Genomic DNA, 57,671 nt, shown 5'->3' with positions numbered 1-57,671 from the left:
TTCACGCCAAGTCCGCTATTCACGAACAGATCGAGCCCCCGCAATGCAGCACGCACCCCGGCCTGATCAGGATCGAACAACAGGACAACTTTCGAAGCGAACCGCCTGAGTACCTGAATGTGCTCCGCCGTCAGTGCGGTTCCCAACGTCGCAACCGTATGGGTCAACCCGGCTTGATGAAGGGCAACCGCATCGAAATACCCTTCCACGACGATCACCGTCTTCAGCCTGGCTACGGCTTCACGCGCAAGGTCTAACGCGTAGAGTGTCTGCCCCTTCTTAAACAAGGGAGTATCCGGAGAGTTCAGGTACTTCGGGGTCCCCTCGCCAAGAATGCGGCCACCAAAACCGACAACCCGCTTGCGCAGATCCGTAATGGGGAACATCACCCTGGCGCGAAACCGGTCATAGGACCCGGACGCCTGCTCTCTCGCCACCGTCAATCCCGCAGCGGCTAAATCACTCTGCGCAAACCCCTGTTGACTCAGCGCCTTGATGAGCCCGTCCCACTCAGCCGGCGCGTAACCAATCTCAAACCGCTCGATTGTCTCAGCCTGAATGCCTCGACTCGCCAGGTAATCCCGCGCTGTCGCACCAGCCGATCCATCTCGTAAATTCTGCTGAAACCACGCCGTCACGGCCCGATTCAATGGCTCGAGACGACTCATCTGTGCGGCCTGAGGCCCGGCATTCGGCCCGCTCTCGGGCACGACAATTCCAAACTTCTGTCCAAGGTCACGGACCGTCTCGGGAAAACTCGCACCGGTGATCCGCATCAAAAACGCAAACACGTTGCCGCCCGCACCGCAACCGAAACAATGAAAAATCTGGCGAGAAGGACTCACCGTAAAGGAGGGCGATTTTTCCTGATGGAAGGGACAGAGACCTTTCAGGTTCTGGCCGGCCCGGGTCAAACTCACGTGATGGCCAACCACCTCCGCGATATCGACCCGATCTCTGACTTGATTGATCACGTCTTCAGAAATCAGACCTCGGCCCACGGGAGTCGCAGCTCCTATTCCCCCACCTGCACCGGTGAGGAAGGTAAACGTAAGTGGTCGTAAAATAGACCGTTCAGGGTAGCAGACGGGAAAGAAATCTGTCAACGTGGTGGAAACAGGCTAGCCGGGAGGCCAGGCAAGATGGCGTCCGCCTAACACATGAAGATGCAGGTGCAAGACACTCTGCCCACCATGTGCACCGGTATTGACGACCAAACGGTGTCCGGAGTCTGTAATCCCCTTTATTTTCGCGATCTTGTTACCGGCCAGCATCAAGCGCCCGAGCAGCTCGACATCTGCCGCTTGCAGTTCAGCAATCGAGGTCACATGCTTCCGGGGGATGACGAGTGTATGCGTCGGAGCCTGGGGATTGATATCGTCGAACGCGACCACCAGATCGTCCTCATACACGAGCGCGGCAGGAATGGTTCTCGCCACAATCTTGCAAAAGAGGCATTCGCTCATGAAGTTGGCTCCTTTCTCAAGCCAGACTTTCCAAACCGAGTCGCCAACTCTTGATAGATTTCCTGCGGTGTGATGCCGTGGTGCCCCAAAGCCACCAACGTATGGAATAACAGATCTGCCGTTTCGTAAACGATCTCGTCCTTCTTCCCACCCTTGCCGGCAATCGCCACCTCCCCGGCTTCCTCGACGACTTTCTTCAAGATACGATCGACTCCGCCTTGCAGCAGTTTTGAAGTATACGACTCGCTTGATGGTTGCTGCTTTCGCTCTTGGATCATCTGGTAGAGGCGCTCAAGAATTCCACCCCAGGACTCGGACGTTTTCGTCTCGGGAGAATCAAGACGGGAAAAGAAGCAGGCCCGCTCACCCGTATGGCAAGTCGGACCGACTGGCTCGACCTTCACAAGCAGGGCATCGCCGTCACAATCGAAAAACAGATCTTTGAGCTGCAGCTTGTGCCCCGAGGTCTCACCCTTCTCCCACAATGCCTTGCGCGACCGACTCCAGAAATGCACCGACTTCGTGTCGAGAGTCTTTTGCAGCGCCTCTCGGTTCATGTAGGCCACCATCAGGACCGTGCCATCTCGCCAATCCTGTACGACTGCCGGAATGAGCCCCTGCGTATCGAATTTCAATCGCTCCACATCCATTATCGAACCGCTACTCCCTTCTGACGAAGATAGGCTTTCGCTTCCGGAATCGTGTGAGTCCGGAAATGGAAAATCGACGCAGCCAGGACCGCATCCGCCTTGCCTCTGACGAATCCATCGTAGAGGTGATCCAAGTTTCCCACGCCGCCCGATGCAATCACCGGAATCGAGACGGCCTCCGATACTGCGGACGTCAGCGCGAGATCATATCCCTGCTGTTGCCCATCTTGATCCATACTCGTGAGCAAAATTTCACCGGCCCCATACTGGGCCATCCTCTTCGCCCATTCAACGACATCGAGACCGGTCGACTTACGGCCGCCATGGGTGAAGACTTCCCAGCCTGCTGCCGGCACGGCACGATGTTTGGCATCGATCGCCACGACGATACATTGTGTCCCGAATCGCTCCGCCGCTTCCTTCACAAATTCAGGCCGTTGAACCGCCGCCGTATTGATGCTCACCTTATCAGCGCCCGCATTCAACAGAGCCCGAATATCCTCAAGCGTTCGCACGCCGCCGCCAACGGTCAACGGCATAAACACCCTCGCCGCCGTCCGTTCGACCACGTCGATGATCGTTTTTCGATTCTCATGGGAGGCCGTGATATCGAGGAAGCAGAGTTCGTCAGCGCCTTCGCGATCGTAGGCCGTAGCCACTTCGACTGGATCTCCCGCATCGCGCAAATTCACAAAGCTCACGCCTTTGACGACGCGGCCGTCTTTGACATCGAGACAGGGAATAATCCGTTTGGTCAACATGCCGACTCGTGAATCGTAAACTGTAAAACGTGAAAGGAAACCGTCAGTAAAGAATTCCTCACGCGTAGCCCTACTCAGCCCCAAGGGCCGCAAGAGCGGCCCGATAATCTAACTTGCCATCGTAGAGCGCCTTCCCGACAATCGCCCCTTCAACTCGTGGTCCGAGCGCCTGGACTGCTCGCACGTCTTCAATACGAGAAATCCCCCCGGACGCGATGACCGGGAAGGAGGACAACTCAACCACTTCTCGCAACGCCACCAGATTCGGTCCACCCAACATACCATCGCGGGCAATGTCCGTATAAATCACAGCCCCCAAGTCATGGCCCGCCAACTCCTTGAGCAAATCGGTCGCCTTCGTCTCCGATACCGATGTCCAGCCCTTGACGGCCACCTTCCCATCCCGCGCATCCAGGCCCAAGAGAATCTGACGAGGGAACTCCAAGCAGGCCTTCTCCAAGAAAGACCGATCGGTCAATGCCGCCGTGCCGAGCACCACCCTGCTCACACCAGCCCCGAGGTAACGACGCACCGTTTCGATCGACCGGATCCCGCCCCCCACCTGCACCTTCACGCTCACGGTGCGAATGATCGCCTCGATCTGGGACAGATTGCGCGGCTCACCCTCCACCGCTCCGTTCAGATCCACCACATGGATCAGCGTCGCACCGCCTTGCTGCCATTGCCTCGCCACAGCCGGCACATCGTCTGAATAGACCGTCTCAGCCGTCATATCGCCCTGACGCAACCGCACGCACCGGCCATCTTTTAAATCGATCGCGGGAATAATGAGCATGGACACAACCGTCTCCTGTTACTGTTCTTCTGCCGTTCCAAATGGAAATTCACGGAGTAGATGGTCGACCCCGTAGATCGCCAACTCCTCCACCGTGACAAACACTCCATGCCGTTGAATGAAACCCATCACGTCTTCCGTCATCGGTCGCTGCTTCTCGTAGTAATTCCCTTCCCACAGGATTTGCCCATCGGCGGCGATGACCTTCGCTTCAAACCCCACTGTGGCCGGGGGACTGGCACCAAAGCGACCACCAACCCGCTCCTGATACACCGACACTTGACCGATCAGCGACGCATCGACCTTGAGCTGTTTCGCCATGGTCATCGCCAATGCCTGCCCAGTGGAAAATTGAGGCGTCGCCTGAGACGCCAATGCTTTTGCGGCCTCACTCGGCGCAAGTACGGTCACACCCTGCCGAGACTTCAACCGGCTCCAGAGTAGTTGCGTGACTGTTGCCCCAGCGCCAGCCGGCACGGTCACGGTTTGCCGAAGGGGCTGTTCAGTATTCGGTGGTACCGCAAGCGCCATATCAGAGCGGCGAGCTCCCTGAGGCGCGGAGAAACCCTGATCGACAACATCCCTGACTTGTGGTGTCGCGAGCGTGGTGAAGGGGATCAAGGCGATGGTACGAATCTGATACCGCGGCAACTCCGCAGACGATTTCGTCGTGACTTTCGATCCACTGCAGCCGGCAACCGTCAACAAAGCCAGTCCCGCCAAGGCCACCGACCATCCCTTGTTGCGCATCATACTCATGCCCAGGCTCCAAAATTTTTGATCAGCCGTAACCCGACCTCCTGGCTCTTTTCAGGATGGAATTGGCAGGCCACGACATTGTCCCTCCAGATACTCGAGACAAACGCCGTCCCGTAATCCGTCCTCGTTGCCGCAACCGTCTTGTCAGAAGGGGCGACATAAAATGAATGCACAAAATACCAGTATGATCCATCGGGAATCCCCTCAAACAGGGGACAGGGCCGCTCCATCATGACGTTGTTCCAACCCATATGCGGCACCTTCAACCCCTGGTCGGCAGCAAACCGCTTGACCTTGCCAGGGATGATGCCGAGCCCCTTGTGCGTACCAAATTCTTCACTTTCCTCAAACAATAATTGGAGTCCCAGGCAGATTCCCAAAAATGGCTTACCTGATTGAATCGCTGCGCGAATCGGCTCTGCAAGCCCATACCGCTCGATGTTGGTCATACAATCGCCAAATGCGCCGACACCGGGCAGTACGACATGGCTCGCATTTCTGATCACCCCCAGATCACGAGTGACGACCGCCTGGTGCCCCACCGCCTCAAAGGCCTTGGAGACACTGCGAAGATTGCCCATGCCGTAGTCGATAATCGCAATCATGACACTTTCTTGCAGGACGCTGAAAAAATCCGCCAGCTTCGTTCTCGACTCATCGAAATGCCGTTCTACCAAGTGTCGTTCTTCCGCAACCTTCTGGAAGCGAAACGCTTGGGGCAGGGGCTAAGAGAAAGACTCTTGTCCCTCTCCTACCTATTGCCCCACGGCTCCTACCCCTTGCCTGACCATAAGGCCGTAACAATACCGCAACCAGAATGATCCTGCCACTAGCAAACGACCTATCCAGCCGCAGCGGGAATCTCCACCAGAATTGCCGAAGGTCAACGCTCGAATATTGATAGGAGGTGGGTGAACCAGGAGCCTGAGCCAACACGAACCATGGTGGCCGACATGGACGACAACATGTCGATCGCATCAGACAATCGGTCCCCAGCCTCACCGCCCTATACCGATTCTGGTCACAGGCGAAAGACACTGCCAGCAGGGACCGCGATATGGATCTCTCCGTACTTGTGTGCTACCCAACTTCCGCGATGCGTCGATTCGAACTCACCCAAGAACTTGCTACCCAAACTTCATCGTGATGTCGATCTTGTAGGTTTGCGTACCGCGTCAACGGTGATGCAGATGCAGGTGATCTCGATGGGAGAATGCCTCAATGCGCCAAACGAACCGCCTCAGCAAAAGCTCGAAATGTACGTGTTTTCAGTCTATGTCAGACCCAACAAGGAACGGCGCAGGATACTAAAAATAATCAGCGCGAGCGGATTGATGTACCGCTGACGACGTCGTCCTAACCCAAGCGACGAGCATCGAGCGGTACCTTCAGAGGATTCTCGAATGGTATGTGAAACGACAAGAATCTCTTCGCGAAACAGACCAACCATGTATGTCGTAAGCCAACTGAATCTTGGCGTGCCACAAGGCAGTCGTGACGCATTTACCCTTCTGCAAATATCGGGCACCGTCTCAGCCGACCTGGCAACCCGAATGCAGCACATCGTTGGCTTCGGCAACGTAGCCGCACATGAATACACCCGCCTACATTGGGATATGGTCTACGCCATCATTACCAAACAGTTGGAAGATCTCCGCACGTTCTCATCGACCATCGTCAACGCGTTTCCCTAATTCAGCCATCGCGGATTGATCGATCACCCCACGGGCTCCAAAATGCTGTACGACACGAGCAAGTATTCCATTGAGCGAGAAATGTCAAAGATGGCGGTCGCCAGAGAACCGCTGAAGAGCGGCGGCCCCACAGCCACACCGTTCGCTATGGTGCGCACTGCGGTAATGTTGAACTTCCCGCGGACAAAGTATGGAAATAACGAGGCGTCGATCCGGATCTCACGTCGAGCGTCATCCCCCTCTACCTGGAGCGCACGCCATTCAGCCGGGAAGTCATGGCGCAGACTGACAAGGAGTTTCAACCCATCCGTAGGTATCCCATTGAGCGTTCGGACCAGACCGGAGGCGACAGAGCGAGCATAGTCATCACCTCCCTCGCGGGCTGTGTATCGGATATGCAGAACCAGGTCCGCGATTGTATCGTAGTCAAACGCCTTAAATTCAGTCGGCAATGAAAACTGCCATATCGACTCCGCCCCCTGCCCTTCGAATGGCAAGTATCGGTCATCGTGGAAATTCAATTCGAAGAGACCGCCGTCGTTTTGCCCAGAACTCGTCGCAATCGACTGTTCTGAGCCGGATAATGTTTCTTTGTGCGCATCACCGATTTGTGAAACTTTGCGGATGCGGCTCGATTGGAGTGTCAGCGTCCCGCTCACGCTCGTGTACGGTCCGGCCACACAAGGCACCGACAGGCTCACACTCTTGATGCGACGGAAGTAGTGGCCTGGAAAATCTAGATCGAACAGGGCTTCGGGAACATGGAATGCGCATTGGCCGCTCGATCGCAAAGCGATCAGCGCCAACGGATCGAGTTGTCGTAGCGAGACGTGCTTGGTGATCTCCAACTCACGTGTGTTTCGATGCAAGTATGCCGTCTCCAGCCGACGAAGATCCTGTGCCAGGCGGTCGCCGGCGAGTAAACCCTTGCGTCCGGCATCCCAGTGGTCGAAACCGACAAGGTTCGTACCGATTTCACGTTCGTAGTGCGCTGCGGCCTCGGCCTGCTTGGCGAGGTCGAAGGCCATGCGATAGCACTGATAGTGCAGAGCGCTGAGCTGCGACGACATCCAGTTGTAGAGCTGGGTGTTCGTAAACTTGTCGCGCTGCATGGCGCGTACTTCTTCGGCATCGGCAATCTGAGCTTCGTGGTTGCGCTGGTCTTGCTTGGCGATATTCAAGCGGATTTCAGCGGCGATGATTTGCTGGTCGATCTGGGCAAGTTCGCGGCCTGCTGTCTCGACTTGATGACGCCACTCATCTGCCCGCCGCTCGTGGCTCGCAGTGAAGCCTGCCATGGAAGCATCGAACGTGTGCTGCTGGGCGACGATGCTGGCAATCGAGGCGCCAGCTCGTAAGGCATTACCAATATTGGTGCCGCCCACCTTAACAAAGCTCGTCATACCCAACGCAATATCCGGGAATGCGTAGGCAATCGAGGCGCCTAAACTAAGCGCGGCACTGGTTAGCTCTGCATTGTGCGCACGGTCGAGATCCGTGATCTGTGCCGCTTCGCTGGGGGACGTGAATGCCTGCAGGTTGCCAGCAAAGAAATCCAAACGCGCTTGCACAACCGATTTCGATCTGTGTACGCCCTCAAGACCCGCCTCGGCCTCCTCAATCTGCTGCCGCTTAATCTCTGACACCCGCTTGAGCATCCCGACCTCATGGCGGGAGTGCAACTGCGCCAGCACTTCACCGTCTCGCTTTTCCAGGGCGCTGAGCAACGCATTACCGAATGACCGAACCTCGTGACAGAATTCCAGCGCCTTTTGCAAAAGAGGCTGAAAACGATAGTGAGGAGTGCGCGCGCCCAGGGCCATAGACAGTGCGGTGCCGATGTCTAGTCCAGCGGCACGAGCCCGCACCAGTAAAGCAGGGTCGATGGGCGGCGCAAAGAGCGCAAGCTGCCGGGTGTGGCCCTCGATATCCATGCAATGGCGAATCTTAAATAGCCGGTCGTCGATTGTTGCCCGCAGGTCGCGTAACCGCGGATTGCTCGGGATGCAGAAATACAGCATCGATGGTCCCGGCGACGGTTCGTCGGAAGCCCTACCCTCTCCACGAGCGAAAGGCAGACCGCTTTCAATATCGATCAGCGCATTCCCAAGCTCATCGATGGAGTCAGGGGCCGATAGTTCCGCGTAACTCTTGGCATCGGGGGAATGCGCGGGCAACTCGACTGGCTGATCGCCGAGAATATGGGACGCCAGAACATAGAGCTGCGTCGCTTCGTTGATGGACTCCATCGTGTCACGACGGAACAGGCTGTCTGCCCATTCAATAAGATTCTCCACATACTTCTGCACCACGGTCTTCATATAGGCCACAAGTCGGAGTGACGCGAGTGCATGTGGATTAAACGGGTCCTTCCGCCATTGTTCCACTTGTTCCGCCACATCGGCATTCCCTGCCCAGAGCCGGCGCAGCATGGCTTCCAACGATTCGGCTGGCCCCGCCCACTTCTGGGCATCATTGAACAAGGGCTTCACACGCCAATACTTCTTCGGTCCCTGATGTGGCGATACGTCGGTCGGGTCGAAGATCGTATGGAACCAGCGTTGCGCCTCTTCATGCCGCTGGCTCTTCCGCAACTGCTCGGCCAACATCAACGGCACGTGGAAGAACAATTCCCAGTTGTACAAGGCGTAGGCACCGACGGATGAGAAGTCAAATTCGTCGACGGGATATGGCTTGGCTACCACTGCCGTATTCGGGGTAAGCGTGGTCTCCACCCATGTCTCATTACGTACCGTAAGCTGCCTTGGATGACGACGCGCCCCTCCAACTGGAATCACCACTCCGAATGGTGCCCATTCACCCTGGCGGTACAGACCATCGACACCTTCGCTACGAATCACCTCGAGCAGATCGCACATGAAAGGATGCTCACCCGCTTCAAGCACATACCGCGAAGGAAACAGCCAGAGGTAAAAGCCACTTGCCAGCCGAGGACTGATGGGACCTGTCTTTCGAATTGCCAGAAGCTGACGGCCTTGGTACTGAAACACATATGGCTGGTCAGTATTAAACTGCGCATGCTGTTGACTCGGCACCAAACGGTAGCCTTCGATGGACTTCATAAACACGTCAACCGCCGGCCGGTCATCTCGAAGGGCACCTCCGAACGAATCCCGCAATTCATCAGAAAGTAATGCGAATGCCGCAAGCAGGATTCCACCTAGTCCGCCACGATCAAGGAGCTCGACGACGTTCCTAACCCCAGTCGACGCAATACGCTCTGGCTCAGCAATTCCGCCCGTTCGAAGGCGAGTGCCAGCCGAAGCTTCGTCTATTGACTCCCGCAACCCTTGTTCGAATGGGGCCACGGATGGGGGGAGAAGACGGAAGACAGAATACGGTAAACGTAGAGCTCGCAACTCACCGGTACAGGAATCGTACGCGAAACCAGCTGATGCGATTTCGATACCCTGTGCTGCGCCAAGGGCACGAGTAGAAGGGGTGAAATAGTCATAGACCAGAACGTCCATGCCGCCCTCTCTGAATCGAGGCCGGAGCGACAATGCCGCTCGATTCAATGGTAGACGAATGACGTCTCTGGATATGGATGGCGCAGACCACTGACCAAATTCTCGAGTTGAGACATGAAGCGTCATCTCTAGGAGTCTCAACGACACTTCGCCTTGCTTCTGCTCTACCTCCTGCCACTGTGGCCAGAACAGCATCGGACGGCGGTTGTGAACAGCCAAGACAAGATGGTCGGAGTCGATGCTGAGATCGAGCTTCTCCCACGGAGTCCATGATAGATCATCTTGCCTGGTACGATAATAATGGACATGCGGCCTGGCCCTGGTACGACCGACCATATGGATCACCCGGCGAGATGCTGTGTCCCCGTCAGCCAGCGGTTCCTCGTACGGCTCCTCAAACAAGGCCCGGATGTCGAGATTCGAAACCTCATGCATCTGAACCAGATAGTGACGCAGAGCCTTCTCCACGGTTTCTGGTTTGATCTCGTCTTGAAGTAGCTCGTTCTCAAGCACTTCGAAGAATGGGCTCTTCCCTACGCGTAAGTCCGGCTCGATCCAATTTTCCGGATAAAGGAACACCTTTCGCGCGGCCTCCCAGACACGATAATTCTTGAGCCAGGCCCATTCTCTCCACGTCGTAATGGACGAAACGTCGCCGAGCAACACGCCGGCATCGATCTCCAGATTCTGGGTACATCGTTGGACGAACAGCTGCACCGCCGAGTGCGCCTGCACAAGGCGTGAAGTCAGTTGGCACGGGCCCATCTGCACATCGATCAGCACATAGGCGTACACGTCGTCGGGCGTGTTCCAACGAGGAATGACGGTATTGGAGTGAAGAATCTGTCCCAGCAGCGCATCGCGCTGTTGGGCACGCAGGCGATCCATCGCCGGCGTCAGGGCCTTGAAGTAGTCTCTCTCGGTCGCGAATCGTCTCCTCACAAGCGCGGTCAGCTCATCGGTGCGCAGGCCCGCATCAACTGCCGTCCGAAGGGTCTGGGCATCCTGCGCAAAGAGCCGGCGCTGTTGAAGCCAAAAGACGCTACGCTTCAGCCGTTGATAGGTATGTGGGTCACGCCAGGTGTCCGCCTCTGATGGGCGAAGGCCTAACGCCACCGCCAACGTATTCAATGCATCGCCGCCGATCGTTCCTGGAGTCGCGATCGATCGCCCCCAGGCAGTCAAGGCATCAACGGATGCTGCCATATCGGCTGAGGTGGTCTGCATGATCGCCAGAAGTCTTGGCTCACGCGCAGCGATCGACGCCTGCACAACGCTCGCGATGAGTAACCCGCGAATCTGATCGAGCATCAGCCGGGCATCGCCACCACGTACCGGCAACGTAGTGAAATTGAGCCAACGAACCCCATCGCGCGGAAGTTGGGCCAAGAAACCGACGTCATCACCCGTAAAACGCAGCAGTTCGAGTAATCGGCAGGTCTTGATGATCCGAAGAAGAATGCCCTTAGCCTGGTCGCGCAACGGATCGGATGGCGCCTCCGCGAGGTCAATGAAGGCCTGTACCGCCGCCGGAGATCCAGCGCTGGCGTCAACCCTCACTAATGCGGGCATGCTCCCCTGATCCGCCGCCACTTGTGAGACAAACGTGGCACTTGTAATCTCCGTGAGTTGTTGAAGGGCCGCCGCCGTTTGCCTCGTTGCTATCGTCGATTCAACCGGCAACGCGCCTGCATCAGTCGCGCTCGCAGCCTGAATCGCAGCGATAATCTGGTCGAGATAGCGGGTGGCATCCTCTTCGCGTGCAGCAAAAACCGGAGGCGAGAGGTCTTCGTTCTGTAGGAGATACCGGAGCTCCACCGGATCGATCCCCGACTCAACGACCAGGCCGCACTCCTGCAGCATCTGCTCGAGTCGGCGCAACCGTTCGGGGCCGTCCACATCTGCGAGCAGATCAGGCAATCCTAGCGCGGTCAGAGCCGCAGGTTCGAATTCTTCAAGCTGGGCCAACGCAAGCCATTGTGCGCGAGCCGTGCGAGATGCGGATGAGCCGAGATCTCCGGATGTCTCGCGCAACGCCACCATTCGCTGAGCCACAGACTCCGGAGTGACTCCCAACCGCTTTGCCAACGACACAAGCCTGGCAACGGCAACCATATCGAAGGCAGGGTGTTCCGCATCGACTCCCAGCGCATCCATCACAGCAAGAAGGGTGCTCGTCGACCATCCCATACGCAGCCGCAACCGCAGAGCACGATGTAGCAGATCAAACGCAGCCGTTCTGGTCGCACCAACGAAGTCGGCCACACCACCACCAGATTCCACTCGTTGCTTCACGCGATGGAGATCGACGTCGCACGGATCGTCGCCACGGTCGACGATCATGCGCCAACCGGCCCAGGGTGGAGACTCGATCAAGGCATACAATTCCGCCGCTTCAAGCCCGGACCGCTTCAGCAAGCCGTTCGCCCCGCCGATCCTGATGAGATCCTCGTTCCAGTTCCTCGCGCCCCAAGCATTCCGCACGGCTGTCTCGTCGGTCTCCACGACGTGATCCAGTACATCCCATGTCGCTCGGTTGAGACCGGAACGGGCCAAGGCCACGGTTGATTCATTGCCCCCCAGTATCTCCAACACCTCGACGGCGGATGTTCCGAGCAGGTCAACCTCGATACGGGCGCGCTCAAAATCACGGTCGAATGGGAGTTGCCACGGATACCGTCCTTGCTGAAGTGGCCCATCGGGACCATACAACGACACGGTGCGACCATCGACCACCGGCTCGGCACGGAGCGCATCAGCGGAGCCATCAGCCGGCGTTTGTGGCGTCGACGCAGCATCAAAGTCGAGACGCGAGTTCGGCAAAGTCGCCACAAGGCGCTCCAGATGCTCGATTACGAGATCGATATACGGCAGCGGGGTCTCGGCGTTCGCGCAATCGAGTTTCAAGTGCCAGAGATCAGGCCGCCGCCGTCGCAGGATATCGGCCAGCGAATCTCCGCCACGGGGTGCCCTCGCATCTATGTCCTTCAAGAATTCCAGCAACGCGACCAGGTAGGCTGCCGGGCCATGCGCCGACCCGCAGGCTGGACAGTGACAGCCATTGCCGGAACCGAACAGCTCAGTCCATCTCGCAAGTTGCCCAGTCGGCTGGATGTGAGGAAACACGGGAATATGGGGGCCCAGGTAGTTGAGGAGTCCGGTGAAGATCAGCATAGCCGAACTCGCGCGAGACTTGGCATTGCGATAGATCTCGTCGGCAGCCTTGGCGCCGGCAAGAGACACGACGTCTCGCCTGAACGCCCCTTTCCCCTTCAGCGCAATCTTCGTTGCAGAGTCGTAGCCCTGTCCCAGCAACAGCGTCATATACTCGTGGCGGCGTGTATCCGGAACAATGCGGGCTACCGCCACTTCTTTCTTCAACTGAACAACCAGCTCTGCCTTCGGCGTCTGGATGCCTTTCAGGTTCGCCTTGTCGAGCGAGTCGTCGATCGACGACTGGAGTAGGTTGAATTCAGGGTTCAGCGACAGGAAGAGCCCGACATCTCGCCGTACGGGCTGAGCCGCCTCGCGCAATCGGTACATCACAGCGTGGGTGGGAAAGGCACCTTCCACTTGATCCGTCAGTGCCTCGGCATAGGCATCGGCCGTCTTAAATTCCTTCGGCAAGCCATTGCCCTCGGCGGTCTTGCTTGCCACGCTCCGCCACTGCTCACGCGTCAGCGAGGCGAGTTCTTGCACTGTGCCAAACGACTTTGCGAAATCAGCCTGCAACGCTTTCAGAGTCGGCACATGCCCCCCGAGCCACGCATCGGTTTCAATGGCAAACCGAGTCGTATTGACCGCTGGGGCCGGCACACCGGCATCCGCCAGCGTCTTCCACCACAACTGCGGATCTTCTCCCGCTGTTCGCTCCAGCAACAACCCGGCAATCTGGCGTTGTACTTGGGAAGTCAGCGTCGTGCCAGACAGCAACAGTCCCACAGGCCTGGTAAAAGTCCTTGACGACCCATCCGCGGCTGAAAAAGTGAGATCCACTGCCAATTCTTGGAGCTTCTGCACCACGAAATCGCTTTGAGAAGAGAGCGCCTGCGGCACTTCTTTGGCAGCCACCGCTTGTTTGAGCGCAGCCCGCCAGCGGCTCGAACCGGCTTGCAGCAACTGCGGCCAATCCGGAGACAGCCCCTGCCGAAGGAATGCATAGAACGCCTCGGTCGGCAATTGATGTTGCCGATGCTCGACCGCCCAACGATACGCATGCCGCAACAACTGGAGATGCAGCAAGGTGATACCGGTTTCACCATGCAGGAATTGCAGGTCTTCGTCGGTGAGGTCTTGGAGAAGAACGTTTTCGATAATCGGCACCAACTCACGGTGATACCGTGTCCATTCTGAATCAAGATGCAACTGGTCGGCAGAAACGGTGAGGTGTATCTCAGCGTGAACCGGCGCATTGAAGAGCGTGCCTGACTTGGCGAGTTCGCGTTTGCCGTCCAGGGACATGACACGCACGACAAGATCGGCGCGGCCTTTCTCAGCGCGCATAAATTGCGCAGGCGAGTATCCAATTTGGTAGCGGCCCTGAGCATCGGTCGCAGCCGTGCCCAATGTTTGCTCTTGCCGCAAGTCTCGATCGAACGCGCGCACAAGCATATCCGCCAAAGGCTTGTCGGTCGTGTCTTTCACAACTCCCCGCACCACGAGCTGCTTGGCTGGCACCTGGATATTCAGTTTGAATTGTGCGGGAGCATTGTTCTTTTTCTTGCTCGTGAACAGCACCTCGTGTTGGTCGTCATAGACACAGGCGACCACATCGGCGCCGCCACGTTCCTTTTTGGTATTACGAAAATCAATGTCCCTGTAGGTAATCTTGTAGGCGCCGGTTGCATCCGTGATGGCTTGTCCAAGTGTGTCCTGGCTTGATTCATCCTTGTCGTAGGCAACAACGGTCAGGCCTGCAGCCGGCGCTCCATTGGCATAAGTCACCTTGCCTAATACGAGATAGGCTCGTCGTGAATCACCCTGCTTTGCCGCTCCGCGCGTTGCTGGTTTTGGAGGTGCGGTGGGCTTTGTTACCGCCGTGCCTTTCGATTTCTTTGGCATGAATTATCTCCTCATGAGGGATGAGAACAGGTCGATGATATCGACAAATGACCTTCAAGACTCACATTCCATGACCGCTGAGATATATAATTGCCCCACTCAGGCAAGGTAGGCCTGTTCAACTTCTCAAACGAAGCTGCTCCTCGTCGATACGAGTATTCCATCCATGCCCCCTACCCCGATTGCGTTCTCCTGAAGAAATGTGTGCCTACTGGGAGGTTAGTTGCATCACCGGCAACCCTTGAGGGTGGTTACCATACGTCAGGAGAAAATACCCGGCTTCAAATCGCCAGCATCATGTCCTCCTGATGCCAGACGGCTTCCGCCTGGCATGCTCTATCGCAGCTGAGAAAGCCTCTGTACCCCGCCGTTTACTGTTTGGTCTTCACTGCGATCACCGGTCTTGTAGGCCTCTCGCTATTACAGTGGAAAGCCAAATATCGACATGCTCTCACCAATCTCACTGGCACGTTCTCTTAACTGTCGTAAACGCTCCTCCCGTTCACTCGGCGTTTCGGAATAGGGCTCTGTCACGTCGTGAGCCGGAAATAAGAATGAGTCCATAACGACCTGACCGCCTGCGGATTCGATCACATATCGCACATACCCATTAGAGTTTGGGCCTAGCAGGCCGTAAGTTGGAAGATTGATATAATCACCCCTCTCATCCTGTCGCGAGAAATAGGCACTGATTTCTAGCAGGCGCTCTTCAAATTGCGCATCCTCTGAGGGGTCCGCAGGTCGCGTAATGGCATCTTCATGAAGGGTATACGTCTCAGTGTGAGCCTCCCAGTAAGCCAGGCGAGGATCTGCAGTACGCTCCCCAATTCCTTCAGCATCTCCAACTTCAACGACAAAGTCCCCCTCATCAGTAGTGACTCGTAGAAATGCATGCCGAAACGGCCCGACAACAGATTCGGAGTACAAAGAGACCCCTCGTGGGTGGTGCTGTCTCCAATAATCAGTCAACACTGCCCGTGTTTGATCGTTCTCGTCGTTGGCGTAAAGAAACCTTTCCAGCGTTGGCAGCTCAACTGAGACTACTTCTGAAAACGTCAGCCCTGTAATCTCCCCATCTTCGATAGTCGGCTGAACAAGCAGGCCGTTCTCAATGGAGACGTAACCAGACTCACGAGCTGGCTCAGGCGCTTCTTCAAGAGAAAAGCACATGTCGAATTCACAATCTGTGCTTTGCGTACCGGCGTTGTCCAATAAGCCAATAGGATCACCCTGAGAATATGAATAGATGTTGCCTCCCCCCTCTAGCCCAATCGGATCCGTGCTTCCCCACCGCCCCAACCATGGAATCAGATATCGAGCATTGTGATAACTCAACCTAGTCTCTTCATCACGCTCCATCCCCGTATACCGATACCGTTTCGCAGTCGCTCGCACTGACCCGACCAAGTGATACGCTGTTGTTCCATAGGGATGAAATTCTTCACAGCCGACGATCTGCGCCGTTTCATCCAGCTCCAGCGCGACGGATCCCAGATGGTTGCCGTATTGGTAGCGCATCAACACACCTGTGCCGAGCGCAGCATTGTCCGTTGCAATGACGTCATCGACAAACAACACCCGCTGGTCATCGACAAACAAATGATGGGTTTCGATCTCCTCGACGATGGGACCGCCCGGTGCATACCGCCGATAGAGTTCCATGCCGCCCATGTACAGCCGTTCCTCAACAGCACGGCCAGTGCGTTCTATGCGCTTCCTGGTCCGTTGCTTCCCAATATCGTAGGCGTACCAGGCTCGCCCTCCGCCGCCCAAGTCCATGCCTTCGATCATGTCGCGCCAATCCCACCGGATGCGGGATGGTTCCGAGACGTTCTCGAGATTCAGCATCGAGCCGTGGAGATCGTAGGCATAGCGGACCGACTCGACCTCGTCCCCACCGATCCAGGTGCGCAATAGGCGATTGTTGTCCTCTGCCGTCTCGTACTCCCTGGTCCAGCCTCCTCCATCCGCGCTATGCCGCATGGCGATGAAGTTGCCGACGGAATCGTACAAATAGCGCTGCCGATACTGTCGCAATTCGCGATCGGTGGGGAAGCTCTCCACCCGGAAGGATTCGTTGGCAGGGCCAGGCGGTCGTGAGCCAAACTGAGCGCTTTCGCGACCCGTCGCTTCGACCAGCCGATTGAGCGCGTCGTACACATAGAAACTGCGCGGCTCGACGGCTTGGTTGCGGAAGAACACTGGCGTCCAGGCTTCGTCCTCGATCTCAGCGATGTTCCCAATCTCATCGTAGGTGTAGTGCAGTTGCTGGACGACACGCTCGTCGCTCAGGTTGGAGCGAAAGCCTGGGAACGGTAGTTCAGTTGCCGTCCTCGTCGTGCGCAACTGCATGAGCCGAAAGGTCCGTGGATCATAGGCATACCGGGTCTCGGTGCCGTTGCCATGACGCAACCGCAAGCGTTGGCCCTTGGCGTTATAGGCAATGCGCTGCACGGCGCGCCAGATTTTCCCACCGATAGGAACGCCATCGTTCCAGTCCGCACCGATGCTCATATCTTCCGACTCCAACACTCCGCGAGCGTTGTAAACCGGACTGTACAGAGCCACACGGCGGGGGCTGCGGTGCCAGTTGGCCAGCAGCGTCATACGACCCAGGGCGTCATGCCTGGTGTGCCGGGTGAATGTTTCGGTTTCGAGTTGTGATGCGCGGACGACCTCGTCGCCTTGCCAATCGATGATGCGCGTTGTGGTATGGCGAGTCAGACGGCGCTCCTCCTGTTGCACCTGGCCGGTGAAGCTGAGTTGCAGCAGTTCCATGCGTCCGCTGGGATCGTCATGGGTGATGGCTTGGCCGATCAGGTTGCGTGCGCGGGCATCATTGATATCGATCCCCTCATCGACATTGGCTATATCGCGGTACTCAAATCTCTCGACAACGGCGGCATCGGACTCGCCGAGCCGCAGCCATTGCTGGAGCGGCCGATGCAACTGGTCGTACTCGGTGTGGGCGAGGCGCGCTTCGGGATGCTTCTGCCCCTCAGCGTCGAGCACGTCGTTGAGATCCCACGCCAGAAAAGTTTTTCCTGCTGCATCGTTCAGCGACCAACGGTCGCCGGCATCCATGCTGTGCTGAAACAGAAGATTCCCTGCGATGTCGTAGCAGGGCACGCTGCCGCCTGGTACGTCTTCGCTTGCATCGCTGTCTGGCTTCGGCGGATGGATGTACTGCATGACCAGATTGCCGCGAGCATCGCGTACCCACAGAGGCTTCCCTTCGACATCGAGCTTGGTGTGGGTGAGGTGGAACTCGTCGCGCCAGCCCCAGTCGCCCACGGACCATTCAATGGCCGGCCGCGCTGTCTCATCCGGCACTCGGTTGTGGGTAATCGTGATGACTTCGCGACCGAGGCTATCGAGATGTGTCTGACCAGGCGTATCGGCCGACTTGGCCGCGAGCCAAGCAGCACGGAATTCCGACGAGACGGTCAGAGCTCCATCGATCCCGCGTGGCAATGGAACCGTTGGATCAGGGCTACCGCGTTCGACATACCAGGCGCTGTCGAGCACGGTATCGCCTGCATCGAATTGCCGCGCATGCCACGGCGAAAACTCCACCTTCGTGTAGGTGCCGTCCGGCAAGTCAGTGCGTACCACACGACCAACCGCATCGTAGAACAGGATGGGCGTGATACCTTCCTCGCGCGGCATTTCGCAGCCAAATCGTTCACTGAAGAATGGCTCGTACTGCTTAACTGGCTTGCCCTTGTTATTGAGCATGGTCAGGCCGTTGACGATCCAGCGCAACGGTCCTCCATCAACCTCGGGCTCAGCCTGCGTCTTCTTCATGAGCACGTTGCCACTGCCGTCGGAACAGTCCAGCGCCACTTGCAACGGACTGAACTCCCCTCCTGGCTGCGTGGAATGGATCTCGCGTGAGATGGTACAAGCCATGGCCGGGCGCGCGGCCCAAGCGGTCACATTTCCATCAGCATCACGGGCTTCGCCAAAATGGTAGACGAAGCGGCTGCCGGCCCTGGCCAACCAGGCGCGGGCTTGAGACTCGCTCAATGTGTACGACGTGCAGAAGGCCTGCACAGCTCCCACGCTGGGGTTGCGTCGCGAGCTATCGGAATGGAAGGCGTCAAGGTCGTCGCCTTCCCAACCAGCACCCACTGGCTTTCCCTTGATGGCGACGGCGATGACCTGGCCCAGCATGTCGAGAATGGCTTCAGTGTGATTACCATTGGCATCCACCATTTCGACCGGTGCCAGCATACGATGATCGAACCGTATGACCTCCGTTCGGTTGCGGCGGGCGTCGGTAACGCGCTGCACATAGAGATCGAGCGGGTCGTATTGCAGCGTGGTGACCACGCCGAACTGATCGGTATAGCGCTCGGGCAAATAGAAATGTCGGGCCGCATCCTCGGCAAACCCGGCAATGCCGGAGCGTCTCCAGTATTCGCCGGTGACAGGATCGCGCTGGTAGCCACTATGCTGCGGGTCGTCGAGCAGGCTGCGAGCCGTGATGCCGGGGTGTAATTCCCATGCCACCATGTCCGTGGGCATATCGGGCAAGCTGTCGGGAGTTTGAAAGATCGCCGCCAGCAGGTCGTTGGTCAGCGCGAGTCTGTAGCCCTCGTACTTCAGTCCCCGTGGTCCATGCTGGCCGAAGGGTACGTGGTTGGCCGGGGCTGCATCATCGTCGGCATCATCAAAGAACAATGTGCGCTGATGTTCGACCAGGCGACGCTGCGGTGCCGTTGCATCCGGGAGTCGGTGGTACGGTAACAAGGCCACATCGATGGGCACGGCAAACTCGTCGAGCAGCGAGTAATGGTCGCTCAGGCGCAACGCGGCAAAGTCTTGCGGCTGAAAGTAGAAGTCTGCTACAGGCCTGACGCCGGCGAGCTCAAAGCTGCGCACTTCGTAGGGCAGCCGCAGACGATGGTGGCGTAGCGCGGTGTCAGCCTCGGCGGTGGCCGGCACCAGCACATCCGATGTGTAGCGAATTTCCGTATAGGCCAGATGCCGCTCATCCTGCACGGCTCTGATGCGTCGACTCGCGGCCTCCCCGATCACCGGGTCTTCGTGCCGCCGGACGCGTGGGTAGCCGACGGCGATGGTCTGTAGCGGTTGGCCCAGTTCATCTACACGGAGCGTCAGCGTATGCGCGATGCGTGGATCGGCCTGCACCACGCCACCGGGCTCGGGCAACGACTGTTCATACTGGTAGCTGAGCGCCTCGCTCTCGGTGACCAGAAAAGTTGCGTGCCGGTTAGGGCCGCGCGGCTGCAGACGCTGGATACGGCAGTTGTGTGTGGCGGCGGAGAAGATGCGTGCGAGGCGGTGTCGCGGCATGACGGCGGTGAGCGCGTCGATGTCGAGTTCGTAGATCTCCTGCCGCAAGACCATACCTTTGCAGGCGCGCAGGGCCTCACGCCATTCGTCAGCATCCAGTCCTTCATCGAGCTGCGGTTCTGGCAATTCGCGCTCGTGGAAGTCGCCGTCGAGGCGGTACCGCGCCGGGAAGTACTCACGCTTGAATTGCAAGAGCACGAGGCGGCGGTCTGTGGCCGCGCCGGTATGGAACCAGGTGATGGTTTTCACCGGTGGCTGAAACAGTCGCTGGTCTTCGGTGATCCAGGGACTGCCGGCGTTAGCGCCAGCAAAACGACCGCAATCTTCCACATCGACTTGTTCGACACGGCCAAATCCACGAAACTCGCGCTCGATGCCGTCGAAACAGCCATGGTGATAGCTGTAGGTGGAGCTGAACGTGGTGCCACGCCACTGGTCGCGCACGGTAACTCTGCTGACGCAATACACCGAAAACGGCAGACGTGTGATCCATGGCGTCCCGGCGAGCTTGTCGGCGACATAGAAGCGAGTCGACGGTGTGTACTCGATCTCTGTACTACCGCCAAGACTGTTGCCCGTCTCGATTAACAAATGCGGCTTACCTTGGCTCATCACGTCGATGTAGCGCACTGGGCGCGCAGCATCCCCCGGTAGATGCGAGTTCCATACGAGGCAGGCCGTGCCGCTGCCGAGAAGATCGACAACCTGAACGGCGGCGAGATTCTCAGTGGCCACTGGCAGATCCAGGTGCTGCGAATCGCTGAGCGCATTGCCGCTGCGGTTGAAGTATAGCTGCGCCCCGTCCCGGCCTAGATACATAATATCGGTTGGGCCACTGCCGTCGATATCAGCCAAACGAATACGGCGTGGGTCGTAGAGGTCCGGTGCTTCGAAGCGCGGCGCATTGCCGAGTGTGACCTTGGCGCCGAAGGAGCCATACCCCTGGTTGGGCCAGTAGCACACCTCGCCGTTTCGAATACGGACCAAGTCGGTGAGCCCATCGCCACACATGTCGGCGAGGAACATCGTCTGTGTCCCATCGGCAAATACACAGCGCGGGCCTTGCTCTTCATCGGGACGCCAACGTGTTTGTTCAGCGCCTCCGTAGCCTCGACGCGCTTCGCTTGGATACCAGGTATAGGCTTCATGCTCGGTGATGAGCACGTCCGCATGGCCATCGCCGGTCAAGTCGAGAAAACGCAGATTGACATCAGCCCAATCGATATTCGGGAGCGATGCGAACGGAATGTGGTCTCGCCAGCGGCCTGTATCGTCCTGTCCATAAAAGCCCGGCAGCGCACCGTTCATGGACACCAATTCGAGTTGACCGTCGCCATCGAGATCCAGCAGCTGCGTCGCACCGGGAGCATGCATCGCCTGCATCGGCTGCTCGCTGACGCAGCGGCTCTCAGCGAATCGGCCCCCGCCAAGATTGGGCTTGTAGTGCCACGCTCCCAGCTGCTCGCTGAGGACGCCAGGCAGCCCCTCGCCTTCCAAATCGATCCATTGATGGCCAGGACCTTGAGTGCCGACGGGAAGATTGTCGAGTTGGCTCGCGTCAATGCTACGCAGCGTGGCGTCAATTTCTGGTTCGCTGTACTTGAATGTGATCGGTGGAAACTGGCGCGAATCGTAACGTCCGTCGCTGCGTCGCTGGTAGGCTCGTCGCTCAACAGCGATCAATCGAGTGAAGCCGGACTGAGCACCGTCGGCGGCATCCAGTGGCTCCCGATACACCAGATCCGTGGAGCGAACGAGACAGTTGTTGCCGACATCGTCATCTTCCGCGATGTGATGGAACATGAGCACCCGCCGGCACAGCCGATAGGTGCGAACCTCGAAGGTCGGCCGGTACATCGAGAACGGATCACGGCGTGCGATCCAGGGCTGCGCCTCCTCTACAGGGTCCGGCATGTCGGTGTCGTGCTCGCCATAGTCGAACACGACCTCAAACAACCAGTCGCGAGGAAGCGGTGTCGGTGCCGTCGAGATGAGATCGGGCCGATAGGGCGTGCGGTTGCCGTAGCAAATGCGTTTAATGTGACGATTGGCGCTACGAGTCACATCACTGCGATTGGCTTCGTGCAATGTAGAAACGGTGACCCGTTGAGAGTTTTCGGCCTTGTAGCCGTAGACGATGAGATTGCCTTTATCGTCGTAGCTCTCGCAGATCAACCAGGAATAGATACGCGACGGATCGGCTGGGTCGAGGATGCGGCTCTCCGCTGACTTTCCATACCATGTAGTGACATTGTCGCGAGAGATCGACCGCCAGAACACGTCGGACACATCAGCCGGATTGGTCCAGCGCTCGATGCGCGCGAAAAGGCCTTCGACACGGGGACGGAACAGTTCGACACGATACGGGCGACCGTTAAGGCGTTGATCTAAAAGACGCGGATGCCATTCTCTACCGCGCGCTTCAAGTACCGGCACTAAGTCTTCGACGGACGACAACAGAAAGACATCGGAATGTTGGCCATCCCGGTAACGCGGCAGACCTTTGTCCGTCTTGCGGGTAATCACTGGCAGCGCAAGATTCCACCCCAGACCAAATGGGCCATTGCCTGCGCCCGAGTTGTAGCTCAGAGAAAGCTGCGGCCCAAAGCCTGAACGGCCTGGGCTCGTCGCGAGTGGCACCGACATTGAGCCGGTCCCGGTGACGGGACTCGCAGTAAACTTCTCCCCAATCCCGCGGATCGCCCCGCCACCTTTCGGCAGCGAAATAGCTGGTGGAGCAGGTTGGAGTGAATCCTTGGGCGCTTCTATGTTGTTGGGATCGCTCCCTTTGGTATCGAGCATGTCAACTTTCAATTTGGTTCAGAGCGCTGGGCGCAGGTTGGCAGAAACATAGGAACCCGTCAACGGGCTTTTCGAGAGGATTAGGAACAGCTATCTCTAGGAATACACACCCACAGTATGGGGAAGGACACGAGGGGATTAGATGAGTGAATGGGATCTTGCGTACTCACGCACGCGAACGGTACGACGTGAAATGCGAAATGCAGGACTGCTGTGCGGCAACTGAAGATGGCTTCCCTGATGTGGTGCGTCACACTGAAACTTTTCTCCACAGTTTTTTCCAACTCGAACTACGGTTCGAGTGGACATCAAGCAATTGGATGAAACAGAAGGGGCAGGCTCCTTTTCAGTCGCCTGCCCCAATCCACCTTGACGAGTCCCATTGCCTAGCTCTATTACAACAGACCCTTCGTCGATAGCACCTTGCCCGCCAACCGCTCTTCCGGCATCGTCGCTTGATCCAACGCCTTGGCAAGGCCTTTGAAGATCGCTTCCATGATGTGGTGCGGGTTGCGCCCGTACATCAGATTCACATGCAAGTTGAGCCCACCGTGGGTGACAAACGCCTGAAAGAAATCTTCGAAGAGGCCGAGGTCGAACGTCTTGATCTTCCGATCAGGCAAATTCACGTTATAGACAAGATAGGGCCTGCCACTGAGATCCACGGTGACCTGAGCCAGCGTTTCATCCAGCGGGAGCGACGCAAAGCCGAACCGTTTGATCCCGCCCTTCTCCCCCAATGCCTGATGCAGGGCCTTGCCCATGACGATGCCGACATCTTCCACCGTATGGTGTTCATCGATGTCGATGTCGCCCTTGGCCTTGACCGTCAGATCGAAAAATCCATGTTTGGACAACAGTTCCAGCATATGGTCGAAGAACCGGATGCCGGTCTCAATCTTCCCTTGCCCGCTGCCGTCCAACCGCCAGTCGACATGGATATCCGTTTCTTTGGTCGCGCGATGAATTGATGCCTGCCTGGGTACCGATCCGTTCTTTTTCATGAAAACCTGCTTTGGGCTGATTTCGCGTGGGCGTCGAACCCTTCGATATGTGCCAACCGAACGAGATGATCCTTCACCTTGCTCAGCTCCTCTTTCGTGTAGTGAACGATATTGCTCACTTTGAGGTAATCGTGGACAGAGAGTGCCGAGAAGAAGCGCGCCGTCCCGCCGGTCGGCAACACGTGATTCGGACCGGCCACGTAATCCGCCACCGACGGGGGCGTATACCGACCCAAAAATAGCGCCCCCGCGTGCCTGATTTTTTCCAGATAGTCGAACGGCTCATCGACCGAGAGCGTCAAATGTTCCGGGGCAATCTCGTTGGCGACATCGATGGCTTCGTCCATGGTCGTGACCACAAACGCCACCGAATGGCGTGCAATAGACTTGGCGGCAATCTTTTCCCGTTGCAACCCCTTCAGCTGGCTGCCGATGAGTCGCACCACGTCTTTCGCCAACTGCGCCGATGTGGTCACAAGATAGACCTGTGCATCTTCATCATGCTCCGCTTCGCAGAGAAGATCGGCCGCAACGTGCGCCGGCTTCGCATCACCGTCTGCGACCACGAGCAATTCGCTCGGACCGGCCACCATATCGATCCCGACCGTGCCAAAGAGGAGCCGCTTGGCCGTCGCCACATAAATATTCCCGGGCCCCACGATTTTGTCGACACGTTGGATCGTCTTGGTCCCGTACGCCATCGCACCGACGGCTTGCACGCCCCCGACGCGATAGATCTCCGTCACGCCGGCAATATCGGCGGCGACGAGCAAATAGGGATTGATCGGGCCTTTTTGCGGCGGCGTACACATCACGACACGGGAAACACCCGCCACCTTAGCCGGGATTGCACACATCAACACCGATGAGGGGTACACCGCCTTGCCGCCCGGCACGTAGACTCCGACCGCATCGACCGGCGTGACCACTTGGCCCAACGTCGCCTCGTTATCCTGATACATCCAGGTCTTGATGCGCTGGCGCTCATGGAACGATGTAATTCGCTGAGCCGCAAATCGGAGTGCGTCGCCCTCGTCTTTTCGGATGTGGAAGTAGGCCTCTTTGATTTCTTCAGGGGTAACGCGCAGCTCCGTGGCTTTCATGGAGACGCGGTCGAACTGTTTCGTATAGCGGAGGACGGCCTTATCGCCGCCTCGTTCCACGGCTTGCAAGATCGACTTGACCGTCTTTTCGACGGTAGCCCCTTGCACACGGGCTCGCGACGTGACTTTTTTGAGTGTGGGAAGGAAGGCTCGCTCAGTGGAGGCCACTATCTTCATGTACGCGTCCGTTTGACTGTTTGACGTGCTCCACGCGAAGGTTTGCGCGGAGCGGCTGCTCGAGACCCCGTTGATGTGCGACTGACGGCCCGGAGCTTTTGGATCAGCTCTGTAATCACCGCATGCTTCAGCTTCAAACTCGCTCGATTGACGACCAGCCGAGCCGTAGATTGCGCAATACACTCCACTTCGACGAGATGATGCGCCTTCAACGTATTGCCGGTCTCGACCAGATCGACGATCCGATCAGCCAGACCGACCAACGGCGCCAGCTCAATCGAGCCGTACAACTTGATAATTTCGACCGGCACGCCGCGCTGATTGAAATACCGCTCGGTGATCTTCGGATACTTGGTCGCGACCCGAATTTTCGAGGACAACCGATCCCGTGAGGCCTGTCCCTCGAGCGCAGCGACGGCGATTCTACACGCTCCGAATCCTAAATCCAATGGCTCATATACGTCGCTCTCCTGCTCCATCAACACATCTTTTCCGACAATTCCGACATCCGCGGCGCCATATTCGACATAGGTCGGCACATCGGTCGGCCGCACGATGAGAAAGGTCATGCCGATCTCCGGACAGGGGAACACGAGCCGGCGACTCTCGGTGGAAAGACTACCCATGGCGTAGCCCGCTCGACGAAACAGGTCCAGCGTGAGGTCCAACATTTTCCCCTTCGACAAGGCAATGGTCAGCATGATGTCAGCGCGTCTCGGCCGGAGCCGCCCCTTCTTTATGACGGGTAATCGTCGCACCCAATCCACGCAGTTTCTCTTCCATCCGCTCATACCCACGATCCAGATGGTAGACCCGAAGAATCTCCGTGGTGCCTTCCGCCGCAAGCCCAGCCAAGAACAAACCGGCGCTCGCACGAAGGTCGGAAGCCATCACCGGCGCACCAGTGAGCCTGGTCGGCCCGGTCACCACCGCCCGGTTGCCCTCAACCTTAATATCGGCGCCCATCCGCCGCAACTCCTCGACATGCATGAAGCGACTCTCAAAGACCGTCTCCGTAATCACACTCGTGCCCTCGGCTGCCGTCATCAAGGCTACCATTTGCGCCTGCATGTCGGTGGGAAACCCGGGATAGGGCAATGTCCGGATGTCGATGCCTTTGAGCCGCGAAGCCGCATTGAGATGAATCCGGTCCTGCCCCACCTCCATCTCGACGCCTGCCTCTTGCAACTTCATCAATAATGCATCCAAGTGGCCCGGACAACATCGATTGACCGTGACCGCGCCCCGCGTGATAGCCCCGGCCACGAGATACGTACCGGTTTCGATGCGATCCGGGATGACGTCATGATCGCTCCCGTGCAACTCACGGACTCCTTCGATCGTGATCACATCCGTTCCGGCACCGACGATACGAGCCCCACGCTTCACAAGAAAGTTCGCAAGGTCGACAATTTCCGGTTCTTTGGCAGCGTTTTCAATGACCGTGGTCCCCTGGGCCAGCGTCGCGGCCATCATCAGATTTTCCGTTCCAGTCACCGTCGGCGTGTCGCAGTAAATATGTGCGCCGGTCAACCGCTTCGCGGTGGCGCGAATATACCCATGTTCCATCGAAACTTCCGCACCCATTTTGGCCAGTCCGGCAAGATGGAGATTGACGGGCCGTGACCCGATCGCACAACCACCGGGCATCGACACCGTCGCTTCGCCCCATCGTGCCAACAGCGGCCCCAAGACCAGCACGGAGGCCCGCATGGTTTTGACGAGGTCGTAGGGGGCTTGGGTCGAGCTGATCATCCCCGCATCGATCACCGCACGATTCCCCTCATGGTGAACCTTTGCGCCCAGGATACCCAACAGCTTCCCCATGGTGACAACATCTACCACGCGGGGCACATTGGTAATCACGCATTCGCCGCCGCCAAGAATGGTGGAGGCCAAGATCGGCAAGGCGGCATTCTTCGCCCCGCTGATCTGCACCTCTCCTCGAAGCGGTATCCCGCCGGTAATGACTGTCCGATCCATCTTGCCCTAGGCTCCCACTCGCTCCACAATCACCACCCGCTCAAGCCCTGCTTCATCCAGGACCAGCCGGTGAAATCTGTAGCCTGGTATCTGCTCGACAATCCGACGCATCGCACGAGCCTGGCCGGCGCCAATTTCCATGATCACTGCACCGTCGGGAGAGAGATATCGGCAGGCCTCCCGTAACAACCGTTCGTGCAATTCCGTCCCCTGAGGCCCTGCCACCAGCGCACCTCGTGGCTCGAACAACCGCACCTCCGGCTGAAGCGTCGCCCAATCTAACTCAGGAATATAAGGAGGGTTCGAGACAATGACGTCAACCTGCCCTTCCAGCTTCTGCTCCGCCAATGGCCCCAGCAAGTCGCCTTCCAGCCAGGTGATATGCTCGCTGACTCCAAGCCGAATAGCATTCTGCCTGGCCACATTGAGCGCAGGACCGGAGAGATCGGTCGCGATGACCCTCGCATGAGGTCTCACCCGTGCAATCGCCACGGCGATACACCCGGATCCCGTGCAGACATCGACGATGGTTGACGACCGATCGGCAGGAATCCGTTGCGTAACATACTCGACCAGCAACTGAGTCTCGGGTCTCGGGATGAGCACCGCTGGATTGACCCTAAACTCCAGTCCGCAGAACTCCTGGGTCCCCAAAATATATTGCAGGGGCTCGCGGCCAACCCGCCGCGTGATTAAACCTCTCGCGGCCAAGAGCTCGGAAGAGGAGAGGCGTCGGTCTCGGTCGGTCACAACATGATGTGTAGAAAGATGGAGCACATGCGCCATAATCCACAGGGCTTCCTGCTCCGCAGTCTCGATGCCGGCCTGCTCCAGCAGCTGGCGAGCCTCGACAATGACCTCGCCAAGCGTGGCTTGTCCAACCGACTGAGGGAGAAGAGCGACCGCGTCCATATTATGCAACCCCCACTTCTTGCTGACGCTGAGCTTTCAACGCCTGAACGAATTCGTCGAGGTCGCCTTCGAGCACCTGCTCCAACTTATGCAAGGTCACACCGACACGATGGTCGGTTACCCGGTTCTGCGGGAAGTTATAGGTGCGGATCTTCTCGCTCCTCTCGCCCGTACCCACCTGAGCCTTGCGGTTCTGCGCAGTTTCCGCGTCTTGCTTCTCCCGCTCCGCCTCGACGATTCTGGCCCGCAGAGTCCGCATCGCCTTTGTGCGGTTCTTCAGTTGCGACCGTTCATCCTGACAACTCACTACCACACCAGTCGGAATATGGGTGATCCGCACGGCCGACTTTGTCGTGTTGACGCTCTGGCCTCCGGCGCCGGATGAACAGAAGGTGTCGATTCGAAGATCCATGGGATCGATCTGAACATCGACTTCGTCCACTTCGGGCATCACCGCAACAGTGACGGTCGAGGTATGAATCCGGCCACTCGCCTCGGTCACGGGGACACGCTGCACCCGGTGAACCCCAGCCTCGAACTTGAAATGACTGTACGCGCCCTTACCTTCAATCAGTGCGACGACGCCCTTGTAACCTCCGCCCCCGATTTCTGTGGCTTCGACCACATCGACCTTAAAACCCTTGCTCTCGGCATATTTACTGTACATACGAAACAAAACCCCGGCGAAAAGCGCCGCCTCGTCACCGCCGGTTCCGGCACGAACTTCGAAAAGCAGACTTTTTTCGTCTCGCGGATCTTTGGGAATGAGAAACTCTTGGGCCTGCTGTTCGATCTCGGCCTGCTGACGTTCGAGCTGGGCGCTCTCTTCCATCGCCATCTTATGCATCTCGGTTCCGGCCGTGGGGTCCGCAAGGATTTGAACCGCTTCTTCCAACTGCCTGACGTTGTCCCGATAGGTGACGAGCAGCTTGGCCGCGGGCTCGATATCCGTCCGCTCCTTATTGACCTTGTGCAACTGCGAAGGCTGGCTCATCAAAGACGGGTCCATGAGCTGATTGGTCAACTCATCGAATCGAGTGGCCAGCACTTCCCATTTCTTCAGCAAGACGGCTTCCATGGCCCCGTTCCCTTTAAATTCGCACTCCACCCCTGATGCGCAAAAACAAAGAGACCCTGCCCCTCAGCGAAGCAGGGTCCCTCGTATGATCACGTCTCGAACTACTTCTCTTTCTTGGCGTACTTCTTCTTGAATCGTTCGACGCGTCCTTCGGTATCGATGATTTTCTGCGTCCCCGTGAAAAACGGATGGCAGTTTGAACAGATATCGACATTGATATCGCCGCCCGTCGATCGGGTCTTATATTTGTTGCCGCAGGCGCAATGCACCCCAACTTCCCGATACACGGGATGAATACCCTTCTTCATAGTTCCCACTCCCCTGACGTCAAAATCTTCAACCTTCGCCCATTCGAAGGCCAGCTACTGTACCCTGTCTCGGCAACTAGTTACAAGCCGGATGTTACCGGTTCATCGATTGGAGAAACTCCTGATTGGTCTTGGTGCCGTGCAGCTTGTCCATCAGGAACTCCATGGCTTCCATCGTTCCAAGCGGACTCAGCACCTTGCGCAGGATCCACATCTTGTTGAGGCGATCCTTGTCCACCAGCAATTCTTCTTTTCTCGTCCCAGACTGGCTGATATCGATAGCCGGGAAGAGCCGCTTGTCGGCCAGGCGGCGATCAAGATGGACTTCCATATTGCCCGTTCCTTTGAATTCTTCAAAGATCACGTCGTCCATCCGACTTCCGGTATCGACCAGCGCCGTCGCCATGATGGTCAGACTGCCGCCATTTTCGATATTACGGGCCGCACCGAAGAACCGCTTCGGACGTTGGAGGGCATTCGAATCCAATCCTCCAGACAGCACCTTACCGCTTGGCGGGGCAATTGTATTGTACGCACGAGCCAGACGGGTGATGCTATCCAGCAGTACCACGACATCTTTTTTATGCTCGACCAACCGCTTGGCCTTTTCGAGCACCATTTCAGCCACCTGAGCATGGCGCTGAGCCGGTTCATCGAAAGTAGAGCTGATGACTTCGGCCTTGACCTGTCGCTGCCAGTCGGTGACTTCTTCCGGCCGTTCGTCGATGAGCAACACGATCAAAGTGACTTCTTTGTGATTCTTCAAAATGGCCCGGGCGATGGCCTGCAGCATCATCGTTTTGCCGGTTCGGGGAGCCGCAACGATCAGCCCGCGCTGACCTTTGCCGATCGGGGTCGTGAGCTCCATCACGCGGGTACAATATTCTTCACGATCGAACTCAAGGTTCAGCCGCTCTTCGGGATAGAGCGGCGTCAGGTTATCGAAGAGAATCTTGTCGCGGGACACTTCAGGATCTTCGAAGTTGACCTTCTCGACCTTCAGCAACGCGAAATATCGCTCGCTCTCCTTCGGCGGTCTGATCTGGCCGGAGACGGTGTCGCCGGTGCGCAAATTGAAACGCCGAATTTGAGAGGGGGATATATAAATATCGTCGGGGCCTGGGAGATAGTTCGAATCGGGAGCACGCAGAAATCCGAATCCGTCAGGGAGCGTTTCGAGCACGCCCTCGCCAAAGACTACGCCATTGTTCGCGGTTTGCGCCTGCAGAATCGCGAAAATCAATTCCTGCTTTCGCAGATTCGGTGCGCCATCGATCTTGAGATCGCGCGCCACCTCATTGAGATCGGCGATAGATTTCTGCTTCAGCTCCGCGAGGTGCATAACCTCCCCCTTCGTTTGTGTCATGAGTATCCTCTCAAGCCCTCAGCTGCGTCGTCATCGGCAGCGCTCGCACGTGGTGAACCATGGGAAATTGTCCAGAAACCGAATGAATGGCAATGTCTTCGATGATCGTATGTTGTGTGTATTAGCTAAAGAGGGTGACCCGTGAAGGACTTACTCGCTACGTCCGTCTCTAATCAGAGTACGGCTCTGTCTCATATCTGCGGATATTGTCTCAAGGGGAAAATCATGCCGAGCTGAATGTCTCTATGGCCTGAACGATTGTGGCTTGTTTCGAGATGCGCCCCGGAAGTCTTTTTTGTGTGGAGATACCGCTGATCCGAGCTGAGATATTGGTCCAAGGATAACGCGAGCGACGTGCCTTGTCAATATGAATCACCTTCTATTTTCACCAACCCTCTTTCCCTCACTTATGCCCAGTCCAGCCGAAACCGTCTCCCCCGAATCTGATGATACGATTACGCCATCCTTATAGTTGCAGCCCAAAAGAATGGTGTGATACATGAGGAACCTCCCTAGAGGCACACCATGGCACATGACGACGAGCAGGAACAACACGAGCGAACGTTTACATTATCCGAGGCTAATCACCTCATCCCCCAGCTGAACTCCAAGCTGATATCGATCCAGCAGGCCAAGGCTGTCTTGGCTCGAACGAAGGATGAAATCCAGAAGGCTAGTGCCAGGGCTGAATATGGCGGGGGCAGCACGGTCGGGCACCTATACATCTCCGGTCTTCAGCAAGTCAGTACGAATCTTCAGGCGATCCAGGAGATTGGCATCCTGGTGAAGGACCTGGACCTTGGCCTCTGTGACTTTCCCCATCTTCGTGACGGTCGAGTGGTCTACCTCTGCTGGAAGCTCGGAGAGCAAGAGGTTCGCTGGTGGCATGAAACGACGACTGGCTATAAAGATCGCTGTCCCCTCGAGGATCTCGCCTGAGCTCAACACTTTAGCAGTGCCTTCGAGGTATCAAGATGAAATTCGTCATTCTCGGATTCGACGGCCCCGACGGGGAGGCTAAGCGAAAAATCTATCGCCCTGCGCATCTCGCCAAGATGGAGGCCCTCGACGCGCAAAGCCGAGTTGTGCTGGCCGGTCCGCTCACGGATAAAACCGGAAGCCTGATCGTCATTGAGGCGGACTCGTTGGAAGATGCGCAGCAATTCGCCCGCGAAGACCCCTATACCGTCCATGGTGTATTTGAACGGGTCGAAGTCCATCCATTCATTCAAGTCTTTCCGAAAGCACGCTAGCCCTAGGCCTACTGACCACGCTTCGTGCCCATATCCCCATAAATTTTTGTCTCTGCTTTAGTTGCATTGCCCCCTCACCAATCGAGCGGGTATAGTTGTCTGATGAAACTGCACCAGCAACTGTTCTACCCCCTTATCTTCGCACTCATTCTATGGGGAACCTCGGCAATGGGCGCCTCGACGAAAATCGTCATCGCCGATAGCCAGTACGTCATGGCTGATGGCGATACCCTGGCCGCTGCAGAAGAAAAAGTCCTTCAGCGAGCTCAACGAAAAGCCGTGGAGGAAGCGGGCATCTATCTCGAGGCCACATTCCACGATGTGGAAAAAGAATCTGGAGGAAGAAGCGCGCAAGCCAGCTCCCTGGAGATCAGAACAATCGCCGCAGCCATCACGGAAACAGAAATCCTCGAATCTCGACGCTCCTTCGAACGGGACCGCCCCGTCTTCTTTGTCCGCATTCGCGCTACGGTCAATGTAAGCAGTCTCGCGGAGGCCATACGCCGACTGCAATCCGATCAGCAACTTGCACATCACTTTCGTCAGCTCCAGCAAGAAAACCATCAATTGCGCTCTCAATTACAAGAGCTTCAACAGCAGCCGGTCGGTGTCCGAATGTTGGCCATTGAGCCGAGCGGAAAGTCCACCTCACAGCAACGAGCGCGCGCGCTACTGGAAACCGCACTCCACGCACACAACCTACGAGACAAAATCCAGCTCAGCACCGAGGCCTCCACGCTCGATGAGCGTTACGTCGACCCACTGATCGTACGAGGCCAAACCTATCTCCGGCTGATCTCGCTGGCCTTTTCCCAGCAGGCTCAGCCCTCGGACTATTCGGACTATCTGGATAAAGCCAGACTAGACTTTGATCGCGCCATCACACTCGACGATAAAAATGTATGGGCATGGGTTGGGAAGGGGGATACATTCACCTGGTTGAAGCAATGGGACGAGGCCACCGCTGCCTACGAACAAGTTCTTGAGCTCGATCCGTTTGCCGATATCGCCCGCCAGCGACTCATCGGCGCATACACGACGCAAGCGCGCCGCCAGGCAGAGGCCAAATCATGGCAGCAGGCATTGGCCACACTGAAGAAGTTAATTAATGCTCAAACGCCTGAAAGCTGGATCCCCCAGCAAAAGGAGGCCTATGCGCTCCGAAGCGAGATCTACCTCAAGCTGAATCAGCCTGAGCAGGCAATTGAAGATTTATCCACTGTTATTCGTGTCGATCCCACCAATGCTGCGGCCCTGGTCAACAGGGCAAAACTCTATCGAGAACGCCTACAGGGGCGACTCGCCAAAGATGACCTTGAGCGGGCCTGTGCCCTGGGATCCAACCCTGCCTGCGAGCAATTACCATGACACCTTGCAATATATTGAATACGCACTCATTATTTACGAGCAGCTGCCACTCCATACCGACTGAAGCCATGCCGATTAGTTTGACAGGGCGAAATCCACATCTCTATAATATGTGCAGCTTCAACGGGCACGATTAGCTACTTGCAGGCAAGCTAGCAGCTCAGGACAAAAGACCTAAGCCTCTCTCGTTGGATGGCCCGAAATTTCACGGTGGTGGGCCTTCTGCGAGGTTGCAGGTGGCATGGGAAAAGCTTAGAGTAGGGAAGATCCAGATCGTCGAAAAACTTGCGTTTCCCGTTCTTTAACCCCTTGCCGGAGAGTAAGCCGTAATGACTCAGTATCGCGTCCTTCCAGGCCCGGAACATTTCCTTCCTCCATCGGCTGCGAGCATGGGCATTTGCTTGCCGAACCCTGGGGAAGCCCACGTCAACGGTGTGATCGTCCCAGAGGACAAGGCATACGAGGAAGCGGCGAAGCAATTCCTCATGGCCAAAGTGCCGACGATCTTCCCAGGCCCCTTAGTTCTGTGGGCATGGAACGAGAAGGCCGCCAAAAAGGCAACCGCCGTCCGTCACTTGTACAATACGCTCAAGGAATGCGTGCAGCCAGGGCAAACGCCCATGCTGATTCCGATGCCGGACTACCGCCCCAAGTACCCGAAGATCAACCCTGAAGTCGAAATCAATCCTAACCACCCGAACCTGACCATCTGGCACAATAAGATTGATTGCTGCATGTTCGTCGGGGTCCATTGCCACCAGGCAAATTTGGCGCTCAAAATCATTCGAGGCGGCACCTCCTGTTACACAGTTGCCATGTGCGCTCAGGCTGGCCATGAAGATGCGATGCTGTCCTTCCGCGACGCATCGGTCGAAAAGATCATGAAACTGGCGGAGTGGGTGAGAAAGTTGAAAGGGACGGTCCAACCACGGCTGACATCAGCAAAGAGCGGAGCCTCAAACTAAGCCGTTTGAAGTTCTGAAGAGAGTGAAAGGAGGCTGATCCATGGCAGACACACACTCAGTCATCGGCACAAAGAATAAAAAAGGGCAGACCTTTACCGACACCTGGAAAATGATGAACGAGGCGCCCCGTACGCCGTCGTTCTATACGGGCAGCGAAGTCATCAAAGAAGCCCTTCGGCGGGCCAGTTGCGACGTGATGATTGCTTACCCCATTACCCCGCAGAGCGAAGCAGCCGCCTTGATCGGCGAACTCTTTGCCGAGGGGTACATCGGTGATTACTTCCGCGGCGAGAGCGAATTCGCCGTCATGTCGCAATGCGCGGGAGCGGCCTTCGGCGGCGCGCGCGTCTTTACGACGACCGCGGGACCCGGCACGATGCGTGCGATGGAGAATTTCCCGATGTGGTCCGGCGCACGGTTGCCGATCCAGATGATCGTCACCTGCCGTGGCATCAACTCGCCACTGTCGATTCAGCCTGACACGCTTGAGATTGCCTATCTCCTGAACACCGGCATGCTCGTCTGGCATGCGGAAACGGCCCAGGACTTCTTCGATTGGATCCTCATGGGCTACATGGTGTCGGAAGAGCCGGATGTGCACCTTCCCTTGGCGCTGTGCTGCGACGGGTTCTTCGTCACGCACACCAAGGACGTGGTCAATCTGACTCCAGTCGACATGTGCTTGCCTCCCTACGACCCCTATCGCTCGCCTGTGCCCTGCATGGACATGGAATGTCCACCGGTCCGGATGATGCGCGATCCGTTTGTCATGAAGAGCAACTACATCAGCTACGCCACCCACGCATCCTGGCAACAAGAAGTCTGGGCGGCAGTGGAGCGGTCACGCAAGCACACGATCAAGTGGCTGAACGGGTTGATTGAAACAGAAAATACCGATGCCGAAGTCATCATCGTCGCCTCTGGCACAGCCGTCTCACAGGGCCGTGAAGCCATCCGCCTCCTCGAAGACGAAGGCATCCGTTGCGGTCTGGTCAAAGTCAAAGTCTTGCGGCCATGGCCGGGCGAGGAAATCCGTGACGCCACGAAGAACGCCAAACACATCATCGTCCCGGAGTTCAATGTGACCGGATGGCTGGCCAAGGAAATCAAGGCCACTATCCCCAACAGCGAACGGGTGCATGCAGGCCCGCGCGTCTGCGGCGGCATGACGATGCCACCGGAAATCATCGTTTCCGAAATCAAGACCCTGCTTGGTATACATACCGTATCGATGGCCAGTCGCGGCTGATTGGATCGAGGCAAGCAAGCACTAAACGCCCTGAATAAGACGTACGTATTGAGGAGGCCATCATGAGCAAAGAGAAAATCAAAATTTCAGAAGACCTGTACGACATCATGCCATCCGATTATCAAGATCTGGTCAAGAGCGCGACCTATGGCAAAGAAGACCGTGGCTGGAAGGACATCGGCAACAGCAAGGAACTGATCGAGCAGCATTCACTCTGCGCCGGCTGCCCCGAATCTATGGCCTTCCGCTATATCCTGGCCTCCTTACCTAACCCCGAAGACACCGTCATGGTCGGCTCCACCGGCTGTACCAGCTTGGTGTTCCCCATGGTGGCCGTGCACAACATCCATTCCCTCTTCGGTAACCAGAACGCCATCGCCTCAGGCTTGAAGCGCGCCTTGAGCGTCCGCTTCCCGGGCCGGACGAAAGACGTAGTCGTGCTCGCCGGCGACGGCGCCACCGTCGATATCGGCCTCGACATGACCTTACAAGCCTGGTTCCGCCAGGAGAAGTTCACCACGATTTGTTTCGATAACGAACTCTACGCCAACACGGGTGGCCAGGAGAGCGGTCTGATGCAGAAGGGCTTCGTTGCCAAGATGGCGCCGGTTGGAAAACTTTTCGACAAGGTGCGTCTGCCGGAAATTGCCCGTGAATCAGGCTGCCATTACGTAGTGCAATGCACGGTCAGCAAGCCCTCACTCATTGAGAAGGTGGTCCGGAACGCGGTTATGATCTCGCGCGAAATCGGCCCGACCTACCTCCAGCTCTATACGCCTTGCATTCTCGAAATCGGGAAGAACAGCATGGAAGGCCTTCAAGAGATGCGGGATTCTGAAAAGCCGACCGAGCGGTTCGCCTACAAAGAGTACATCAGTGAGCCAGCCAAGCAACTCCTGGCAGAGATGGCCGCCAAGGACAAGGAAAAGAAGGCCGCAGCCAAGCAGCTGGCCTCGCAGGGAGCCTAATCCGATTCTGGAGGAGAGACGACCATGATCAAGAAACGACTGAATATCCGGATGTCGGGATTAGGCGGACAGGGCGCCGTCACTGCCGCACATGTCCTGGCCATGGCCGCCAACCGCGACGGCAAGTTTTCGATCTCCAATCCCTTCTTCGGGGCCGAGAAGCGTATGGCGCCAGCCGAGAGTTATTGCCGGATCGGCATTGAACGAATCTATGACCGTGGAGAATTGGTATTCCCTGACGTCATCCAGGTCTTTCATCCTCAGGTCATCACCATGGGGAAAAGCTACACGATGCCCTTCTACTCAGGCGTGAAAGAAGGCGGCCTCGTCGTCATCAACTCCGACCAGGAGTTGCTGTCAGCCGATGACATTGAACGGCTCAAGGATCTCAATGTGAAAGTATTTTACATTGCGGGAACCGAGCTCGCGATCGAAGTGGCCGGCACCGAGCTCTCGACCAATATGGCGATGATCGGATCGGTCGCTGGCATCACCAAGTGCGTCTCCATGGAAGCCCTAGACGGAGCCTTGCAGGAACGGTTCGGCAAGAAGTTCGTCGCCTCCGGTGGAACCGCCTCCTTGGATGAAGCGATCAAGAAGAAGTTCGCCAAGAAAGAAATGTTGCTGGCTAAGAACTTGGCGACCGTGCAGGCGGCCTATGAAATCGCCAGTAAATGGGCCGAAGAGAATAAGTATGAGCTGCGAGTCGGTAATCCTGCCGTCGCCGCTTAACGAGAGAGAAGGAACCAGCTCGCATGTATAACGTAGCGCAAGTCATCGATGAGAAATGCGTGGCCAAAAAGGGATGCCGCCTCTGCATCATGTATTGTCCGGAAGCCAATTGCCTCGACCTGAATACAAGCAAGATGGTAGCCGAAGTGATTATTGACCGTTGCAAGGGCTGTGAGCTCTGCGTGGTCGTCTGCGACGCGGCCAAACATAATGCCATCAGCATGCAGGCGGTCAGCGCCACCGGGCAACTGATGTCCAATAAAGGTGAGTCAGCAGCTCTTGGGCAGGCCTACCAAGGCTAACGTTTTTCGTAGCGGGTCTCCCGCGCAAGACCCCATGGCGCCTGCGCTATGGGGTTTTTTGTTGGTGCCGCTCTAAGGGAGAACAGATGGAAACAGAAGATAATGTCATCGATGAGCTCATTCGAGAGATCTCAGGTCTCATTCATGAATACCCGAAAGTACTCGAACGGCGGGCAGCCGATATTCATGCCAGCGGGAAGGATCCTGATTTAGCGCAGACACTCATCAAGGCTGCCGATACCATGAGAGATAGCGGGAACCTCTATCTCACCTGGGCGATTCACTACGCATCCGTTGCGGCTGGCCGGACCGATGCGACCTCAAATGAAGATGAAACTGAGGATTTTGACGTATAGCCGGCAGCACATAATCGATCAACTGTTTTGATAGAAAAAAGTCTCCCCCCGACAGAAATCTTTTGCTAGAATACGCAGCCCGACGACGGACTGTTTCATTCCCCGGTAGCTCAGTGGTAGAGCAGCCGGCTGTTAACCGGCTGGTCGCAGGTTCGACTCCTGCCCGGGGAGCCACAATATCAAGGCCTTCGAGACTTCTCTCGAAGGCCTTTGTCGTCTTCAGTGGGACAGCGGTTATTTCCAGCTTACAGTGCCTCGGCAATTCATACTGCGGAGAGACTTGGACTTTCATCGATGATAGCCACTATGGAGCCTAACTGGCGAATATTCACACCGGCCGCGCTCCTCCATAATTCATATCTCATGACCGTTCTGCCAGGCTACTGGTCTCGCCGAGCGCTCCTTGCCGGAATTCCGACTGAGTCACGACTCTTCACCACAGAACCTCATACCCAAATACTCGGCTTCTGCCACTGGCAGACAGCCAGAGCCGATTGTCAGACCGTCGTACTCGTGCACGGACTTGAAGGCAGTAGCGAGTCGCACTATATGCATGGGATTGCCGCAAAAGCCTATCGCACAGGCTTCAATGTCATACGCCTGAACCAGCGAACATGTGGCGGAACCGAACACCTGACGTCGACGCTCTATAACAGCGGATTAAGCCAGGACTTTCGAGCCGTCGTCCATGAATTGGCGCAGTCCGATGGACTCAATCGCATCTGGCTTGTCGGCTATTCGATGGGAGGAAACCTCGTCCTCAAAGCAGCTGGAGAATTCGGCTCGTCGGAGTCAGCATTGGCCGGCACGATCGCCGTGTGCCCGAATATCGATCCAGCGCAATGTGCCAAAGCGTTGGAAGAGCCAAGAAACTGGATCTACCACAATCACTTCTTGAGCAAGCTCAAATCGCGCATGAAGCGCAAGGCCGCGCTCTTTCCAGGAAAATGGAGCCTCACAGGACTCGATCGTATCCGTACCATCAGCGACTTCGACGACCGTTACACCGCCGAAGACGGAGGATATGCGAGTGGCGCTGACTACTACAATCTGGCCGGCTCGCAGCATGTAATAGGGAAGATCGCCGTGCCAACCATCATCGTCACGGCACAAGACGATCCGTTCATTCCCTACTCGATGTTTTCGCTCCCGGCCATCCACCAGAACCAGCACATTCAACTGGCTGCACCCTACTATGGCGGCCATTGCGGATTCGTTCAGCAATACCGGCGGGATGAAGACCGATTCTGGGTAGAAAATAGAATTGTCGAATCGATAGGACTGTCCGGAGCAGGAACTGCCAGGCGGCCTCGTCCAACCAGGTAACCGAAAAACTGACGAGAAGCTAGGCTGCTTGCTTGTTCAATCGTCGGGACTCCACTTCAGCGACCTGATGTGCGCACTTCCTGACCCACGTCACAATGAGCCAGGCACTGGTCGCCATAATGCCGGCGATAAACATCCAGTTATAGATCCCTTTTCCTGACTTGCTGAGAAACGGATCACAGACGTAGAGCAACACACCATGGGCCATCGACACAATTGCGAAGGTCGTCACCGGTAAAATTAATGCCCGGTAGGGCATGATCCACTTCCACTCATCCGGTGGCTCTGCGGTCAATTGACGGGCTCCGAGCCAAGCAATCACCAGTACACCCCCATATCCGATACATTGCACCAGATCTGAGGCCCGCAGCTTCCCCACGGTGGTCTCACGAAACAGCGGGATATGCCCCAGTATCACAGCGAACAAAAACGTCAGCGCCATCGCCACTCCATATTCCATCATCCATTTACGTGCCTTCATGCTGCCCTCCCTCAATCGCGCCTATACCATCAGCCCAGTGGGGTTACGCCATAGAGAAGCATAGCACCTCGGCAACTTATCCACGTATTCAATCTGTTCTGCGACGAAATGGAGAAAGCAGGCAGGCCCAATCAGACTACACCGATTGCAGATGCGTCCGTACTTCCTGCACGTAGGTTTTGAAGGGATCCGGCATGGGGAAAGGCGCCTGCCCGCGCAATTGGAAGATCGACCAGTTGATCACATAGGATGGGGAGAATCGCTCTTCCGGACTGGAATCTGCCGGTTCATCGGGCAGTCCACTGGCCAGCAAATGCCGAACGAGTTCGCCGCGACCAAAGGCTCTGGTATTGCGGGGCGGATGGTCCATGGCCAAGGCAATCGCCTTGTCGGTGGTGAGGCGCGGAACCCGGCCTTCCTCCATAAGTCCAAAGTAGAGCCCCTTGCCTTGATGGAGATTGTGATATTCCAGATCGAGGCTCTTCAACGCCGGATCCGCCCAGGTCAACTGCTCCGCCTCCCGGAAGGTGTCAAGCAGCCAGAGCTTCGAGGCCCAATCAACCCGACCGACTAGCTTGGTGTAATCCCCGCGGAGGTCCTGCAACACCGCTTCCCATTGATCGAGCACCCAATCGGTTTCGCCGTCCTGCCCACGATAGTGGGCTTGCGCCGCGGCGAGAAAGGCCTCCTGAATGTCGATGGCGGAAATCGACTTCCCCGATTGCAGCTGCACAATCCATTGCCGGTCCTGATCCTGAGACAGTTCCTGCATGGTTTCAACCGGCTCATGGAGCTCCAGGTCGATCGGGGCATGGCCCTCTTCGATCAGTTGCAGCACCAACCCTGTTGTACCCAACTTCAAGGCCGTCGCCACCTCCGCCATATTGGAATCACCGAGGAGGAGATGAATACGGCGGTATTGATTCGGGTCTGCCAGCGGTTCATCTCTCGTATTCACAATGGCACGATTCTGCTGCACCCATTCGAAGAAATCATTCACGATGTAATCGGCGCGCTGAGAAATCTGAAACGGCATGGCAGGATGCTGCCCATGGCGCTGATTCGCGCCCCGCGGCACGATGAGCCGGTCCATCTGAATCCACGCGTCCTGGGGCCCGGCGGTCCCGACACGCCCGGCTCCCGTAAAAATCTGTCTGGTGACGAGAAAGGTGACCAGGGGCCCAAGGCCGCGCCTGGTAAAGGGGAACCGTCTCGACACGAGAAAGTTCTCGTGCGACCCGAAGGTCGCATCGGTTTCATGGTCCACATTGTTTTTGATCAACGACACCTGATCGGCCAGACCGAGGTCTTCAACGGCATCCTGCAGCAACTGATCGCCGGCACGGTCGGCAGCCACGACATCGCTGAGCGACTCACATTCCGGCGAGGCCCATTCCAGATGTCCCATGTCGAGGTACATGCGCCCGGCGTTGGTGAGAAATCCTCCGTTACCCGGCGGTTCATCGTGCCCACGATGGTGCAGATCCAGCACCCCACGCCGTTGGACGTGAAACAGATGGTCTCGAATCTTGTGGGCAAACCAGGTAGGCGTATGATCGGGCAGCTCTTGGTTCACCAAGAGTCCGTACTCGGTTTCAAGTCCGAAAATACGGTTCAACATCTCAGTTCGCCACGGCGGATTGAAGTGACTTCGGGAGAAGTCGTGCCAGATCGGACGGCTTCAACGCCCGATACTTGGACGTACCGGGAGCCTGGCGCTCAAGAACGGCACATTCAAGGGACCGCCCTCCGGCAATGCCACGCACATGCGCCATCAGCACGTCGGCACTAGGGACCGGAGAGGTCACTGCACCAGCGTTGCCGGCAGATGGATCGGGCTCAGCCTGTTGATCCGTCTCTTCCTGTTGATGCGCGAGGGAGCCGATGGCCCAGGCGCGCAGCGCCAGATCCAAGGCCTGCTCCAACGACAGCGTGGCAGGCGTCTGTTCTCTTAGATAGGCCGTCATCTTCGTCTGGGCAGCTGGAGTGGCCGCCAAGACCGCACAACCGGTCAACTCCTCAAACGTACCATCGTAGTTGATCGTCAGGATCGCATCCTTCTCCGGCTTCACCCCCAACTCGGCCACAAGAATACGCACGATGAACGGCGCCTTATACACTTCCTCAAACGCCTGCTTAATGACAGGGGCGATGCCGTATTTCACCAACCTCGATCCCGTCACATCGGAGGGCGAACGGTTGAATCCTTCGACATGCGCCATTTCAAGCAGGCTAAAGCGAAGCTTTTCCAAATCCGTGGGATGCCCCATTCCGCCCAATGCCAATCGGTCATAGATCTCGTAGAGCTTCGATGTTCCTTTGCTCACCGTCGTCAGGAGGATGCCTCCATCATAGGTCAACGCAACGACCGGACTCCCCTGCTTGAACTGTTCATCGAGATACTGGCGTCGATTGCCGACGGCTTCGACCCAGCGATAGGGCTCTTCATACATAACGCACCACCTGTGATTCATAGAGGGGTTTCAAGGTCGCGTCCGGCACCGTCTGCACGCCGGCCCCGGTAATCAACTTGATCACGGGATAGAGACTCGCCTCCCGATTGACACCGCCGGTCGCCGAGTCGAACTCTGCCGCGCTCGTGAGCAACCGTAAGGCCTGCACCATGGCCTGCTCTTCAGGGAGCCGATTGAGGGGCTGATCGCCCCAGGTATTCAGGTAGTGTAAAATGCCCCGGATCGTCGGAGAACCGGAGCCGGACACCGCATACTCCACACCTTCAAACTCCGCCCCCAGAATATCGTAGAAATAGATCTTGGCCGAGCCCTGCTCTAAATCGTAGCCGGCAAACACCGGAACCACCGCACCAGTCCCGGCTAAGGCCGCAGGCACATTATCCTTTAAGAGCTTGGAGATCGCGCGCAGTTTGCCGTCGAAACTCAACTCCTGGAGCTGCGTTCTCCGGTAATATTTGAAGGAATGCTCCAGGACCCGCACCATTTCATAGGCGGTCGCCGGCACGCCGGCAATCGCCATCACACTGTGCCGATCGATCTCTAACACCTTGTCCGTCCGATCGTACATCACCATATTGCCGGCGGTTGCGCGACGATCGCCGGCCACCAGGACACCATCGCGATACTTAAACGCCAAAATCGTCGTGGCATTCGTCAGCGCATGGCCGGTCCCCACCGCTGCCGGTACGCCCAACGTGTAGCCCTGTTCCTTCAACAGCTGAAGAAAGTCCCCTTGCATCCCCATCTCTTTACCTCACCTTTATTCGTATCGCACTCCACATAATCTGGATGGGTACCGACGTCACGGTTCACTGCGCGCGTCCAACGAGGGCCTTCCTAGGCCGCGCGTTGCGCGAGCACAAACCCAGACTCGGCGCCCATCCTCACTCCCCTGTTCTCTGCCGATACCGCTCAGCCTGCTTCGGATCGACCTTGCGCATACGCTTGAGCAGATTATCTTTGTCCGGCGACCCGGTCTCCGGCCGTTTCGGCCCGCCGCCCTCTTCGGACGGACTCGGCGCCTTCGGCATCGGGCTGCCTGGCCCTTCACGACGTTCCGGCATTGAGCTGTAGTTCATGATCGGGACTCCATTTCTCTATTCCATGCGTTCAACGCATCCATCGGGGACACCGCCTGCTCAAAGATCTTCGCACAGGCCTGCACCGCCTGTGGCTCGAAGAGATCGCCCATTTCCAACGTCCGCGGAAGCAAGCCTCCGCTGAACTGGATCCGCTCCCACTGCATCGTTTTGATCTGATCCGGAAACCGCCTGATGCAGAGGCCGCGAATCCCCCCTCTGGTATCGATCGGGCCAGCGACCAGGGCCGATTCAACGTCCTGTTCCGACGTCATCCGCCAGGCCTTCCCCTCTGCCTCAAGGCCGAGAAAGAGCCCGCGCTCCGGATTCACATTATGGTACTCCAAATCTAAACTCGCCAGCCAGGGATCGTCCCATCCAATCCGCTCTTCCTGCATAAAGGTTTCCAAGAGCCAGAGCTTCGTGACCCAATCGAGCTTCCCCACCAATTGCCGGCGATCGCCGGCAAGGAGCCGGAGCGTGTCGGCCCATTCGGACAGGACCCAATCGGTCTCTGCATCGGCACCGGCCAAATGCTTCTCCGCCGCGAGATAATACTGTTCTTGAATCTCGAGGCCTGTGATGGTGCGGCCATTTCGCTGACGCACCGTCGCCTTGAGGTTCTGATCGCGAGCCAACTGTTTGACCGCAGTGACCGGATGTTCCAATTCAAGCGCCGGCGCTGCGTTGCGTGCGATCAACTCCAGCGCCAATTGTGTCGTCCCGACTTTCAGCGCCGTGCTGTACTCGCACATATTGGCATCGCCGATGATGAGGTGGAGCCGCCGGTATTTCTCCCGCACCGCATGAGGTTCGTCCCGCGTATTCAGAATCGGCCGGTTGTGCATCGTGTCGACGCTCAAATCCGTCTCCATGAAGTCGGCCCGCTGAGACAACTGGTACTGACCCGGCACGAACCCGCTCTCCTGACCCTCCACACCAACCTTACCCGCTCCGGCAATGACCTGCCGGCTCACCAGGAACGGCAACATCCCTGCAGTCAGTGAGGAAAATGGAATCGCGCGCGCGACAAGATAGTTGTCATGGCAGCCGTAGCTATGTCCGTGAAAATCCGTATTGTTTTTGTAGAGCTGCAGGGGGGACCCGCCGAGCACCTGATTGCGCCGCTCCGCCGCCCGCTGGGCAATCCGCTCCCCCGCACGGTCGTGGGCAAGGAGCGTTCTCACCGTTCGGCATTCAGGCGTGGAATATTCCGGATGTGTATGGTCGTTGTAGAAGCGGGCGCCGTTCGGGAGCACCAGATCGCTCTTCATCTCATGAAACGAAAAAGGCCGATGGGCATCGACCTTGGCGAACTCGTCTTCTTCTTTATCCTGCTGCAACCCAAGCACCCGAAATCCCCGAGCATCCTCGTGCGGATCTTCGCCGCCATAGTCCCAGCGCCGCTCAAACGAAGCCGTCAGATGGGCCCGAACCAGCTCCATCGACTCCACCACCGGATCGACCGTGTCCTGGTCTTCCCTGGTAATCCCGTATTCTGTTTCGATCCCGTATAGTCGCATCTTCGTTTCCGTCACCCACTCCGTCTCAAGGACAGATTCACGGCAGATGGCTAAGGTGCTCTCGACTGCGCCCATCGAGCGAGCACATTCTGATCGTGCGCGCACTGGGAGCAAAGAGAGCCCCCTGCCATCTGCCCACTTAGATAATCTGTCCCACCAACTTCTCTTCTGCCTGCCGCCCTCTCCGGAACGAAGAGACTCCTACGACTTGCTCCGGATGGTGATCGAGGAGCTTCAGCCATTCCTCTGCCGCATCGTCAGGTGGGAGCATCTCTCCCTCCCGGAATTCTGCATGTACGGAATTGACCAGATCATCCAGCGTCATGCCCCCCTGCTCGGACCCGCCTGCCGCAATCACCCGCTCGATCGCCTGTTCCTTGGCGCGCTGAACGATCGAAGCCAGGATCGCCCCGCTGATCAGATCGCTCCGATAAAGGACCTTGTTCTGTCCGCTTCGAAGCCGGATCGACAGCAGCCGATTCTCATCGTTGCGCGAGAACACCGCGGACAACGCATGCTCGACGAGATCGGCAGAGGCCTTCTTGCGGTCCCCCCCATGTTGATCGACCCATTGCCGATCCAACGGCAGATCATCCGTCAGGTACACGTTCAGAATCGCAGCTGCCGACTCACGATTCGGACGGCTCACCTTAATCTTGCGATCGATACGCCCAGGCCGCAGCACAGCCGGATCGATGAGATCCGGGCGGTTCGAGGCCAGAATGATCACCACATCGTGCAGAGACTCGATCCCGTCCATCTCAGAACAGAACATGGGCACCAGGGTACTGGAAATATTGAATGAACGAGACGCCCGCCGCGTGCCGAGCACCGATTCCGCCTCGTCGATGAAAATGAAGGGCAAGGCCCCTTCTTTCCGGCGGGCACGGGCTTGGGCAAAGAGATCGCGAACCATCCGCTCCGATTCCCCCAACCACATATTCAGAATCTCAGGCCCCTTGATGTGGAGGAATGCCCCGCGGGTCACCGGCGGCTTATCCCCCTTCGCACCGGCTGTCGCCTGGATCGACTCACCCACCAGCTTCGAAAGACTGGCGGCGGCCGCCTGCCCGATCAAGGTCTTTCCGCAGCCGGGCGGGCCGTACAATAAAAAACCCTTGGGTTGCGTAAACTTAAACCGCTGAAACGTGTCCGCATGGAGCAAGGGATACTCGATGGCCTTCTTAATGGCCGCGATGGCTTCCGTTTGTCCGCCGATCTGCTCCCAGGTCACCGTGGGCACTTCGTCGAGGAGGTGAGACTTGGCTTTCCGATCCTCCATTTTTTCGATCGCCACGTGGAGGCTGGGGTCGATGCGCACTTCATCGCCGGCCTTCAAATCCACACCGGCAAGGTCGCTCGACCGCTGAAGGATCATGACCTGCCGCCCCATCTCATGCTCAAAACGAAGCCGCCCGTCCCCCAGCACTTCCGCCACTTTGAACACCGGCCCATTGCGGTCATATCCCAAGACCTTGATCACCGCATAGGCGTCGTTGACCAGAATCTGAGCACCGATCTTCAGTTCGACAGCCTGCACCCGCGGGTCGACCGACGCATAATACTCCGCGCCTCCCACCAGGATTCGCGCGAGGCCTTCACCTGGCACCTCGAGCAGGGTACCGACCCGATTAGCCGGTGCCGTCAGCTTGGCAATGACGTCGGCTACTTTTTTCAATTCGACGTCCCGTTGCTGCTGCGCCGCTTGGCCGAGGATCATGGTATGGCGCAGTTTGTAGAGAATCTTCTGGCGGGGATCACTCTCGGGAAATAAGGCGAGACATTCTTCTAAGAGTTCAAGTGGATCGGGTCCAACACCCATCGCGGGGCTCGCAACCTCCCCTGGCTTCCCGTTGGGCTCCGGGTCCTGTGACTTACTTGATCGACGATCGCTCATCAGTGGTCCTCCATACCGAACAGATCCATGATCCTAGCATAGCCACCGTTCGGATTACCGCTTATCACTGCCGCTCAATTGACGGCTTGGAGGGTCACGGAGACACGGTCCCGATTGGTTCCCCGCAGGATCTCAACCGTCACCTGGTCGTTAACCTTGTGCCGTTCCATGACATCCATCAGTTCGTCCAGGGTTCCAACCGGCTTGCCGTCGACTGCCGTGATGATGTCACCCAATTCCACCCGGCCGGTGGCGGTTTCACGCGCCCCCTTCAGCCCCGCCTGCTCCGCGCCGCTCCCACGCGACACCTTCCCGATAATCAGCCCTTTGATGCCCCACCGCTTCGCCATCGCATCGGGAATGAGCGAGACCCCGAGCCCCGGGCGGATGAGTTTGCCATGCTTGATCAATTCCGGGACGATACGGTTGACCGTGTCGACCGGCACGGCAAAACCGATTCCCGCGAAGGCCCCGCTGGGGCTCATAATCTGGGTATTCACGCCGATCAACCGGCCGGCGCTATCGAGGAGCGGCCCGCCTGAGTTGCCAGGATTGATGGCGGCATCGGTCTGAATGACGCCTTCGATCGTCCGATTCGACAGGGACTTGATCGTCCGACCCAGCGCACTCACGACACCGGTCGTGAGCGTATGATCGAGACCGAACGGATTCCCGATCGCCAAAACTTTCTGTCCGACACGTAGATCCTGCGACGTCCCGACGGTAAGAGGCGACAGCGTCTCTTCCGCTGCACGAATCTGCAGCACCGCCACATCGTGATCGGGATCGGCGCCGATGAGGGTGGCCTTATGCTCCGTCCGGTCGGCCAAGGTCACCGTGATCGAGTTCGCCCCGTAGACGACATGAAAATTGGTGACGATGTGCCCCTGCTTATTCCAGACGAATCCCGTTCCGGATCCTTGCGGGGTTTCAAACAGATTGAACGACCAGGGGTCTCGTTGGATCGCGGTGTTGGCGATGAAGACCACGGATTTGGTCGCCCGCTCGAACACGGCCATGGTGGCCCGTTCATCCGCGCCCAACTCGGCGGGCAAGGGTGTCACCAGGCGCGGCTTGCCTTCAGGCCCGTCGTAGGTCCCGCCCAGCGGCTTCCCCCACTCCGCCATCGACAGGGCAGGCCAGAGGCTGACGAGCAAGAGTCCCGAGATCACGACTCGCCCCTGCATCGCCATCATTCACCCATGATCTGGATAATGAGTTCCCTGGTGCGCGGCTTAGTGTCAAAATCGACGAGGACGACCTGTTGCCAGGCCCCCAGCAACATCGCGCCATCCAGGAAGGGAATGGTGACCGACGGCCCTTGGAGCTGACCTCGCAGATGACTGTGCCCGTTGTCTTCCCCGGCATTTCTCGTATTGTGCTGCCAGGCCGGATCGGCCGGCACCGCCCGATCCCAGAAGACTTTCGTATCGGCCCTGATCCCCGGTTCATCTTCAATGATCATCACCGACGCCGTCGTGTGCTTCACAAACACCGTCACGATCCCGGCCAGCAACTTCGTGCCGGCGAGGGCGTCGGTCACGGCTTTCGTCAGATTTTCGACCTGGCTGTTTCCCTGCATGGGGAGACGCAAGGAGACCGTTTTCACCGCCATGTTATGCCTCCATCGCCCGGAGGGCTCGTCGCTCGCCGCTCGTGAAGGCACAGCCGCGAGCCTCCTCCAGAATTGCATCGAACTCGCCTTGCGCCGTCAACCGGCGTAACGCCTCCATCACTGCGCTGCTCAAAATACCCTCCGCCCGCAACGTCTCCAAATAGGCAAAGGCATCGACCAGCGTTTCCTTGTTCCTCACATAATAGTCCCTGCCGCGCCGCTGATTGCTGTAGGCTTCAAATTGCTCGCAAGCGACGAGAATCTCCGCCAACTGCCGCACCCAGGGCTTGGCCGCCGCCAGTTTCTCGGGGTAATAATAATAGAGCATCACCTGCTGCATCCAAGGCGCCCACGTGATCCCCATCTGCGTGATGGCAGGCCGAACCATCCGCAGCCGGCGGGCCAGCCGCCGCGCATAGCCCAGCCTCATCTCAACCTGCTCCTTCGCCCACGCGGTCATCGGGATGCCGTCGGCTTCAAGATCCTGTCCATAGCAACGGAGAAAGGCCTCCGTCTCGCGTCCGTAGGACGTGTAGTGATGGACCGCTCTCCATTCCCGCGGTCTCGTCGGAATCCCTCGCTCCTTGGCCCAAGACCAGATCTTCCCGAAGAGTTGACGATCGAGCCCGGCGCGGCCCAGGTCATGTAACAAACAGGCGATCTGATATTGGCGGACCCGCTCAGGCCCATGGCCCAGCGCCGCAGCGACCGCGGCACACATCCGCGCCGTTCGAATGGCATGTGGGCGATCGTACCCGCGAATGATCCGGCCAGGATGAAGCGGATGCGGGTAATCGTAGAGCGCCATGAGCTGCGTGACAAGAGCACGGGGAACCAACAGCGGAGCGCGTCGTGAAATGGATGTCATGTGTCGTGACGGGGAAGGGTTGAGCGCAACGGATACTGTTGCGAGGATAGCGTTCGCGGAAAGAGCCTGTCAAGGCGCACAGGGCAACAAAGGCTCGCCCAACGCCGCGATCTTTGTTATGCTCAACCCAGGCACGCGCGCATCACGCCGCACGATCCGGAGAAGCAACGATGTCGAGACACAGGACCGTCTGGCCGCTGACAGTGGCCGCGATTCTCCTCAGTCTATCCTGGCCACTGGCACCAACGTGCCACGCCAGCCCGCTGGATCAACTCACGGATCTCACCGACAAAGCCACCGTCGTGATTACCCTCAAGGGACGGGATAACTTCAACAGCGAGTACCGCTACGATGTGAGCGTCAAGAACCTCTCTGCCGAGACACTCATCAGCGATTCCCTGTTCATCGTCCTCGACAAGGTCACGAACATCGGAGGGGAATCCCGGGAGAACTTAAACAACGATACCATCCTGAGCCGCATGGACGTCCTGGGGCAGGATGGAGAAACGCAGGACGGGAAACCCTATTTCCAAATCCCGGCTGGGTCGACGCCGAACCTGCTGCCCCATGGTCTCAGCCTCCCGGCCAGCGTACGCCTCCGCAATAAAGATTACATGATCGTCTTCACCCCCTCGTTCAAAGTGTTCGGACTCAAACGACCGACGCCCGAACCCAAACAACCTCAGGCTGCCTCGTCTCAGCCGGGAACGAGTCCGGCAACAGCCAGCCGTAATTCCGTCGACAAGCTGATTCAACTGCTCATTAAAAAAGGTGTGGTCACGGAAGAGGAATGGCGTAAAGCCAGCCAGCCATGACCGACCCGACGTGCAAGGCCTGCCAGGGCGCCTGGCCCAGAGAAGACCATTTCATCGTCGATCTCGGCCTCGCCAACGCCTATCTACATGAGGATCAATTTTTCCCTGGCTGGACCGTCATCGTCTTCAAACGCCATGCAACAGAGTTATTTCATCTGGCTCCCACGGAACGAATTATGCTGATGGAGGAAGTGAACCTCGTCGCCAAAGTCGTCGCGCAGGTCTATGAGGCCAAGAAGATCAATTACGAACTCCTCGGCAATCAACTCCCCCACATCCACTGGCATGTGATTCCCAGGCTGCATACCGACCCGGCCCCGCTTGAGCCGGTCTGGCGGGTCACGCATGACGTCGCACCATTGACGCCGCCCGACTTGCAGCAGCAGATCCATCGAATTCAGATAGAGCTCAGACGCTCACCTGGCCTACCCACGCCGGATCTCCCCTAGTGGTGTGGCTGCAGGCCGGGAGCTATTCCCGCTCATTCCAATACGATATACTATCGACCTCGTCACAACAGCTGGAGGACCGCACGATTCAATGAAGCGCCGATTGGTTCTCGCGATCCTCTTCCTTGCATCCTGCGCCTGGCTTCACTCAATCGATTCGTCGTTGGCGGAGACGCCTGACAATCAGACGCCACCGGTTTCGACGGAGCCGCCCTCGTCAACACCGCCTCTCCAGCTTCCAGAATTGCGGCCTCACGAACGAGACGATGCCGTCAGTCTGCTGGGCGAACTGCGCGAGACCGTCCGCCTGTCTCCGCAGAACGCTGACGACCGGCTCAAGTTGGCCGAGGCGCTCTATCGAATCGGCGATCTGGATACCGCGATCGACGAATGCCGCATCGCCATTGCGCTGAAGCCCGATCATGCCCTGGCACATCTCCAGCTCGGCAGAGCCTTGATGGCCAAACAAGACTGGCGCGCATCGGTCATGGAATTGAAGGAAGCGGCCAGACTCAATCCGGAGTTGACGCAAGCCCACTACAATCTCGGCACCGCCTACTACACCACCGGCAATATCAAAGGAGCGATTCAGTCGTACCAGCAAGCGCTGGAGCTGCAGCCCTCCTTTCCCGACGCCCGCTACCGCCTGGCACTCGTACTCAAGTTAGCCAAGCGAGACCAGGAGTCCGCGCAATTCATGGAGGAAGCGGCCGCGAGCGGCATCCCGCAGGCGCAGTTCTTTCTTGGCAATGCCTATCGTGCAGGCCAGGGTGTGACCAAGAGCGGAACGCTCGCCGTCTATTGGTGGACCAAAGCGATTGAATTCGGACATCAACCGGCCGCCTCCGCCCTGTCCATCCTCCGCCGCCAAGCCCTCTCGCCGGTCCAGCCGGAACAGAACCGCCTTGAAGCCTTGAAGGCCTTTCAAGGCTATCGGGAAAAGATCTGGGAGCGCTTTCCAGACCTCGCGCACAACGGCGACAGCGAGACGCTAGGGACAACGTTGCTGAAGCAAAATCGAACGGACCATGCCATCCCAGTACTGCTCCAAGAATGTTATGCCCTCAGCGACATGGCGCAGACCGAACTCGCCCGACTCTATGAAACAGGCTGGGAACCATCCCTGCCTCCCTTCGACAAGAAAATCCTGGCCTGCTTCGAGGCCACGGCCGGCGAGGGATTCGGACCGGCCAAGAAAATTCTGGCTCGTATCTACGGCAAGGGCCTCGGCATGAAGCCCGACAGACAGAAAGCGATCACCGCCGTTCGGGGATTACCGAAGCAGGAAGTTAAAGCGGTGATGGACGAACTCTCCTTGCAGCCATAGCCGCATGTCAGACCTCTCTCAAACCTGGCGCCTCTTCCTCCAGTCAGTCTGGCTCCAAGCCGGTGCCATGGGATTGGGCGCGACGATTCTGGCGCTCAGCCTCGGGGGCCTCGCTCCTGCGACATTCACCGCACTCGACTGGACGGCCTACGATACCTGGCTCCGGCAGCGCGCACCCGTTCAGATTAGTCCCTCGCTCCTCCTCATCACGCGCGATCAAGCCAGCGAAACAAAATTTGGAACCGGCCCATGGGATCGGGCGGTCCTCGCCCGCTTCATCACTGCCGCACATAACAGCGGAGCGACAGCGATCGGCCTGGACCATCGTATCGCGCAGCCCAGCCAGGCACAGCTCGGCGGCGCCGCCAGCGACGCGTTGCTCCTGGAAGCCACCAGAAACGCAGGGCCTGTCGTCTATCCCTATGAGACCGAGTCGCCGCTAACCTCGGAGGCGATGGTCCTCAGCCATCTCCTGGTTTCCCCAAGCCAGGACCATGTCACGCGTACCGTGCCTCTGTCTGCAGAGCTGGGCACAGAGTCTGTTCCAGCATTCGGACTGGCACTCTATAAGCTGACGCAACCCCAGGCGAACCAGACCGGCACCATCGCCCTCGTGAACTATGCAGGAGACGGCACCCTTGGAAACCTGCCGACCCTGTCATTTGCTGCCCTCTGGGAAGCCCTGGAAACCCATCACGATGAACGGCTCGACAGCTGGTTCAAAGACAAGGTCGTCGTCTTCCTACCCGATCCAACACCAGCGGCCACATGGCTCTTGCCGACGGGCCAGTCCGTCTCCGGATCTGCGATCCACCTCCATCTGCTCAACATGCTCCTGACCGACAACCGGGTCTGTCGGCTTGGCCTGCTGAACAGCGGCCTCGTCACCCTCCTGCTCGCAAGCCTCGTCGCCTGGTTTCTGCTGCATGCAGGTGGCTCACGGTCCTTCCTCTTCGCAGGAGCCGTCGTCCTCGTCTACGGATGCCTGCTGGTGGCGGCATTAGCCCTCGCGCATCTGGTGCTTCCCCTGGCCCTGCCACTCAGTGCCTTGGCCCTTGTGTTCGTCGGCGCCACCGTCTGGACTCACCTCACGGCAGGCCAACGGATGGTCCTCCTCGAACGGGACATGCTGCGCGTCCAGCAGGAAGCCGTGGCAGTCCGCGAGGCCCTGGTCCTGCGTGAGAACCGGGCCGAAGCGCTGCAAGAAGACCTGGATCAGGCACGAGCCGCCGTCGCCCAGTCGACCGGCCGCCAGCAAGACCTCTCACGCTCTGCAGAAACATTGCGAACAGAATTGACCGAGGTGCAGGCGCAGGAAGAAGCCGCCAGACAACAACTACAGGACTTGGGTCTGGAATTGGCAGGGCTACGCGCCGTCACCGAAAGCAGCCGCAAGCCGGGGGATGCAGAACTGGAGCAACTGCGCGACGAATGCCGCAAACTGGGCATCGTCACGCAGAACCATCACCTGCTCGGACTCTTCCGCGATCTAAAAAAAGGTGCCAAGTCTCAGTTGCCCGCACTCTTGCTGGGTGAGGCCGGCACGGGCAAAGAACTATTTGCGCGCGCGATCCATCTGCTGAGTCCAAGATCCGGCAAACCTTTCATCGCCGTCAACATGGCGGCCATCTCACCGGAGCTCTTTGAGAGCGAACTGTTCGGCCATGTACGCGGCAGCTTCACCGGCGCGACGATGGATCGGCGCGGCTACTTCGAACTGGCGCATCACGGTACGCTCTTCCTCGACGAAATCGGCGATCTGCGGCTGGAACATCAAGGCAAGCTGCTTCGCGTGCTGCAAGAAAAGACCTTCTATCGCGTCGGCGCAACGACCCCAACGACGGTCGATGTCCGCGTAGTGGCCGCGACGAATCGCGATCTGCAGCGAGGCGTGTCCGAAGGCTGGTTCCGCGAAGATTTGTATTTCAGACTGAAGGGACTGGTGTTTCGGCTCCCACCATTGCAGGACCGGAAGGACGATATCGGCCTGTTGGCCGAACATTACCTGACCGGCCAAGCCCAGCAACTGGGACGGGAAGCCCCGAGGCTCACGCAGGACGCGCTCGACGCGCTGCTGCAGCATGAGTGGAAAGGGAACGTCCGCGAATTGCGACAATGCCTCGAACAGGCGGTCGCACTCGCCGAGGGGCCCCTGCTGACGAAGGACGATCTTCGATTGCAGCAGGCAACAGCCACCACATCGTCAGATCGCGCGCGCACACCAAAAATATTGCCGGAGCCAGCCGGCGATGCCGCCGTCCTCGATTGCCTGCGCCTCAATGGCTTCGACATGCAGGCGACCGCCAAGGCCCTTGGGTGGGACAGGAGCACAGTGACCCAGCGGCTCAAGGGTCTCTGCTTCCAGGCGCTGGTCGACACAAGCGGCGACAAAGCCCAGGCTGCTGCCACGTTGGCGGGCGACCCCTCCCTCACGAGAACGGTCGAACTCAAACTCATGGACTACTACGAACATCTCCTGGCCACGATCCAACCATTCGCGACAGTGGAGGAGGCACTAGCCGACTGCAAGAGACGCTTCAAGAACCTGCCGGATCGACATTTCAAGTCGGTTGAAATATTGGTCAAACAGGCCTACGCACAGAAAGCCAACTGACCATATGGTGCTAAACGAGAACGACGCCTTCGGGATTCCTGAATAGATAAATACTGGTACCTTCTAGGTACGTCTTCTTTCTCCTATTCCTATTCCTGACACCGAACGAATCATCGGCTGAGGTCTACGCCTACCCCAATGTCGACGGCGATACCTATACTGAAAGTCCGCAGCGGCCGGACTGCCGCTTCCTCGACATCCAACCGCCTGCGTTAGTCTACGAGCGAATCTTTACAGGGAAGGGTATCGAGGCAAGACCGGGCCCTGGCCGCAGGGATCTGCTGGGGCTCAGGCTGAAATCTGCGGGCTCTATCGGGAATGGGTGGCATTAGGCAGGAAACGATATGCATATGCCTATGACGTTCCACTTCACGGGCTTACACCTCTCGAAATAACCCGGCTGAACAATCTGGACCTGCTATTTTCCTATCGCGGCAGTCCGAACTGCAGCAAGCAGTAATCGAAACCCCGATCCTCAGGATTTTCAGTCCGCGAGCCCAACCCCCATCAACAGGATCACACGCTCGTGCTCAGGCATATCGTGCGGCTAGATATGGAACATGCCGCTGGGCGGGCTCTGGCAGAAATATCGCCGAATGGATTTCGTCTATGAAGATGAAATCTTGAGCAGCTCCTTCGCAGCCTTCCCAAGGCGATATTTTGTGGGCACTGTGCGTAATAGACAGGATCTGTATAGCGGGTCGATTAAACCGTTATGTCACTGATTTCAATAACTGCTTCGCCTGCCACGAGAAGAATGACGACTGAAGGCCAAGCCTGCGTGAGTATCGACTTCAGCTTTGCATTCGATGTGTTCCTGCAAGTGACCCACAAGATCTGGGGTGGTGAGCCGAGTTGGGTGACAAGATCGACCAGATCGCGGTCTTTCGTCAGCACAACGGCTCGCGCCTCGCGCGCGGCAAGAAAGATGTTGCGATCTGTTGCGTCGCGAAATCCCAAGGCCTTGACCGGCAAGGCCTCAACGCCGTATGTCACGCGAAACCATTGAGCGATATCAGGAGAAATCTGCGCGTCGAGCCAGATCTTCACGCAGCGAGGATTGGGTGATTGAGCCGACTACTGGCAAAGCGAAGACAAGCCGGGATATCTTCCGCTTCGAGGTCCGGCAGTTCCTTGAGGACTTGCTGCTGAGTGAGTCCTGTGGCAAGCAGGTCCAGGACGTCGATCACCCGAATCCGCATACCACGGATACAGGGCCGCCCTCCGCACTGTGCAGGATTGACGGTAATACGTTCTGCGAGTTCAGCCATAATCAAAACCTCCTGAGCAGATCCGTAGCCTAGATACTGACAGATCCCAAGGCCGAGGAATAAGTCTACTGAAAATCCGGTCCTATATCTACCACCCAGGCCCCTTTCCCCATCCCCCCGTTCACTGACAGGTTGGGTCAGCGGAGGCAGGGTCAAACTCGTCATCGCGCACGTCCAGGACGAGTTCATAGGGAGCCATGGGCGAGAAATTCGAGCGCAGGGCCACGGACTTCCCGACCACATTGGCTTGCACGCTCCGCTCGATAAACGTCGCCAGCCGGAGCAGGTCCACCACCGGGCCGCCGATCCACTGCTCGGTAATTTCCGGTTGATGCGAGGTGCCGATTTCGAGATTCATCGCCGGTCCGAACTGAGCATATTCCGACAGCCGATCGTTCGCCGGATTGGACGCATAGGCCCGGATCTCAGCCGCGAACTTCCGCAACCCCGCCACCGACCCGACAATACGCCATTCCTTCGCCGCATCGCTTTTCCCGCAATAAAACCCCAACTCGCGCCAAGCTTTGCGCGTAACTTCATTCGCCATGACGTCTCTCCTTTAATCGGATGCTGAAACAGTCCGCCAGCTTCGTTCTCAGCTCGTCGAAATCCTCAACGTACCCCTGAGGGTACGCCTCCGGTTTCGACTCGCCTGCGGCCTTGCTGGACGGACTGTTTGAGCATCCTACGAATCAAGAAAAAACTTCCGCCAAATTTTCGTGTCCTCGGATATCTACTTGACGTAAACCACTCCAGGCAAATCCTTCAAGTCCGCGTCCCCTGTGACGACCTCAGCTTCTTGGTCCCGAGCAGTGGCATACACAATCGCGTCGGCCATCGCTAAACCATGCTTCAAGCTCACATCGGCAGCGAGGAGGGCAATCGACTCTGTCAATTGAACCACCTGGGTGGCGCTGAGCCGTCCCGCGAACAATAATGCCGTCTCCTCCCCTCGTTCCCGCTTGATCTTTTTGTAGACCTCATACAGCACGATGGTCGGCGTGATGAGCTGATACCGGGAGGTGAGATAAGGCGCATATTTTTCGGCGAGTGGTCCACCCGTGAAGAATTCAATCCATCCGCTGGAATCCAGCAAGACCTTCACAATCGGTCCTTCTTCTCCCGAAGATCCGTTTTAGACATGCCCTTGAGCGCGCCCTTGAGTGATTTCAGAGGGACTTCCGGCACCAGGGTGATGACTCCGCCCTTTTCCACAATCTGCAACCGCTGGCTCGGGGCAAGATGAAGCTTTTCCCGCACTTCCTTGGGAATCACAATTTGAAATTTCGGTGAAATCGTCGTCATGGCCATGATGGACCTCCATACCAATTCACGATCGATCATAATATCGTCGTACGCTCTAGGTCAAGACAACCCTCTTCCTGGACGGATACTGAAACAGTCCGCCAGCTTCGTTCTCAGCTCGTCGAAATCCTCAACGTACCCCTGAGGGGCACGCCTGCGGCCTTGCTGGACGGACTGTTTGAGCATCCTACGGGAGGGAACTCTTCTTGTTCAAGGCAGGTAGCAATAATATCTTGGAGAAGACTGCCTCCGATGCTCCCTGATCCCGCAGAGGGCCATGCGGAGGTTCGATGAACTACTTGTTCGAGGCTGCAATGAATTGCTCAACCGTCAGCCCCGCTTTAGCGATCAGACTGCGTAGCGTGCCCCGTGCAACTTCCGCGTGATTGGGTATCGAGAGAGTGGCGATGTGGCCTGGCCTAGTCATGATGATATGACTGCCTTTCTGGCGAACCATCTGCCAACCAAGACTCTGAAAAATCTTGATGACGTCGGATGGAGAGAGAAGGGGAACCGGCGGCATTACGCGATGACTTCCACTTGACGAGTAAGAACGGTCAGCGGCATCCCCATCTCAGCACGCGCTTCAAGGCACTGCTTGATCGCATCCTGCACATTGGTTTGCGCGTCCGCCTCCGTCTTACCTTGACTGACGCATCCAGGAATAGCGGGGCATTCAGCGATATAGACCCCATCCTCGT

49 protein-coding genes and 1 tRNA gene (2 of these 50 running past the window's edge) are annotated in these 57,671 nt (G+C 57.6%); 16 read left to right on the top strand and 34 right to left on the bottom strand.

Going from position 1 to position 57,671, the window contains the following annotated elements:
• From dnaG to hisH, 7 genes are all read right to left on the bottom strand, one after another.
• On the bottom strand, nucleotides 1-1,001 hold the 5' portion of the coding sequence (gene dnaG, locus Q8N00_11255; protein ID MDP2383371.1) for a DNA primase. Its footprint begins 814 nt before the window's first position; 1,001 of the gene's 1,815 nt are visible here — the first part of the coding sequence; its start codon is at nucleotides 999-1,001; its stop codon lies off the left edge, out of view.
• Between the two features lie 120 nt (nucleotides 1,002-1,121).
• Nucleotides 1,122-1,466 (bottom strand): histidine triad nucleotide-binding protein, encoded by a 345-nt coding sequence (locus tag Q8N00_11250; GenBank protein MDP2383370.1) that lies wholly within the window; start codon nucleotides 1,464-1,466, stop codon nucleotides 1,122-1,124.
• The gene (gene hisIE, locus Q8N00_11245) at nucleotides 1,463-2,116 is read right to left on the bottom strand and encodes a bifunctional phosphoribosyl-AMP cyclohydrolase/phosphoribosyl-ATP diphosphatase HisIE (protein MDP2383369.1); all 654 of its coding nucleotides are present in this window, start codon (nucleotides 2,114-2,116) and stop codon (nucleotides 1,463-1,465) included. The genes Q8N00_11250 and hisIE overlap by 4 nt, the downstream gene beginning before the upstream one ends.
• Nucleotides 2,116-2,877, bottom strand: a complete 762-nt coding sequence (hisF, locus tag Q8N00_11240; protein MDP2383368.1) for an imidazole glycerol phosphate synthase subunit HisF — start codon at nucleotides 2,875-2,877, stop codon at nucleotides 2,116-2,118. Before hisF ends, hisIE begins: the two co-directional genes overlap by 1 nt.
• Nucleotides 2,878-2,947: 70 nt before the next feature.
• On the bottom strand, nucleotides 2,948-3,673 hold the full coding sequence (hisA, locus tag Q8N00_11235) for a 1-(5-phosphoribosyl)-5-[(5-phosphoribosylamino)methylideneamino]imidazole-4-carboxamide isomerase (protein MDP2383367.1): 726 nt from the start codon (nucleotides 3,671-3,673) through the stop codon (nucleotides 2,948-2,950).
• Between the two features lie 18 nt (nucleotides 3,674-3,691).
• Nucleotides 3,692-4,432, bottom strand: coding sequence for a hypothetical protein (locus Q8N00_11230; GenBank protein MDP2383366.1), 741 nt, complete (start codon nucleotides 4,430-4,432; stop codon nucleotides 3,692-3,694).
• On the bottom strand, nucleotides 4,429-5,037 hold the full coding sequence (gene hisH / locus Q8N00_11225; protein MDP2383365.1) for an imidazole glycerol phosphate synthase subunit HisH: 609 nt from the start codon (nucleotides 5,035-5,037) through the stop codon (nucleotides 4,429-4,431). Before hisH ends, Q8N00_11230 begins: the two co-directional genes overlap by 4 nt.
• Nucleotides 5,038-5,880: 843 nt before the next feature.
• On the opposite strand from hisH, the gene Q8N00_11220 reads away from it, so the two are divergent.
• The gene (locus tag Q8N00_11220; GenBank protein MDP2383364.1) at nucleotides 5,881-6,126 is read left to right on the top strand and encodes a DUF86 domain-containing protein; all 246 of its coding nucleotides are present in this window, start codon (nucleotides 5,881-5,883) and stop codon (nucleotides 6,124-6,126) included.
• 23 nt (nucleotides 6,127-6,149) lie between these two features.
• Here the strand turns inward: Q8N00_11220 and Q8N00_11215 are convergent, their stop codons facing one another.
• From Q8N00_11215 to rho, 10 genes are all read right to left on the bottom strand, one after another.
• Entirely contained in the window at nucleotides 6,150-14,678 is an 8,529-nt protein-coding gene (locus tag Q8N00_11215; protein MDP2383363.1) for a neuraminidase-like domain-containing protein, read from the bottom strand.
• Nucleotides 14,679-15,098: 420 nt separating this feature from the next.
• Nucleotides 15,099-22,802 (bottom strand): SpvB/TcaC N-terminal domain-containing protein, encoded by a 7,704-nt coding sequence (locus tag Q8N00_11210; GenBank protein ID MDP2383362.1) that lies wholly within the window; start codon nucleotides 22,800-22,802, stop codon nucleotides 15,099-15,101.
• Between the two features lie 395 nt (nucleotides 22,803-23,197).
• On the bottom strand, nucleotides 23,198-23,806 hold the full coding sequence (hisB, locus tag Q8N00_11205) for an imidazoleglycerol-phosphate dehydratase HisB (GenBank protein ID MDP2383361.1): 609 nt from the start codon (nucleotides 23,804-23,806) through the stop codon (nucleotides 23,198-23,200).
• Nucleotides 23,803-25,086 (bottom strand): histidinol dehydrogenase, encoded by a 1,284-nt coding sequence (gene hisD / locus Q8N00_11200; protein ID MDP2383360.1) that lies wholly within the window; start codon nucleotides 25,084-25,086, stop codon nucleotides 23,803-23,805. Before hisD ends, hisB begins: the two co-directional genes overlap by 4 nt.
• Nucleotides 25,083-25,787: an ATP phosphoribosyltransferase gene (hisG, locus tag Q8N00_11195; GenBank protein ID MDP2383359.1), complete on the bottom strand. Its 705-nt coding sequence runs from the start codon at nucleotides 25,785-25,787 to the stop codon at nucleotides 25,083-25,085. Before hisG ends, hisD begins: the two co-directional genes overlap by 4 nt.
• Nucleotides 25,788-25,791: 4 nt before the next feature.
• Nucleotides 25,792-27,069, bottom strand: a complete 1,278-nt coding sequence (gene murA, locus Q8N00_11190) for a UDP-N-acetylglucosamine 1-carboxyvinyltransferase (GenBank protein MDP2383358.1) — start codon at nucleotides 27,067-27,069, stop codon at nucleotides 25,792-25,794.
• A 6-nt stretch (nucleotides 27,070-27,075) separates the two neighbouring features.
• Complete coding sequence (gene prmC / locus Q8N00_11185) at nucleotides 27,076-27,981, bottom strand: peptide chain release factor N(5)-glutamine methyltransferase (GenBank protein MDP2383357.1); 906 nt, start codon at nucleotides 27,979-27,981, stop codon at nucleotides 27,076-27,078.
• A gap of 1 nt (nucleotide 27,982) precedes the next feature.
• Nucleotides 27,983-29,059: a peptide chain release factor 1 gene (gene prfA, locus Q8N00_11180; GenBank protein ID MDP2383356.1), complete on the bottom strand. Its 1,077-nt coding sequence runs from the start codon at nucleotides 29,057-29,059 to the stop codon at nucleotides 27,983-27,985.
• A gap of 101 nt (nucleotides 29,060-29,160) precedes the next feature.
• The gene (gene rpmE / locus Q8N00_11175) at nucleotides 29,161-29,367 is read right to left on the bottom strand and encodes a 50S ribosomal protein L31 (GenBank protein ID MDP2383355.1); all 207 of its coding nucleotides are present in this window, start codon (nucleotides 29,365-29,367) and stop codon (nucleotides 29,161-29,163) included.
• Between the two features lie 94 nt (nucleotides 29,368-29,461).
• On the bottom strand, nucleotides 29,462-30,709 hold the full coding sequence (gene rho / locus Q8N00_11170) for a transcription termination factor Rho (GenBank protein ID MDP2383354.1): 1,248 nt from the start codon (nucleotides 30,707-30,709) through the stop codon (nucleotides 29,462-29,464).
• 549 nt (nucleotides 30,710-31,258) lie between these two features.
• On the opposite strand from rho, the gene Q8N00_11165 reads away from it, so the two are divergent.
• The 11 genes from Q8N00_11165 (at nucleotide 31,259) to Q8N00_11115 (ending at nucleotide 39,252) form a co-directional block, all read left to right on the top strand.
• Nucleotides 31,259-31,672, top strand: a complete 414-nt coding sequence (locus tag Q8N00_11165; GenBank protein ID MDP2383353.1) for a DUF2203 domain-containing protein — start codon at nucleotides 31,259-31,261, stop codon at nucleotides 31,670-31,672.
• A 35-nt stretch (nucleotides 31,673-31,707) separates the two neighbouring features.
• Nucleotides 31,708-31,986, top strand: coding sequence for a YciI family protein (locus tag Q8N00_11160; protein MDP2383352.1), 279 nt, complete (start codon nucleotides 31,708-31,710; stop codon nucleotides 31,984-31,986).
• Between the two features lie 102 nt (nucleotides 31,987-32,088).
• Nucleotides 32,089-33,354 carry a hypothetical protein gene (locus Q8N00_11155; GenBank protein MDP2383351.1) on the top strand — a complete coding sequence of 422 codons (1,266 nt, stop codon included), beginning with the start codon at nucleotides 32,089-32,091 and terminating at the stop codon, nucleotides 33,352-33,354.
• 329 nt (nucleotides 33,355-33,683) lie between these two features.
• Entirely contained in the window at nucleotides 33,684-34,319 is a 636-nt protein-coding gene (locus Q8N00_11150) for a carbon monoxide dehydrogenase beta subunit family protein (GenBank protein ID MDP2383350.1), read from the top strand.
• A gap of 40 nt (nucleotides 34,320-34,359) precedes the next feature.
• Nucleotides 34,360-35,568: a transketolase C-terminal domain-containing protein gene (locus tag Q8N00_11145; GenBank protein ID MDP2383349.1), complete on the top strand. Its 1,209-nt coding sequence runs from the start codon at nucleotides 34,360-34,362 to the stop codon at nucleotides 35,566-35,568.
• 62 nt (nucleotides 35,569-35,630) lie between these two features.
• On the top strand, nucleotides 35,631-36,536 hold the full coding sequence (locus tag Q8N00_11140) for a thiamine pyrophosphate-dependent enzyme (GenBank protein MDP2383348.1): 906 nt from the start codon (nucleotides 35,631-35,633) through the stop codon (nucleotides 36,534-36,536).
• Between the two features lie 24 nt (nucleotides 36,537-36,560).
• Entirely contained in the window at nucleotides 36,561-37,268 is a 708-nt protein-coding gene (locus Q8N00_11135) for a 2-oxoacid:acceptor oxidoreductase family protein (protein MDP2383347.1), read from the top strand.
• A 23-nt stretch (nucleotides 37,269-37,291) separates the two neighbouring features.
• Nucleotides 37,292-37,570, top strand: a complete 279-nt coding sequence (locus Q8N00_11130; GenBank protein ID MDP2383346.1) for a pyruvate ferredoxin oxidoreductase — start codon at nucleotides 37,292-37,294, stop codon at nucleotides 37,568-37,570.
• Between the two features lie 86 nt (nucleotides 37,571-37,656).
• Complete coding sequence (locus Q8N00_11125) at nucleotides 37,657-37,926, top strand: hypothetical protein (GenBank protein ID MDP2383345.1); 270 nt, start codon at nucleotides 37,657-37,659, stop codon at nucleotides 37,924-37,926.
• A 99-nt stretch (nucleotides 37,927-38,025) separates the two neighbouring features.
• Nucleotides 38,026-38,100, top strand: a tRNA-Asn gene (locus Q8N00_11120).
• A 132-nt stretch (nucleotides 38,101-38,232) separates the two neighbouring features.
• Nucleotides 38,233-39,252 carry an alpha/beta fold hydrolase gene (locus Q8N00_11115; GenBank protein MDP2383344.1) on the top strand — a complete coding sequence of 340 codons (1,020 nt, stop codon included), beginning with the start codon at nucleotides 38,233-38,235 and terminating at the stop codon, nucleotides 39,250-39,252.
• A 19-nt stretch (nucleotides 39,253-39,271) separates the two neighbouring features.
• On the opposite strand, the gene Q8N00_11110 is transcribed toward Q8N00_11115, so the two are convergent.
• From Q8N00_11110 to Q8N00_11065, 10 genes are all read right to left on the bottom strand, one after another.
• Nucleotides 39,272-39,733 (bottom strand): hypothetical protein, encoded by a 462-nt coding sequence (locus tag Q8N00_11110; protein ID MDP2383343.1) that lies wholly within the window; start codon nucleotides 39,731-39,733, stop codon nucleotides 39,272-39,274.
• Between the two features lie 136 nt (nucleotides 39,734-39,869).
• The gene (locus Q8N00_11105) at nucleotides 39,870-41,354 is read right to left on the bottom strand and encodes a proteasome accessory factor PafA2 family protein (GenBank protein MDP2383342.1); all 1,485 of its coding nucleotides are present in this window, start codon (nucleotides 41,352-41,354) and stop codon (nucleotides 39,870-39,872) included.
• A 1-nt stretch (nucleotide 41,355) separates the two neighbouring features.
• Nucleotides 41,356-42,186, bottom strand: coding sequence for a proteasome subunit alpha (locus Q8N00_11100; GenBank protein ID MDP2383341.1), 831 nt, complete (start codon nucleotides 42,184-42,186; stop codon nucleotides 41,356-41,358).
• Nucleotides 42,179-42,952 carry a proteasome subunit alpha gene (locus tag Q8N00_11095; GenBank protein ID MDP2383340.1) on the bottom strand — a complete coding sequence of 258 codons (774 nt, stop codon included), beginning with the start codon at nucleotides 42,950-42,952 and terminating at the stop codon, nucleotides 42,179-42,181. Before Q8N00_11095 ends, Q8N00_11100 begins: the two co-directional genes overlap by 8 nt.
• Before the next feature lie 139 nt (nucleotides 42,953-43,091).
• Nucleotides 43,092-43,286 carry a ubiquitin-like protein UBact gene (locus Q8N00_11090; protein MDP2383339.1) on the bottom strand — a complete coding sequence of 65 codons (195 nt, stop codon included), beginning with the start codon at nucleotides 43,284-43,286 and terminating at the stop codon, nucleotides 43,092-43,094.
• Complete coding sequence (locus Q8N00_11085) at nucleotides 43,283-44,884, bottom strand: proteasome accessory factor PafA2 family protein (protein ID MDP2383338.1); 1,602 nt, start codon at nucleotides 44,882-44,884, stop codon at nucleotides 43,283-43,285. The genes Q8N00_11090 and Q8N00_11085 overlap by 4 nt, the downstream gene beginning before the upstream one ends.
• A 64-nt stretch (nucleotides 44,885-44,948) precedes the next feature.
• A complete protein-coding gene (locus Q8N00_11080) occupies nucleotides 44,949-46,706 on the bottom strand; it encodes an AAA family ATPase (protein ID MDP2383337.1) in 1,758 nt (585 codons plus the stop codon).
• A gap of 74 nt (nucleotides 46,707-46,780) precedes the next feature.
• Nucleotides 46,781-47,893, bottom strand: a complete 1,113-nt coding sequence (locus tag Q8N00_11075; protein ID MDP2383336.1) for a trypsin-like peptidase domain-containing protein — start codon at nucleotides 47,891-47,893, stop codon at nucleotides 46,781-46,783.
• A gap of 5 nt (nucleotides 47,894-47,898) precedes the next feature.
• Nucleotides 47,899-48,321, bottom strand: coding sequence for a secondary thiamine-phosphate synthase enzyme YjbQ (locus Q8N00_11070; GenBank protein ID MDP2383335.1), 423 nt, complete (start codon nucleotides 48,319-48,321; stop codon nucleotides 47,899-47,901).
• A 1-nt stretch (nucleotide 48,322) separates the two neighbouring features.
• Nucleotides 48,323-49,189, bottom strand: coding sequence for a hypothetical protein (locus tag Q8N00_11065; protein ID MDP2383334.1), 867 nt, complete (start codon nucleotides 49,187-49,189; stop codon nucleotides 48,323-48,325).
• Between the two features lie 170 nt (nucleotides 49,190-49,359).
• Between Q8N00_11065 and Q8N00_11060 the strand changes: the two genes are divergently transcribed.
• The 4 genes from Q8N00_11060 (at nucleotide 49,360) to Q8N00_11045 (ending at nucleotide 54,394) form a co-directional block, all read left to right on the top strand.
• Nucleotides 49,360-50,004, top strand: a complete 645-nt coding sequence (locus Q8N00_11060; GenBank protein ID MDP2383333.1) for a hypothetical protein — start codon at nucleotides 49,360-49,362, stop codon at nucleotides 50,002-50,004.
• Nucleotides 50,001-50,453 carry an HIT family protein gene (locus Q8N00_11055; GenBank protein MDP2383332.1) on the top strand — a complete coding sequence of 151 codons (453 nt, stop codon included), beginning with the start codon at nucleotides 50,001-50,003 and terminating at the stop codon, nucleotides 50,451-50,453. The genes Q8N00_11060 and Q8N00_11055 overlap by 4 nt, the downstream gene beginning before the upstream one ends.
• 91 nt (nucleotides 50,454-50,544) lie before the next feature.
• Nucleotides 50,545-51,780: a tetratricopeptide repeat protein gene (locus Q8N00_11050; GenBank protein ID MDP2383331.1), complete on the top strand. Its 1,236-nt coding sequence runs from the start codon at nucleotides 50,545-50,547 to the stop codon at nucleotides 51,778-51,780.
• Between the two features lie 4 nt (nucleotides 51,781-51,784).
• On the top strand, nucleotides 51,785-54,394 hold the full coding sequence (locus tag Q8N00_11045) for a sigma 54-interacting transcriptional regulator (protein MDP2383330.1): 2,610 nt from the start codon (nucleotides 51,785-51,787) through the stop codon (nucleotides 54,392-54,394).
• A 705-nt stretch (nucleotides 54,395-55,099) separates the two neighbouring features.
• Here Q8N00_11045 and Q8N00_11040 read toward each other — a convergent pair.
• The 7 genes from Q8N00_11040 to Q8N00_11010 all read right to left on the bottom strand — a co-directional run.
• Nucleotides 55,100-55,444: a DUF5615 family PIN-like protein gene (locus Q8N00_11040; protein ID MDP2383329.1), complete on the bottom strand. Its 345-nt coding sequence runs from the start codon at nucleotides 55,442-55,444 to the stop codon at nucleotides 55,100-55,102.
• Nucleotides 55,441-55,665 carry a DUF433 domain-containing protein gene (locus tag Q8N00_11035; GenBank protein MDP2383328.1) on the bottom strand — a complete coding sequence of 75 codons (225 nt, stop codon included), beginning with the start codon at nucleotides 55,663-55,665 and terminating at the stop codon, nucleotides 55,441-55,443. The genes Q8N00_11040 and Q8N00_11035 overlap by 4 nt, the downstream gene beginning before the upstream one ends.
• A gap of 121 nt (nucleotides 55,666-55,786) precedes the next feature.
• On the bottom strand, nucleotides 55,787-56,212 hold the full coding sequence (locus Q8N00_11030) for a hypothetical protein (GenBank protein MDP2383327.1): 426 nt from the start codon (nucleotides 56,210-56,212) through the stop codon (nucleotides 55,787-55,789).
• Nucleotides 56,213-56,398: 186 nt separating this feature from the next.
• Entirely contained in the window at nucleotides 56,399-56,770 is a 372-nt protein-coding gene (locus Q8N00_11025; protein MDP2383326.1) for a type II toxin-antitoxin system VapC family toxin, read from the bottom strand.
• The gene (locus Q8N00_11020) at nucleotides 56,767-56,976 is read right to left on the bottom strand and encodes an AbrB/MazE/SpoVT family DNA-binding domain-containing protein (protein ID MDP2383325.1); all 210 of its coding nucleotides are present in this window, start codon (nucleotides 56,974-56,976) and stop codon (nucleotides 56,767-56,769) included. Before Q8N00_11020 ends, Q8N00_11025 begins: the two co-directional genes overlap by 4 nt.
• Nucleotides 56,977-57,265: 289 nt before the next feature.
• Entirely contained in the window at nucleotides 57,266-57,493 is a 228-nt protein-coding gene (locus Q8N00_11015) for a type II toxin-antitoxin system HicA family toxin (GenBank protein MDP2383324.1), read from the bottom strand.
• Nucleotides 57,493-57,671, bottom strand: the 3' portion of a protein-coding gene (locus Q8N00_11010) for a type II toxin-antitoxin system HicB family antitoxin (protein ID MDP2383323.1). Its footprint extends 28 nt past the window's final position; 179 of the gene's 207 nt are visible here — the last part of the coding sequence; the start codon falls outside the window, past its right edge; it ends in the stop codon at nucleotides 57,493-57,495. The genes Q8N00_11015 and Q8N00_11010 overlap by 1 nt, the downstream gene beginning before the upstream one ends.

This window comes from Nitrospirota bacterium (assembly GCA_030684575.1).
GTDB lineage: Bacteria > Nitrospirota > Nitrospiria > Nitrospirales > Nitrospiraceae > Palsa-1315.
Note: the sequence above shows the minus strand (reverse complement) of the source record. Positions and strands in the feature narration are given on the sequence as shown.

Excerpts from the sequence above, each read along its gene's own strand:
- Q8N00_11250 (MDP2383370.1), bottom strand. The coding sequence starts at position 1,466 with ATGAGCGAATGCCTCTTTTGCAAGATTGTGGCGAGAACCATTCCTGCC.
- hisIE (MDP2383369.1), bottom strand. The coding sequence starts at position 2,116 with ATGGATGTGGAGCGATTGAAATTCGATACGCAGGGGCTCATTCCGGCA.
- hisF (MDP2383368.1), bottom strand. The coding sequence starts at position 2,877 with ATGTTGACCAAACGGATTATTCCCTGTCTCGATGTCAAAGACGGCCGC.
- hisA (MDP2383367.1), bottom strand. The coding sequence starts at position 3,673 with ATGCTCATTATTCCCGCGATCGATTTAAAAGATGGCCGGTGCGTGCGG.
- Q8N00_11230 (MDP2383366.1), bottom strand. The coding sequence starts at position 4,432 with ATGAGTATGATGCGCAACAAGGGATGGTCGGTGGCCTTGGCGGGACTG.
- hisH (MDP2383365.1), bottom strand. The coding sequence starts at position 5,037 with ATGATTGCGATTATCGACTACGGCATGGGCAATCTTCGCAGTGTCTCC.
- Q8N00_11220 (MDP2383364.1), top strand. The coding sequence starts at position 5,881 with ATGTATGTCGTAAGCCAACTGAATCTTGGCGTGCCACAAGGCAGTCGT.
- Q8N00_11215 (MDP2383363.1), bottom strand. The coding sequence starts at position 14,678 with ATGCCAAAGAAATCGAAAGGCACGGCGGTAACAAAGCCCACCGCACCT.
- Q8N00_11210 (MDP2383362.1), bottom strand. The coding sequence starts at position 22,802 with ATGCTCGATACCAAAGGGAGCGATCCCAACAACATAGAAGCGCCCAAG.
- hisB (MDP2383361.1), bottom strand. The coding sequence starts at position 23,806 with ATGAAAAAGAACGGATCGGTACCCAGGCAGGCATCAATTCATCGCGCG.
- hisD (MDP2383360.1), bottom strand. The coding sequence starts at position 25,086 with ATGAAGATAGTGGCCTCCACTGAGCGAGCCTTCCTTCCCACACTCAAA.
- hisG (MDP2383359.1), bottom strand. The coding sequence starts at position 25,787 with ATGCTGACCATTGCCTTGTCGAAGGGGAAAATGTTGGACCTCACGCTG.
- murA (MDP2383358.1), bottom strand. The coding sequence starts at position 27,069 with ATGGATCGGACAGTCATTACCGGCGGGATACCGCTTCGAGGAGAGGTG.
- prmC (MDP2383357.1), bottom strand. The coding sequence starts at position 27,981 with ATGGACGCGGTCGCTCTTCTCCCTCAGTCGGTTGGACAAGCCACGCTT.
- prfA (MDP2383356.1), bottom strand. The coding sequence starts at position 29,059 with ATGGAAGCCGTCTTGCTGAAGAAATGGGAAGTGCTGGCCACTCGATTC.
- rpmE (MDP2383355.1), bottom strand. The coding sequence starts at position 29,367 with ATGAAGAAGGGTATTCATCCCGTGTATCGGGAAGTTGGGGTGCATTGC.
- rho (MDP2383354.1), bottom strand. The coding sequence starts at position 30,709 with ATGCACCTCGCGGAGCTGAAGCAGAAATCTATCGCCGATCTCAATGAG.
- Q8N00_11165 (MDP2383353.1), top strand. The coding sequence starts at position 31,259 with ATGGCACATGACGACGAGCAGGAACAACACGAGCGAACGTTTACATTA.
- Q8N00_11160 (MDP2383352.1), top strand. The coding sequence starts at position 31,708 with ATGAAATTCGTCATTCTCGGATTCGACGGCCCCGACGGGGAGGCTAAG.
- Q8N00_11155 (MDP2383351.1), top strand. The coding sequence starts at position 32,089 with ATGAAACTGCACCAGCAACTGTTCTACCCCCTTATCTTCGCACTCATT.
- Q8N00_11150 (MDP2383350.1), top strand. The coding sequence starts at position 33,684 with ATGACTCAGTATCGCGTCCTTCCAGGCCCGGAACATTTCCTTCCTCCA.
- Q8N00_11145 (MDP2383349.1), top strand. The coding sequence starts at position 34,360 with ATGGCAGACACACACTCAGTCATCGGCACAAAGAATAAAAAAGGGCAG.
- Q8N00_11140 (MDP2383348.1), top strand. The coding sequence starts at position 35,631 with ATGAGCAAAGAGAAAATCAAAATTTCAGAAGACCTGTACGACATCATG.
- Q8N00_11135 (MDP2383347.1), top strand. The coding sequence starts at position 36,561 with ATGATCAAGAAACGACTGAATATCCGGATGTCGGGATTAGGCGGACAG.
- Q8N00_11130 (MDP2383346.1), top strand. The coding sequence starts at position 37,292 with ATGTATAACGTAGCGCAAGTCATCGATGAGAAATGCGTGGCCAAAAAG.
- Q8N00_11125 (MDP2383345.1), top strand. The coding sequence starts at position 37,657 with ATGGAAACAGAAGATAATGTCATCGATGAGCTCATTCGAGAGATCTCA.
- Q8N00_11115 (MDP2383344.1), top strand. The coding sequence starts at position 38,233 with ATGGAGCCTAACTGGCGAATATTCACACCGGCCGCGCTCCTCCATAAT.
- Q8N00_11110 (MDP2383343.1), bottom strand. The coding sequence starts at position 39,733 with ATGAAGGCACGTAAATGGATGATGGAATATGGAGTGGCGATGGCGCTG.
- Q8N00_11105 (MDP2383342.1), bottom strand. The coding sequence starts at position 41,354 with ATGTTGAACCGTATTTTCGGACTTGAAACCGAGTACGGACTCTTGGTG.
- Q8N00_11100 (MDP2383341.1), bottom strand. The coding sequence starts at position 42,186 with ATGTATGAAGAGCCCTATCGCTGGGTCGAAGCCGTCGGCAATCGACGC.
- Q8N00_11095 (MDP2383340.1), bottom strand. The coding sequence starts at position 42,952 with ATGGGGATGCAAGGGGACTTTCTTCAGCTGTTGAAGGAACAGGGCTAC.
- Q8N00_11090 (MDP2383339.1), bottom strand. The coding sequence starts at position 43,286 with ATGAACTACAGCTCAATGCCGGAACGTCGTGAAGGGCCAGGCAGCCCG.
- Q8N00_11085 (MDP2383338.1), bottom strand. The coding sequence starts at position 44,884 with ATGGGCGCAGTCGAGAGCACCTTAGCCATCTGCCGTGAATCTGTCCTT.
- Q8N00_11080 (MDP2383337.1), bottom strand. The coding sequence starts at position 46,706 with ATGAGCGATCGTCGATCAAGTAAGTCACAGGACCCGGAGCCCAACGGG.
- Q8N00_11075 (MDP2383336.1), bottom strand. The coding sequence starts at position 47,893 with ATGCAGGGGCGAGTCGTGATCTCGGGACTCTTGCTCGTCAGCCTCTGG.
- Q8N00_11070 (MDP2383335.1), bottom strand. The coding sequence starts at position 48,321 with ATGGCGGTGAAAACGGTCTCCTTGCGTCTCCCCATGCAGGGAAACAGC.
- Q8N00_11065 (MDP2383334.1), bottom strand. The coding sequence starts at position 49,189 with ATGACATCCATTTCACGACGCGCTCCGCTGTTGGTTCCCCGTGCTCTT.
- Q8N00_11060 (MDP2383333.1), top strand. The coding sequence starts at position 49,360 with ATGTCGAGACACAGGACCGTCTGGCCGCTGACAGTGGCCGCGATTCTC.
- Q8N00_11055 (MDP2383332.1), top strand. The coding sequence starts at position 50,001 with ATGACCGACCCGACGTGCAAGGCCTGCCAGGGCGCCTGGCCCAGAGAA.
- Q8N00_11050 (MDP2383331.1), top strand. The coding sequence starts at position 50,545 with ATGAAGCGCCGATTGGTTCTCGCGATCCTCTTCCTTGCATCCTGCGCC.
- Q8N00_11045 (MDP2383330.1), top strand. The coding sequence starts at position 51,785 with ATGTCAGACCTCTCTCAAACCTGGCGCCTCTTCCTCCAGTCAGTCTGG.
- Q8N00_11035 (MDP2383328.1), bottom strand. The coding sequence starts at position 55,665 with ATGGCTGAACTCGCAGAACGTATTACCGTCAATCCTGCACAGTGCGGA.
- Q8N00_11030 (MDP2383327.1), bottom strand. The coding sequence starts at position 56,212 with ATGGCGAATGAAGTTACGCGCAAAGCTTGGCGCGAGTTGGGGTTTTAT.
- Q8N00_11020 (MDP2383325.1), bottom strand. The coding sequence starts at position 56,976 with ATGGCCATGACGACGATTTCACCGAAATTTCAAATTGTGATTCCCAAG.
- Q8N00_11015 (MDP2383324.1), bottom strand. The coding sequence starts at position 57,493 with ATGCCGCCGGTTCCCCTTCTCTCTCCATCCGACGTCATCAAGATTTTT.